This window comes from Klebsiella sp. 10-1 (assembly GCF_009758445.1).
In the GTDB taxonomy this organism is placed as follows: Bacteria; Pseudomonadota; Gammaproteobacteria; order Enterobacterales; family Enterobacteriaceae; genus Klebsiella; species Klebsiella scottii.
In genome coordinates this window covers 1-45,613 of sequence record NZ_WQRE01000016.1, presented here as the reverse complement: position 1 = coordinate 45,613, position 45,613 = coordinate 1, and the positions used below count along the sequence as shown (strand labels likewise).

Annotated in this window: 40 protein-coding genes and 1 pseudogene; 16 read left to right on the top strand and 25 right to left on the bottom strand. The window is 57.1% G+C overall.

Annotation, left to right across the window (positions count from 1 at the left end; genetic code table 11):
- Window positions 1-206: 206 nt before the first annotated feature.
- Window positions 207-599, bottom strand: a complete 393-nt coding sequence (locus GO007_RS28015; protein ID WP_095105599.1) for a nuclear transport factor 2 family protein — start codon at window positions 597-599, stop codon at window positions 207-209.
- 111 nt (window positions 600-710) lie between these two features.
- On the opposite strand from GO007_RS28015, the gene GO007_RS28010 reads away from it, so the two are divergent.
- Window positions 711-1,448 carry an AraC family transcriptional regulator gene (locus GO007_RS28010; RefSeq protein WP_223261849.1) on the top strand — a complete coding sequence of 246 codons (738 nt, stop codon included), beginning with the start codon at window positions 711-713 and terminating at the stop codon, window positions 1,446-1,448.
- Window positions 1,449-1,640: 192 nt separating this feature from the next.
- Entirely contained in the window at window positions 1,641-2,708 is a 1,068-nt protein-coding gene (locus tag GO007_RS28005) for a LacI family DNA-binding transcriptional regulator (protein WP_223261848.1), read from the top strand.
- Window positions 2,709-2,763: 55 nt separating this feature from the next.
- On the opposite strand, the gene GO007_RS28000 is transcribed toward GO007_RS28005, so the two are convergent.
- From GO007_RS28000 to GO007_RS27980, 5 genes are all read right to left on the bottom strand, one after another.
- The gene (locus GO007_RS28000) at window positions 2,764-3,183 is read right to left on the bottom strand and encodes an RbsD/FucU family protein (RefSeq protein WP_095105595.1); all 420 of its coding nucleotides are present in this window, start codon (window positions 3,181-3,183) and stop codon (window positions 2,764-2,766) included.
- 47 nt (window positions 3,184-3,230) lie between these two features.
- Entirely contained in the window at window positions 3,231-3,995 is a 765-nt protein-coding gene (locus tag GO007_RS27995; protein ID WP_095105593.1) for an SDR family NAD(P)-dependent oxidoreductase, read from the bottom strand.
- 173 nt (window positions 3,996-4,168) lie between these two features.
- Entirely contained in the window at window positions 4,169-6,043 is a 1,875-nt protein-coding gene (locus GO007_RS27990) for a TRAP transporter large permease (protein ID WP_095105591.1), read from the bottom strand.
- A gap of 76 nt (window positions 6,044-6,119) precedes the next feature.
- Window positions 6,120-7,160, bottom strand: a complete 1,041-nt coding sequence (locus GO007_RS27985; protein WP_095105589.1) for a TRAP transporter substrate-binding protein — start codon at window positions 7,158-7,160, stop codon at window positions 6,120-6,122.
- 321 nt (window positions 7,161-7,481) lie between these two features.
- Window positions 7,482-7,814 carry a nuclear transport factor 2 family protein gene (locus GO007_RS27980; protein ID WP_095105587.1) on the bottom strand — a complete coding sequence of 111 codons (333 nt, stop codon included), beginning with the start codon at window positions 7,812-7,814 and terminating at the stop codon, window positions 7,482-7,484.
- 275 nt (window positions 7,815-8,089) lie between these two features.
- On the opposite strand from GO007_RS27980, the gene glaH reads away from it, so the two are divergent.
- The 4 genes from glaH (at window position 8,090) to csiR (ending at window position 12,616) form a co-directional block, all read left to right on the top strand.
- A complete protein-coding gene (glaH, locus tag GO007_RS27975; protein WP_095105585.1) occupies window positions 8,090-9,067 on the top strand; it encodes a glutarate dioxygenase GlaH in 978 nt (325 codons plus the stop codon).
- Between the two features lie 27 nt (window positions 9,068-9,094).
- Window positions 9,095-10,363 (top strand): L-2-hydroxyglutarate oxidase, encoded by a 1,269-nt coding sequence (lhgO, locus tag GO007_RS27970; RefSeq protein WP_095105583.1) that lies wholly within the window; start codon window positions 9,095-9,097, stop codon window positions 10,361-10,363.
- 23 nt (window positions 10,364-10,386) lie between these two features.
- Complete coding sequence (gabD, locus tag GO007_RS27965) at window positions 10,387-11,835, top strand: NADP-dependent succinate-semialdehyde dehydrogenase (protein ID WP_095105582.1); 1,449 nt, start codon at window positions 10,387-10,389, stop codon at window positions 11,833-11,835.
- An 88-nt stretch (window positions 11,836-11,923) separates the two neighbouring features.
- The gene (gene csiR / locus GO007_RS27960) at window positions 11,924-12,616 is read left to right on the top strand and encodes a DNA-binding transcriptional regulator CsiR (protein WP_095105581.1); all 693 of its coding nucleotides are present in this window, start codon (window positions 11,924-11,926) and stop codon (window positions 12,614-12,616) included.
- A 112-nt stretch (window positions 12,617-12,728) separates the two neighbouring features.
- Here the strand turns inward: csiR and GO007_RS27955 are convergent, their stop codons facing one another.
- The 4 genes from GO007_RS27955 to gpt all read right to left on the bottom strand — a co-directional run bounded on the left by GO007_RS27955 (window position 12,729) and on the right by gpt (window position 17,891).
- Window positions 12,729-15,014 carry an FdhF/YdeP family oxidoreductase gene (locus GO007_RS27955; RefSeq protein WP_095105579.1) on the bottom strand — a complete coding sequence of 762 codons (2,286 nt, stop codon included), beginning with the start codon at window positions 15,012-15,014 and terminating at the stop codon, window positions 12,729-12,731.
- A gap of 611 nt (window positions 15,015-15,625) precedes the next feature.
- Complete coding sequence (crl, locus tag GO007_RS27950) at window positions 15,626-16,024, bottom strand: sigma factor-binding protein Crl (RefSeq protein WP_095105578.1); 399 nt, start codon at window positions 16,022-16,024, stop codon at window positions 15,626-15,628.
- A gap of 57 nt (window positions 16,025-16,081) precedes the next feature.
- On the bottom strand, window positions 16,082-17,326 hold the full coding sequence (frsA, locus tag GO007_RS27945) for an esterase FrsA (protein WP_095105577.1): 1,245 nt from the start codon (window positions 17,324-17,326) through the stop codon (window positions 16,082-16,084).
- A 106-nt stretch (window positions 17,327-17,432) separates the two neighbouring features.
- On the bottom strand, window positions 17,433-17,891 hold the full coding sequence (gpt, locus tag GO007_RS27940; RefSeq protein WP_041144180.1) for a xanthine phosphoribosyltransferase: 459 nt from the start codon (window positions 17,889-17,891) through the stop codon (window positions 17,433-17,435).
- Between the two features lie 257 nt (window positions 17,892-18,148).
- Between gpt and pepD the strand changes: the two genes are divergently transcribed.
- Window positions 18,149-19,606, top strand: coding sequence for a cytosol nonspecific dipeptidase (pepD, locus tag GO007_RS27935; RefSeq protein ID WP_095105576.1), 1,458 nt, complete (start codon window positions 18,149-18,151; stop codon window positions 19,604-19,606).
- A 40-nt stretch (window positions 19,607-19,646) separates the two neighbouring features.
- Here pepD and GO007_RS27930 read toward each other — a convergent pair whose 3' ends face one another.
- The 9 genes from GO007_RS27930 to GO007_RS27890 all read right to left on the bottom strand — a co-directional run bounded on the left by GO007_RS27930 (window position 19,647) and on the right by GO007_RS27890 (window position 27,360).
- Window positions 19,647-20,099 carry a GNAT family N-acetyltransferase gene (locus tag GO007_RS27930; RefSeq protein WP_223261850.1) on the bottom strand — a complete coding sequence of 151 codons (453 nt, stop codon included), beginning with the start codon at window positions 20,097-20,099 and terminating at the stop codon, window positions 19,647-19,649.
- A gap of 5 nt (window positions 20,100-20,104) precedes the next feature.
- A complete protein-coding gene (gene dinB / locus GO007_RS27925; RefSeq protein ID WP_095105573.1) occupies window positions 20,105-21,160 on the bottom strand; it encodes a DNA polymerase IV in 1,056 nt (351 codons plus the stop codon).
- Window positions 21,161-21,299: 139 nt separating this feature from the next.
- Window positions 21,300-21,515 carry a (Na+)-NQR maturation NqrM gene (gene nqrM, locus GO007_RS27920; RefSeq protein WP_095105570.1) on the bottom strand — a complete coding sequence of 72 codons (216 nt, stop codon included), beginning with the start codon at window positions 21,513-21,515 and terminating at the stop codon, window positions 21,300-21,302.
- Window positions 21,516-21,518: 3 nt separating this feature from the next.
- Complete coding sequence (nqrF, locus tag GO007_RS27915) at window positions 21,519-22,742, bottom strand: NADH:ubiquinone reductase (Na(+)-transporting) subunit F (protein WP_095105565.1); 1,224 nt, start codon at window positions 22,740-22,742, stop codon at window positions 21,519-21,521.
- Between the two features lie 11 nt (window positions 22,743-22,753).
- The gene (gene nqrE / locus GO007_RS27910) at window positions 22,754-23,353 is read right to left on the bottom strand and encodes an NADH:ubiquinone reductase (Na(+)-transporting) subunit E (RefSeq protein ID WP_095105563.1); all 600 of its coding nucleotides are present in this window, start codon (window positions 23,351-23,353) and stop codon (window positions 22,754-22,756) included.
- A 3-nt stretch (window positions 23,354-23,356) separates the two neighbouring features.
- Window positions 23,357-23,995: an NADH:ubiquinone reductase (Na(+)-transporting) subunit D gene (locus GO007_RS27905; RefSeq protein WP_095105562.1), complete on the bottom strand. Its 639-nt coding sequence runs from the start codon at window positions 23,993-23,995 to the stop codon at window positions 23,357-23,359.
- Window positions 23,988-24,782, bottom strand: coding sequence for a Na(+)-translocating NADH-quinone reductase subunit C (locus GO007_RS27900; protein ID WP_095105561.1), 795 nt, complete (start codon window positions 24,780-24,782; stop codon window positions 23,988-23,990). Before GO007_RS27900 ends, GO007_RS27905 begins: the two co-directional genes overlap by 8 nt.
- Window positions 24,775-26,013, bottom strand: coding sequence for an NADH:ubiquinone reductase (Na(+)-transporting) subunit B (locus GO007_RS27895; RefSeq protein WP_095105559.1), 1,239 nt, complete (start codon window positions 26,011-26,013; stop codon window positions 24,775-24,777). The genes GO007_RS27900 and GO007_RS27895 overlap by 8 nt, the downstream gene beginning before the upstream one ends.
- A 3-nt stretch (window positions 26,014-26,016) precedes the next feature.
- Window positions 26,017-27,360 (bottom strand): Na(+)-translocating NADH-quinone reductase subunit A, encoded by a 1,344-nt coding sequence (locus GO007_RS27890; protein WP_095105558.1) that lies wholly within the window; start codon window positions 27,358-27,360, stop codon window positions 26,017-26,019.
- 412 nt (window positions 27,361-27,772) lie between these two features.
- On the opposite strand from GO007_RS27890, the gene dpaA reads away from it, so the two are divergent.
- Window positions 27,773-28,513 (top strand): peptidoglycan meso-diaminopimelic acid protein amidase, encoded by a 741-nt coding sequence (gene dpaA / locus GO007_RS27885; protein ID WP_095105556.1) that lies wholly within the window; start codon window positions 27,773-27,775, stop codon window positions 28,511-28,513.
- On the opposite strand, the gene GO007_RS27880 is transcribed toward dpaA, so the two are convergent.
- Window positions 28,484-29,251 carry a class II glutamine amidotransferase gene (locus GO007_RS27880; protein WP_095105555.1) on the bottom strand — a complete coding sequence of 256 codons (768 nt, stop codon included), beginning with the start codon at window positions 29,249-29,251 and terminating at the stop codon, window positions 28,484-28,486. The genes dpaA and GO007_RS27880 overlap by 30 nt on opposite strands.
- Before the next feature lie 151 nt (window positions 29,252-29,402).
- Window positions 29,403-29,984, bottom strand: a complete 582-nt coding sequence (gene lpcA, locus GO007_RS27875) for a D-sedoheptulose 7-phosphate isomerase (protein WP_004099149.1) — start codon at window positions 29,982-29,984, stop codon at window positions 29,403-29,405.
- A gap of 238 nt (window positions 29,985-30,222) precedes the next feature.
- Here lpcA and fadE point away from each other — a divergent pair, with 238 nt between their 5' ends.
- The 6 genes from fadE to GO007_RS27845 all read left to right on the top strand — a co-directional run bounded on the left by fadE (window position 30,223) and on the right by GO007_RS27845 (window position 39,056).
- Window positions 30,223-32,667, top strand: coding sequence for an acyl-CoA dehydrogenase FadE (gene fadE / locus GO007_RS27870; RefSeq protein WP_095105554.1), 2,445 nt, complete (start codon window positions 30,223-30,225; stop codon window positions 32,665-32,667).
- A 276-nt stretch (window positions 32,668-32,943) separates the two neighbouring features.
- Complete coding sequence (locus GO007_RS27865) at window positions 32,944-33,732, top strand: IclR family transcriptional regulator (protein ID WP_095105553.1); 789 nt, start codon at window positions 32,944-32,946, stop codon at window positions 33,730-33,732.
- 4 nt (window positions 33,733-33,736) lie between these two features.
- Entirely contained in the window at window positions 33,737-34,642 is a 906-nt protein-coding gene (locus GO007_RS27860) for a dihydrodipicolinate synthase family protein (protein ID WP_095105551.1), read from the top strand.
- 11 nt (window positions 34,643-34,653) lie between these two features.
- On the top strand, window positions 34,654-36,621 hold the full coding sequence (locus GO007_RS27855; RefSeq protein ID WP_095105549.1) for a YjhG/YagF family D-xylonate dehydratase: 1,968 nt from the start codon (window positions 34,654-34,656) through the stop codon (window positions 36,619-36,621).
- Between the two features lie 44 nt (window positions 36,622-36,665).
- Complete coding sequence (locus GO007_RS27850; protein WP_095105548.1) at window positions 36,666-38,015, top strand: GntP family permease; 1,350 nt, start codon at window positions 36,666-36,668, stop codon at window positions 38,013-38,015.
- Window positions 38,016-38,285: 270 nt separating this feature from the next.
- On the top strand, window positions 38,286-39,056 hold the full coding sequence (locus tag GO007_RS27845) for an amidohydrolase (RefSeq protein ID WP_095105603.1): 771 nt from the start codon (window positions 38,286-38,288) through the stop codon (window positions 39,054-39,056).
- Between the two features lie 54 nt (window positions 39,057-39,110).
- On the opposite strand, the gene GO007_RS27840 is transcribed toward GO007_RS27845, so the two are convergent.
- The 4 genes from GO007_RS27840 to GO007_RS27825 form a co-directional block, all read right to left on the bottom strand.
- Window positions 39,111-39,719 carry an alpha/beta hydrolase gene (locus GO007_RS27840; protein WP_095105547.1) on the bottom strand — a complete coding sequence of 203 codons (609 nt, stop codon included), beginning with the start codon at window positions 39,717-39,719 and terminating at the stop codon, window positions 39,111-39,113.
- An 11-nt stretch (window positions 39,720-39,730) separates the two neighbouring features.
- Window positions 39,731-40,687 (bottom strand): glutathione S-transferase family protein, encoded by a 957-nt coding sequence (locus GO007_RS27835; protein WP_095105546.1) that lies wholly within the window; start codon window positions 40,685-40,687, stop codon window positions 39,731-39,733.
- Between the two features lie 10 nt (window positions 40,688-40,697).
- Window positions 40,698-41,105 carry a DoxX family protein gene (locus GO007_RS27830; RefSeq protein WP_095105601.1) on the bottom strand — a complete coding sequence of 136 codons (408 nt, stop codon included), beginning with the start codon at window positions 41,103-41,105 and terminating at the stop codon, window positions 40,698-40,700.
- Window positions 41,106-41,252: 147 nt separating this feature from the next.
- A complete protein-coding gene (locus GO007_RS27825) occupies window positions 41,253-42,161 on the bottom strand; it encodes a LysR family transcriptional regulator (RefSeq protein ID WP_095105545.1) in 909 nt (302 codons plus the stop codon).
- A gap of 169 nt (window positions 42,162-42,330) precedes the next feature.
- Here GO007_RS27825 and fdnG point away from each other — a divergent pair, with 169 nt between their 5' ends.
- Window positions 42,331-45,381, top strand: a complete 3,051-nt coding sequence (gene fdnG, locus GO007_RS27820; RefSeq protein WP_095105544.1) for a formate dehydrogenase-N subunit alpha — start codon at window positions 42,331-42,333, stop codon at window positions 45,379-45,381.
- A gap of 12 nt (window positions 45,382-45,393) precedes the next feature.
- Window positions 45,394-45,613 (top strand): annotated as a pseudogene (locus GO007_RS27815) (formate dehydrogenase subunit beta); the annotation flags it as partial.

The window sequence follows — 45,613 nt, the reverse complement described above, 5'->3', positions numbered from 1 at the left end:
GGACCAGTTGAGCGGATTCGCGTTTAAACTCTGCACTGAAATTTCTTTTTTTCATTGAGGCACCTGTAATGTTCTGAGGTGAGCATATCACCTCTGTTCAGGTGGCCAAATTCAGTAAACCACTACAATTCTGCCTGCCGTGGGGCCAGGAATGGATAAGAGCGATCTTTACTTGCGGTACAGGCTTCCTGAGCGCTGATGACGATCTACCCGCGGCTGCCTAAATCGCGATCCTCAGGCTCCCCAACGAGAAGGCGAGTAAGCTCATCGCAGCGCACGATGCGCCCGGACGCCAGGGTAAAGCGCGCCATCACGGCAATTTCGCTCTGCTGGCCGCTCTTTTTATCCACTTTGACATGGTGATGAGTGAACACCGTATTCTCATCGCCGGCTATGGCCAAAACCGAAAGGGTCATGCCTGTAGTCAGCGCCTTAAGTAAGGCCATATGCCCGACGAATCCTCGATAGTCGAGGCTCTTTCCATCCACCTGCTGCTGATAGTCAGGAGAGAAATAGAGGGCAATTTTGTCCTCCTCGTGCTGCGGGTTCGTAACGATTTCCCGCAGGGCGTCCATAACGATCTGACTTTGTTTGTTCATCTTATTCCTTAATTAATCTATGCGAAGCGCGGCGACAGGTTGAATTAAGGTTAGAGGATCGCGGTCGTGGTACGATAGCCGTATCTGGACATTATATACGGCCAATCAGCCATGATGATGCACATCGAAACCTTTGATTATCAGCGCGGCCATGTCACAGAGTGGCATGAACATAACAGCGGTCAGATCTACTGGCTTAAAGCCGGCATCATGGTGGTTGAGACCGGCCAGGCGCAGTGGACGGTCACGCCGGGCTCGGTGGGATGGTTTCCCGCCGGCCTGCGCCACAGGGCCCAGGTGCCGGGCAAGCTCAGCGGGACAAGCCTCTATCTTCATTTATCGACCTGCGCGAGACTTCCGCAAACGCCCGGGATCTATGGTAGCGATAGCTTTGTTCAGGCCCTGCTGGAGCGCCTGTGCGCCGGCCCCCGGCCGGGCTTTCCCGCTGATTACTCGTCCAGCCTGCTGTCGCTGCTGGCGGCTGAAATCGCCCACGCGGCCGAACTTCCGCTCCAGCTGCTTTTGCCGACCGATCGCCGCGCGCGTAACGTTGCCGACCAGCTACTGGCCCATCCGGATAACCTGCAGACTCAGGCGCAGCTGGCCCAGCGCTGGGGGATCAGCGTTCGCTCTCTCAGCCGCCTGTTCCGCGAACAAACCGGCCTGAGCTTTTGCCAGTGGCGACAGCAGGCTAAGGTGGTCACTTCGCTCCAGTGGGTGCTGGCAGGGGAGCCGATCGCCGAGGTCGCCGCGCGCAGCGGTTACGCCAACGTCAGCGCCTTTATCGAGGTATTTCGCGAGCGGTTTGGCCACACGCCCGGTCAGCTACAGCTCGGTATCGCTAAATAACCCTTTGTCGACGGAGAGCGCCCGCCCGTCCCGGCGGGATTCGCGCAGCAAAAAAGCCGGCTAAAGCGCCGGTTTGCCAGCCGCATCAGGCCATTGACAGCGCTAACTGTAACGTTACACTAAACCGTTGTAGTTTATGAATCCCATCAAAAAAGCGATGCTGAATGCGACGAAGACTCTGCCATTCACAAATTGCTGCAAAGGAGATGTATGGCAAATATTCGTGATGTCGCAAAGCACGCCGGCGTTTCGGTGAGTACCGTATCCAACGTGCTTAACGGGCGCACCGATCAGATGCGCGTTGAAACCCTGGCGCGTATCCAGCACAGCATGCAGGCGCTGAATTACCTGCCGAATCGGGTCGCCCAGCAGCTAAAAACGGGACAGGCAAAAATGATTGGGCTGCTGGTGCCCTCGATCGTTAACCCCAGCTTTGCCTCGCTGGTACGCGAGGTCGATCTGGCCGCGAAAAAGCGCTTTTACCGGGTGCTGATCGGCAACACCTATCGGCAGATCGAAGAAGAAGAAGCCTTTATTGCCGATATGTTTGCCCACGGCGTGCGCGGGATTATCGTTGCCGCCTGCGACATTGAAAAACCGCATTTTGCCCAGGCCGCCGCGCAGGGCATGATGATGGTGAACTACGACAGCCGCATGCCTACCGGCGTTGAATCCGGCGGCCTGGCCCTCGACAGCGTCTCGATGGATAACATCGAAGCAGGCCGTATGGCCGCGGAGCATCTTATTGCCCGCGGATGTCGGCGCCTGATCTTCACCACCGTCGCCGGCATGACCTCCAGCCGGGCGCACAAAATTGAAGGTTTTCTTAGCGCGGTGCGCCGCCACGGTCTTTTTTACGACGGAATGATTGTCGAAGAGAAAACGATGGCGGCCTACGGCGACACGGAAATGACCGAGCTGGGTCGCTCGCTGGCGAAAAAGATCTGCCAGCAGTCGCAGCGTCCTGACGGAGTTGTCGCCATTAACGATGCCCTGGGCATTGGGCTGATGGCCGGCCTGCACGAGGCCGGGATCAGCGTCCCGGGGGAGATCTCGATTATTGGCATTGATAATATCCCGCTCTCCGGGCTGGTTTATCCCGGGCTGACCTCCATCATGCCGCCGCTGGCAGAGATGGCCGAAGTGATGGTCGAGCGGTTAATTGAGCGGATAGAAAACCCGTCGCTTTCGCCGGCAGAGTTTCTGTTCCCTCCCGCGCTGGTCTGCCGGCAATCGGTACGCGAGGCGCCCGCTTCCTGAAGCTGGCGCGTTCCGTTGCGATAAAAAGAGAAGCCCCCAAGGCGCTTCTCTTTTTTCATACCAGCGTCGGCCCGACGGTAAGCAGAATATTGGCAAAACGTCGGGTTTCGCCAGAAGCGATGGCTAACAGCGTATCCGACGATTTTGCCTGGGCGTAAAAGGCGTTTCGCTCAATATATTCAAGCTCAGTCGCTTCTGTCAGAATGCGACGATATTCGCGCGCAATAGTATTATCAAACTCAGGCGGGCTGGTCATCAGCGTTGCTTTTTCAACATTAAGATAGCCAAGAATTTTTTGCAGGATCGTCACGCTGCCAATTAAGCCGGGAGAAAAATTCAGGTACACAATCCGCGCCTGCGCTGCGGTGTTGGTCAAAATAGAATAATTAGCATCGGCAATAAGAATATTGGCCTTATGCCCGCACAGCGCCAGCGCCTGGAGTAAATCAGGATGGATAATATCGGACTTAATCATCAATACGCTCTCTTAAATACGGGCGGCGTTAACCGCCCGGCTCTCCGTTACGCCCGGTAAATACCGCCGTTAATATCAATTGTCGCCCCTGAAATAAAGCCATCGTACTCAGAGGCAAGGAAACAAATGGCTCTGGAGACATCTTCCGGAGTACCCGCTCGTCCCAGAGGAATTTCCTGGATCGTGCGATCGGCAGAAGCTTGGGTGGTGTGCTGATTATGGAAACGCGTTCCCAGAATCAGGCCTGGGGCGACCGCATTGACCCGAATGCCAAACTCCCCGAGCTCCGCGGCAAGCGATCGCGTCCACGTCAGCACGGCGCCTTTTGTAGTGGAGTAAACCAGCGACCCCGAGTGGCCGCCGGAGCGCCCGGCCAGCGAGGCCAGATTCACGATGCTGGCGCCGTCCGGGGCGGATTTCAGCCACGGCAGCGCCTGCTGGGTCACGTTGAGCATGGTGGTCATATTGACATCAATCACGGTACGCCAGAAGCGGGCGTCGATCTCGCCGAGCCACTTACGGCCGATGATGCCGCCGACGTTATTGATCAAAATATCGATACCGCCTAAAAACTCTGCCGCCGCCGCCACGCAGCGGGCCGCTTCCGCTTCATCCGTTAAATCGGCATGGCCGCAGGCCGCTTTGCGTCCTTTTTGTTCGGCAATAGCCATCAGCTCTTTGGGCCCGTCTTCGCCGCTGAAATAGTGAATATAAATATCGCATCCCGCCTCAATCAATTTTCTTGCGGTCTCTTTTCCAATACCTTGTTCAGCACCGGTAATAAATACTTTTTTTCCCGTTAACGATCCCATTTCAGACTCCTGTTATTCAGACTCAACGCCACCAGAGAATAATATTTATCGCCAGGGCCAATTTCGGAACGTGGACGTCCCTACCCCCTGGCACAGTAAATTTCAGCTTCTGGGCAGTGATTTCGGCGGCATAGCCATCATGCCACCGTCTTGTACTACGATTAACGCAACGCTTAGTAACCCGCCAGGCCCGGCAGCCAGGTGGTTAACGGTGGCACCATCGCCACGATAATAATGCCGACCAGGACCACCGCCAGATATTTCGCCATTGGCCGGATAACGTGCTTCATCTCCACGCCGCAAATGGCGCAGGTGGTATATAAGCCCAGCCCAATGGGAGGTGAAAATAACCCAAAGCCCATTGCCAGAATCATGATGATGCCGAAATGTAATGGATTAAATCCAAGCTGAACGGCAATCGGAACCAGAATCGGGGCAAAGATAATAAGGGCCGGCGCGCCTTCCAGCACTGCGCCGAATATAATCAAAATCACGATGGTGAGCAGCAGGAATAGCCAGGCCCCCTGCTCAACGCCAATACCGACCAGCAGCCCGGCGATTTGCTGCGGGATCATCTGAATGGTCAGCGCATAGGAGAGGCTGGTGGCGCAGGCGACGATAAACAGCAGCACTCCGGACATCGCAGCGATATCAATAAACATCTTCACCGTGGCTTTAAACGTCAGCTCGCGAAAAGCCAGCCGCCCGACCACGATGGCGTAGATCACCGCAAAGGCGGAGATCTCGGTCGACGTGGCGATCCCCATCATCACCCCACGGCCGATCATAAAGATCATCACCAGACCGACGGCGGCGCCCAGATAAAGCTGGGTGCGCGGGCGCAGAACGGGGTAGGCCTCGCTGACGTTAATTTTGCCGCCAAAGCGGTTGGCGGCAATCATCAGCAGCACCAGCAGACAGGCCGCAGGCACCAGGCCGGCAATAAACAGCGCCCCGATCGAGATATTGGCCACGAAGCCCATCACGATCAGGTTTACGCACGGTGGGATAGTTTCGGCCATTACCGCCGAGGCGGCGAAAACGCCAGCCGCTTCCTCTCCATCCTGCTTCGCCCGCCGTACCGCCGGCATCAGCACGCCGCCAACCGCGGCGACGTCCGCCAGCTTGGAGCCTGAGATGCCCGAGAAGAAAGCCATCGACAGGACGGTGGTCATGTTTAACCCCCCGCGAAAGCGCCCCATTCCCCGCACGATGAGCTCAACGAGGCGCGTGGACATGCCGTTGATCTCCATTGCCGCTCCGGCGAGCAAAAAGAAGGGGATCGCCAGCAGGACGAAGTGATCGACCCCGGCCGCAACCTGCTGAGAGAAGAAGACAAACGGCAGCGACGGATCGCAGATAAAGAACACCATCGCCGACATGCCGAGGGTGAAGGCAATCGGCACGCCGGCGAGAATACCGAGGACGAAGCAGATAAGCATCAGCCCCGCCGCCGCGCTGGCCGGATCGGCCATCAGCGAAAGCTTCACGTAGCCAAGCGCGGCAAGAACGAGGATCCCGACGCCGCTGAGCAGCACGACCCTGGCGCGTTCGCGTAAGGCAAGCTCCAGGGCGGCGACCATCATCACCACCGACCCAATCAGCACCGGAATAACGTAGATAATCTGCGGTAAACCGGTTTCGGTAGTCTGCACCCGCGCGGCCTGGACCAGGTCATAGCTGGAAATCACCAGCCCGACGGAAACCAGAAACAGGACCCAGCGGCTGGCGTGCACCACGTACGGCCGGACGTGCGGCGGAAGAAAGCGCAGGAACAAATCGACGCCAATATGTCCCCCTCTTGCCGTCGATGTCGCAACGCCAAAAAAGACCAGCGCAATCATCAGCGCGCGCGCCACCTCTTCCGCCCAGTGAATGGGGGAATGCAGCGCATAGCGCCAGATAACGGATGCGAAAACCACCAGCACGTTGATAAACAGCACCAATGCCCCGGCCCAGGAGGTCAGGGTCGTCAAAAATCGACTCAACCTGCCGAGTAGCGCCAGCGCGACGCACCCATCCTTTGCTTTAATCGAGATATCAGCCATCTTGAACTCTCTGTGTAAGGTCATGGATATCACCGCCGTTCACCCGCGAGGGCGGGCAAGCCGGCGGTTCCCACAGCTACTGGTTGTCCGACGCCGCGGCGGCGATCTCGTCAACGATAGGTTTCATATCCGGATACTGGTCAAGGAACGCCTGCCAAACTGGCTGCACCTGCTGATAGAAATAGTGGCGATCGGTTTCGCGGAACGTCACGCCTTTCGCCTGCAGGTTCTTAATGGCCTCCTGCTCTTTTTTAGCGGCCTGCTGGCGTTCGTAATCGGTCGCCTCCTTTGCCGCAGCCAGCACTTCGCCGCGCAGCTCCGCCGGGATTTGCTCGAAGCTTTTCTTATTCATGGCGATCATCAGCGGGTTGTAGCTATGGCGGGTCAGGGTGCCATTTTTGACGATTTCATAATATTTACTCGAGTAGATCGTCGGGGCGTCATGCTCTACGCCGTCAATCACCCCCATCTGCAGGCTCGAATAGACCTCCCCGCCCGGCATAGGAATGGCCACCGCCCCCATATGGTTGAGGGTGGCGATGAAGTTAGGCACCGGTAAAACGCGAATTTTCAGATTCTTTAAATCTTCAGGTTTTTCAATAACCTTCTTGGTATAAATATTACGCGCGCCGAGGTTATAGCCGTAGCCCAGCACCATCACGTTAGCCTTATCCAGCATTAAAGCCGCCAGCTTTTCACCCGCTTTTCCGTCGAGGGTTTTACCGACCTGAGCGTAATCTTTAAATAAATAGCCGAGATCCAGAACGCCAATTTCAGGCACCAGCGTTGCCCAGATAGATGTCCCGGAGATCATCATATTAATTGCGCCAATACGTACCTGCTGGGTGGCGTCGGCCTCTTTACCCAGCATGCCGTTGGCGAAATAGTTGAGCTTGATCTGTCCCTTCAGCTTCGGGTTGTTGTTGAGGTTTTCCTGAAAACGGCTGTACCAAATGTAGTGGGCGGAGGAGTCGTCCCCCGGCAGCGAAGAGTAGACTCGAAAGTTAAGCGCCGCGTGGGCCAAAGAGGTCACGGTGCTGCCGGCTAACAGGGCCGCGCCCAAACATGCAAAAGCAAAAATACGACTTACTGAACAAAACGGTTTCATTTTCATCATCGTTATCCTTTCACGTCCCGTTGAGATAGATGTCACCCTCTCAGGCCTTGCTGAATCGGCGGGGGAGTTAAACAAAAAAGTAGCTTCACGCTTCTACTGTAACGTTTTAGTGTAACGTTACAGAAACTATCCGGCGCCTTATCTAAAAGCAAGGTACTTAACGGGCTCATGGCGGATGAGATGTGAATTTTGTGGCGGACATCGCTAATTTGCGGGCGGGCGTTACACAATAAAAACCGGGGCGTCGCTGTTTAGTCACTGTTTAGCGCAGAGAGGGAGGAAGCGGCAGAGCGTTAGCCCCCGCCGCGCTGGCGATGGGCCTCAGGCGGCAAAGAAAAACCATGCGGTCTTAATAAGCTGATTCTCAACCTCAAAAACCGCCATGCTCTCAATCGGCTCTGCGGAGAGCCCGTAAATCAGCTCATGGTCGAAAACCTTATTCCCGAGAACGGTACGGAAAATAAGCTCCGCGCGCAGTTCTGCGATATTAAAACGCTGGTTGACGTAAAACTCTCTTAACGCCGGAATGCCGATCAGGGAGGGGGTTTCCGCAGGCATGCGATACGCTTTGAAATCTTCGGAAAAGCAGGCAATAAATTCATCAATATCGTGGGCGTTGTAGGCCTTAAACTGCTTCTCAACCGGGCATTCCATGACGCTTTCCTTTCCACCAAAAATAATTATAAATTCACAATAACTGAATTTATATTCAAAGACCAACCCCTATTTTTGTCAGTCATTCCCCGACAATCCTCCCCTTTACGCCCGATAGCCATATACAACAAGCGGCTCTGTTTTATCGCCTCAGATCACAAAAAAATAAACAATCAGCGCAATTAATGCGCACTTTATAAAAATGTCGATATTTTTAATTTATGGCGACGAAATCAACATCGCTGTGCCTGAGCCCACCGCGAGGATCGATTCTGATGAATACTTTCACTGCCGTAAAACCCAATGCCGATGAGAGCGCCCGCGGCGACAGCGGGTTCACCATCGCCCCCTCCTCCCGGTCGCCGCGGCTGCAGGATCTCACCTTTTCCGCGCAGATCGCCCAACGGTTTATGCAGCAGACCGCGCAGTGGCCGGTACAGGCGCTGGAGTATAAATCCTTCCTGCGCTTTAAAATCGCGAAGACCCTCGACGATCTCTGCGCCGGTAAGCTGCAGCCGCTGCTGCTCGAAACGCTGCTGGAGCGCCGTCAGGGCGCGCTGCTGATCGGCGCGGAAGGGATCGATAACGTAGCCCAGGCAGATGAAATGGTGAAGCTGGCAACGGCAGTCGCCCATCTGATTGGCCGCTCCAGCTACGACGCCATGAGCGGCCAATATTACGCCCGATTTGTCGTAACTAACGTTGATAATTCAGACAGCTACCTGCGACAGCCGCACCGCGTAATGGAGCTGCATAACGACGGAACCTACGTCGAAGAGATCACCGACTACGTGCTGATGATGAAAATCGACGAGCAGCATATGCAGGGCGGAAACTCCCTGCTGCTGCATCTTGACGACTGGGAGCATCTGGAGCGTTATTTCAACCATCCGCTCGCCCGTCGCTCGATGCGCTGGGCCGCGCCGCCGAGCAAAAACGTCAGCCGTGACGTCTTCCACCCGGTGTTCGACGTCGACCGGCAGGGCCGCCCGGTGATGCGCTATATCGATCAGTTTGTGCAGCCAAAAGATTTTGCCGAAGGCATCTGGCTAAGCGATCTTTCGGATGCCCTGGAGAGCAGCCAAAACATCCTCTCCGTTCCGGTGCCGGTCGGCAAACTGCTGTTAATTAACAATCTGTTCTGGCTGCACGGCCGCGACCGCTTTATCGCGCATCCGGATCTGCGCCGGGAGCTGATGCGTCAACGCGGCTATATCAGCGATGCCGCCCGCCACGAGCGGCCCCATCAATAAGCGCTATCAGGGGAAGGAACCGAGCGGATGTATGATTTTGTGATTATTGGCGGCGGCATTATCGGCATGTCGACCGCCATGCAGCTGCTGGAGGTCTACCCGGACGCCAGAATTGCGCTGCTGGAAAAAGAGTCCGGCCCGGCCTGTCATCAGAGCGGCCACAATAGCGGCGTGATTCATGCCGGGGTCTACTACACTCCCGGGAGCCTCAAAGCGCAGTTCTGCCTTGCCGGAAATCGGGCGACCAAAGCTTTTTGCGATCGGCACAGTATCCGCTATGACCGCTGCGGAAAAATGCTGGTCGCCACCTCGCCGCTGGAGATGTCGCGGATGCGGGCGCTGTGGGATCGCACCGCGGCCAACGGGCTGGATCGCGAATGGCTCAGCGCGGAGGCGCTGGGGGAGCGGGAGCCGAATATTACCGGCATCGGCGGCATCTTTGTCCCCTCCAGCGGAATTGTCAGCTATCGCGAGGTCACCGAGGCGATGGCGAAAACCTTCGTCGCCGGCGGCGGCGAAATCGTCTACGCCGCCGAGGTTAGCGCCCTGAAAGAGCACGCCGCCGGCGTGGTCGTCTACACTAAACAGGGACAGGTGTTTGAAGCCGCCACATTAGTGAGCTGCAGCGGGCTGATGGCCGACAGGGTGGTCAAAATGCTCGGCGTCGATCCCGGTTTTATTATCTGCCCGTTTCGTGGGGAGTATTTCCGCCTGGCGCCTCGGCATAACCAGATAGTGAAACATCTGATCTATCCGATCCCCGACCCGGCCATGCCGTTCCTCGGGGTCCACCTCACGCGCATGATCGACGGCAGCGTGACCGTGGGCCCGAATGCGGTACTCGCCTTGAAGCGTGAAGGCTATCGCAAACGCGATTTTTCACTCTCCGATACGCTGGAAATCCTCGGCTCGCCCGGTATTCGTCGCGTGCTGCAGGGCAACCTGCGCTCGGGATTACGCGAAATGAAAAACTCCCTGTGCAAAGACGGCTACCTGCGGCTGGTGCAAAAGTACTGCCCGAGCCTCGTTCTGCAGGATCTCCAGCCGTGGCCTGCGGGCGTTCGTGCACAGGCGGTTTCTCCGCACGGCAGGCTGATCGACGATTTTCTGTTCGTCACCACGGCGCGCTCCATTCATACCTGCAATGCGCCCTCCCCGGCGGCCACATCGGCTATCCCCATCGGGGCGCATATCGTCGGCAAAGTACAGACGCTGCTGGCCAGCCAGCATAATCCCGGCCGCAGCCTGCGCGCCGCCCGTAGCGCGGACTCTCTGCTTGCCGCATACACTCGTTAAACGTTTTGAAACAGGAAACCATCATGCAACTCAACGACCCAACTTTGTTCCGCCAGCAGGCATTTATCGACGGCCAGTGGCGCGATGCCCTCAGCGGCGAGGTGATTACGGTCACCAACCCGGCTAACGACCAGCGGCTGGGCAGCGTGCCGAAAATGGGCGCCGATGAGACCCACGAGGCCATTGATGCCGCCAACCGGGCGCTCCCTGCCTGGCGGGCCTTAACGGCTAAAGAGCGGGCCACGATCCTGCGCCGCTGGTTCGATCTGATCATGGCGAACCAGGACGACCTCGCCCGCCTGATGACGCTGGAGCAGGGGAAACCGCTGGCGGAAGCCAGGGGCGAAATCAGCTACGCCGCCTCGTTTATCGAATGGTTTGCTGAAGAGGGTAAGCGAGTCTACGGCGATACCATTCCCGGCCATCAGGCGGATAAGCGCCTGATCGTTATCAAGCAGCCGATTGGCGTCACCGCGGCCATCACGCCGTGGAACTTCCCTGCCGCCATGATCACCCGTAAGGCCGGCCCGGCGCTGGCCGCAGGCTGTACCATGGTGCTCAAACCCGCCAGCCAGACCCCCTTCTCCGCCCTGGCGCTGGCCGAGCTGGCCCAGCGGGCCGGCATTCCTGACGGCGTATTCAGCGTGGTGACCGGCTCCGCCGGAGCGGTAGGCAATGCGCTGACCAGCAACCCGCTGGTACGCAAGCTGTCGTTTACCGGCTCGACGGAAATCGGCCGCCAGCTGATGGCGCAGTGCGCGCAAGATATTAAGAAAGTCTCCCTCGAGCTGGGCGGCAACGCGCCGTTTATCGTATTTGACGATGCCGATCTCGATAAAGCGGTTGAGGGCGCCCTGGCCTCCAAGTTCCGTAACGCCGGGCAGACCTGCGTTTGCGCCAATCGCCTGTACGTGCAGGAGGGCGTTTACGAACGCTTTGCCGCGAAGCTACAGCAGGCGGTGGAAAAGCTGCAGCTCGGCGATGGCCTGCAAAGCGGCGTCACCACCGGGCCGCTGATTGATGACAAGGCGGTCGCCAAAGTGCAGGAGCATATTGCCGATGCCGTCGCTAAAGGCGCGCGGATCGTGACCGGCGGCAAGGTGCACGAGCTTGGCGGTAACTTCTTCCAGCCGACGATCCTGCTGGACGTTCCCGACAGCGCGAAGGTTGCCAAAGAGGAGACCTTTGGCCCGCTGGCCCCGCTGTTCCGCTTTAAAGATGAGGAGGACGTTATCCGTCAGGCCAACGATACCGAATTCGGCCTGGCGGCCTATTTCTATGCCCGCGACATGAGCCGCGTCTTCCGCGTCGGCGAGGCGCTGGAGTACGGTATCGTCGGGATCAACACCGGCCTTATCTCCAATGAAGTGGCGCCTTTTGGCGGCGTCAAAGCCTCCGGGCTCGGCCGCGAAGGGTCGAAGTATGGAATAGATGATTACTTAGAAATCAAATATATGTGCATTGGTCTGTAGGGCCGCGCCGGCGGCGATGCCGTAAATACCCCCTTAATATGCGTATCCCTGGGCGGGAAGGCCGGGATAGCCGTTCAGGAGTAAGCCCATGACCGCCACCTCCCAGCCGACGGCCATAGACGGATACCGCTGGCTTAAAAACGACATCATTCGCGGCCGCTATCAGCCGGATGAAAAGCTGCGTATGAGCCTGTTGACCTCGCGCTATGCGCTTGGCGTCGGGCCGCTGCGCGAAGCGCTCTCCCGGCTGGTTGCCGAGCGCCTGGTTACCGTGATTAATCAAAAAGGCTATCGGGTTGCCTCGATGTCAGAGCAGGAGCTGCTCGATATCTTCGACGCCCGGGCCAATATGGAGGCGATGCTGGTGCGTCTCGCCATTGAGCGCGGCGGCGACGAGTGGGAGGCCGAGCTGCTCGCCCGGGCGCATCTGCTCAATAAGCTGGAGTCCAGCGACGCCAGCGAGAAGCTGCTGGATGAGTGGGACAGGCGCCATCAGGCGTTCCATTCCGCCATTGTTGCCGGCTGCGGTTCACAATATCTGCTGCAAATGCGCGAACGTCTTTTCGACCTCGCCGCGCGCTACCGGTTTATCTGGCTGCGCACGACGGTGCTGTCGGTTGCCATGCTGGAAGATAAACGGCGCCAGCATCGGAGGCTAACCGAGGCTATTCTGGCGCGTGACGCCCCGCTTGCCGGTGAACTGATGCGCCAGCATCTGCTGACGCCAATTCCGGTGATTCAGCGGGCGATGGCGGGAAAACTGCAGCAGAAAGCCTCCTGAAAAGATCGGCTCGTCGCCGTTTTGAAAGCGGGCGATCCGACACGGTGCCCTGCTTTTACTCTGCTAAGTCGCGAAGACGGCAGCGCGCTATCCCCCGCGCCCTCCGGCGCGGTCAGGACCTGTAGATCCGCACCGGGGCGCTCTTATAGGCCGGCGTCAGGCTCTGTTTATCAACCGAGTCCAGCGACAGTAAAATGTTGGCCTCCGGCAGATAGGCGGCAATAGACGATGCGGCCATCGGCACAATATAAACCGTCTGGTTGCGCATCACCTTCTCTTCGCAGGCATTGCCCTCATCATCCAACGCCACAATATTGACCACATCGCCCTGCGCCAGCTGGCGCTTTTGCGCTTCCTGACGGCTCAGGAAAATGACGTCGCGGCGTCCGGTAACGCCGCGGTAGCGGTCGTCCATACCGTAAATCGTCGTATTGTACTGGTCGTGGCTGCGAATCGTGGTGAGCACCAGGCAATCTGACGGCATAGCCGCGCTATCAAGCGCCTCGGTATCGCAGACGTGGAAGGTCGCCTTGCCCGACGCCGTACGGTATTCGCCGCGCGAGGCCGGGTTATCGAGACGGAACCCGCCCGGGGCAGCGATGCGTTCGTTGAATTGATGGAACTCCGGTATCACGGCTTCAATCGCCTCACGAATCAGTCGATAGTCCGCCACCAGCTTCTCCCAGGCGACCGGGCTGCGCGGTAACGTGGCGCGCGCCAGCCCCGCCACAATGGCGGGTTCGGACAGCAGCCACGGCGAGGCCGGCTTCAGCGCGCCGGTTGAAGCGTGCACCATGCTCATCGAGTCCTCTACGGTAACGGACTGCACGCCCGCGCGTTGCACATCGCGCTCGCTGCGCCCTAAGGTCGGGAACAGATAGGTGTTTTTACCCGCCAGCAGGTGGGAACGGTTGAGTTTGGTCGCAACGTGGACCTGGAGATCCAGCCGACGCATCGCCGGGAATGTCCGCAGCGGGTCGGGCATCGCCACGGCGAGGTTGCCGCCCATGCAGATAAGCCCGCGGGAAACCCGGTTTTCGATAGCCTTAATGCTGTCGATGGAGGATCGTCCGTGCGCCCGCGGGACCGTAATGCCGAAATAGTTTTCCAGCCGCAGGTTAAACGCTTCGTCCGGCGCTTCGTTTATCCCCACCGTCCTGTCGCCCTGGACGTTAGAATGGCCGCGTAGCGGACAAATACCGGCGCCTTCACGCCCCATGTTCCCGCGCATCAGCAGCAGATTAATCAGCTGCTGGACGTTCTGCGTGCCGTTACGATGCTGGGTAATTCCCAGGCCATAGCTCACGATAACCCGCCGGTGGCGGCTATAAATATCGGCGAAATATTCGATAGCGCTGCGCTCTACCCCCGCCCCACGCTCAATGTCCGCCCAGTCGAGGCCGTTCAGGTCGTCAACCAACGCCTGATATCCCGACGTTTGCGAGGCGATAAATTCGCTATCAATGACCGGCTCCTGCTGCTGGACCCGACGCTGCGCATCCATCTCCAGCAGCGCTTTCATGGCGCCGCGGAAAAACCACGCATCGCCCCCAACGCGGATCTGGAAGTAATCGCTGGAGAGATCCGTGTGCCCGCCCATAAGCATATCCGTCGGCGATTGGGGGAAGCTAAACCGCTCCAGGCCGCGCTCGCGTAGTGGATTCACCGAGATGATCTTCGCTCCACGCCTGGCAACTTCGCGCAGGGTCGTCAGCATCCGCGGGTGGTTGGTGCCCGGGTTATGCCCGACGCAAATCACCAGGTCCGCGGCGGCAAAATCGCTTAGCTCAACGGTGCCCTTGCCGATGCCGATAGAAGATCCCAGCCCGGTGCCGGTCGGGCTGTGGCACATATTCGAACAGTCGGGGAAGTTGTTGCTGCCGTATTCGCGCGCATACAGCTGATAGAGAAACGCAGCTTCATTTGAGGTGCGCCCGGAGGTGTAAAACTCCATCTCATCGGGGGAGAACCCGCGCATGATGTCGCCGATTTCGGCAAACGCCTGCTCCCACGCGATGGGCTGATAGGTATCGCTGATAATATCGTATTTCATCGGATGAGTGAGCCGGCCGTGGTTCTCCAGCTCAAAGTCACTTTGCCGCCAAAGCTGGCTCAGCGTGTGGCGAGCGAAGAATTCCGGCGAGGTTTTTTTCGCGGTGGTTTCCCATGAAACGGCCTTGACGCCGTTTTCACATAGCTCCATCGCAGAGCGATGGTCCGGATCGGGCCACGCGCAGCCGGGGCAATCAAACCCTTTAGCCTGGTTCATTTTAAACAGCGCGATAGTGTCGCGTACCGGCGTTTTTTGTCCCAGTACGTGCGCAGTACAGGCTTTAACGGCTCCCCACCCTCCGGCGGCGCCCTGGTACTCTTTTAATCCACGGGTAGTATCAGTCATCAGATCGTATCAGTTATATTTTCAATGGTGCTTTATTAACACAGGCGCCCCGTCGCGCTGATTCCTATCAAGGGGTACGGCGCTAACAGAAAATAATAAGAAAGAAGTATTTCGCTTACGTGGGAATAAAGTTCAGCGGGTATTTATGGCGAGATGAGCATCAGCGCTGGCGAGACAATCACGCTTCTGCGGGCAAGCTTAAAAGAATTTTACTCTTTCATAACAGCAGGATATCTATTTATTTTTTTGGTAAAGCTACCCTTAACGGGTCACATCGCATCGGGAATAATGAGTAAAGAAGCCGCCTGCGCATTCACCTGGCAGGAGCTGGTTGCCCGCCCAGGATGCCGCTACAGGTTAAAAAAACGGCCGATACGCATCCTAAAATAAACCCGCAGCCGGACCAGAATATTGACCGCCGTTTAATAAACGAATTCGTAGGCGGCTATATTCCAGCCGCAAAAAATATCTACCCACTTTAATCCGGGTTATTAAAACAGGGTGATGAAACGGGCCAGCAGAATTTACAATTAGTAAAAGATTTTCTACGCAAAAAAATCCATGCCGTAGGGCATGGACATTTTCGCTCGGTGCGGACTACGGACGAGGCGTCAGGCTCTCAGCCTGACGGGCTCGCTAAAGTCATCAGCCGGTTCAAGCTTCAGGCTGAACGTCGCCAGCAGCGCGTTGGCCCTGTTGTGGAAATCACGTAGCGTTTTTTCAAGCCGTTCGCTAACTTCAGGATCGTCGATGACCACCGACTGCCATACCCCTTCTTTATCGAACAAACCAAAATGATAGCTGTAAGTAAAGCGCGATGCCTGTGCTTCCATCTCCATCCACCATCCCCAAAACTCTCGTTTTTCCGGCGCCGGTTTAACGTTGACGCAAACTGCCAGGCAATCGAAAAAGAAGCGGTTGTCTTCACACTGCTCTTCGCGGATATAGGGGCCAAGAGCCGTGAATTTCTTAATCAGCTTACTCTTCAGGTGTCCACTCGGTAACGTCATTGCGATCTCCTTTAGTGATGCAACTGTTTTACCAAATCAATAAAATTTAGCAATAAATTAACTAAATCTCTGGTTGATCCACCGGCTAATCTGTCGCAATGCGTGATCAAAATTGCGATAAATCGGCTTCGTTGGGATCTCAAGCAGCTTGCCATCGGCAGATGACGAGGTAATTAAACGCGACTCCTCTTCCGGACTGAAAGGATCGTTTTTCCAGTAGCCTGAGAACATCGGCGTCGGACAGCGGCGGCCCAGAAGCCCCTGCGTTTTTAACGAGTAGCGGTTCAGCTCAATGCGCAATGCTTCGTCAGAGGCATCGTGCATTCCCAGACGCGACGCCAGGACATCAAGATACATTTCAGGCACTCGCCCCTGGTGCAAAGGGTCAACCAGCAGGTTGTGCACCACCGGCCCCAGACAGGCAACGGCCTTCAGGCGCTGCGACTCCAGATAGCCGAGCCGGACGGCAATATTGGCACCAAAGCGGAAGCCGAACGCCGCGACCCGGGTATGATCGACCCACGGGACGTTCTGCAGATGCCGCAGCGCGTGCTGGTGCAGCAGGCTGGAGTCCTGGGTTAGCTTCCATTTCGATGAAAAGCCGATGGAAGGCAGATCGAGGGTCAGCATCGCAATCCCCTGCGGGGCAAAATAGTCTTCATACAGGCTGTAGTAATCGGTCTGCAGCGAGTCCAGGCCGCCGCACATCATGACCACCGGGAACGGGCCTTCCCCTTTTGGCAGATGTAAAAAACCACTGACCGGCGCGCCGCCGGGAACCGGGAACTCGATCTCACGTAGCCCGCCGGGCAGACGCTGCGCGGCCTCTTCATAGGCCCGGTTGGCCAGCGCCTGTGCCTGATCGGCAAGCTCATCGCCTTTAATATGCGGATAGGCGGCAATGCTGTAGAGGTTGGACGCGTGCAGCCAGTGGCGGCCGCTGAGTTCGAGGTCCGTTTCCTGACCCGCCATTTGCTGCCAAATCATGGCCTGTTTAGACCATTCGAAAATCCAGTTGCCGCCGCGATACCCCACGACGGTGTCGTACAGCTCCGGATTGGTGCGTTCCGCATCGCTCATGACGATGCGCGCCTGCACGTCAAGGATCTCCTGCGGCGTCACGCCGCGCCGGATCCACATCAGGCGATTGATCAGGCGATACCAGCGATCGACGTTGCTCCCATCGAGCGCAGAGTGGATCGGCTGCTGCGAGCCGGACGCGAACCGACGCACCAGCGTAGACGTTTCTGGATGTTTGAATCGAGGTTTAAACAGCGTTTCGCTAAGGTTAGCCTGTGACATGTGCAGTCTCCATCGTGTCGCCACTATGGCTATTGTAACCTGCTAACAGGCAAAAAAAACCACGCCCGGCAAAACCGGGCGTGGTAAATAGCACTCGCCTTGAAAATTAACGGCCTGAGATAGGCGGTACGAAGACCACGCCCATATCCCACGGCTGTTCAATCCAGGTTTCCTGCGGAATATCAACCACGTAGTCATCAACCAGCGGACGACCGGCTGGTTTAGCGAAAATAGTGACGAAGTGTGCTTTTGGATACATTTCGCGGATGGCGACCGCGGTGCCGCCGGTATCAACCAGGTCATCAATCACGATGAACCCTTCACCATCACCTTCAGCACGCTTAAGGACGGTCAGCTCACGCTGGTTATCGTGGTCATAGCTGGAAATGCAAACGGTATCAACATGACGAATACCCAGCTCACGCGCCAGCAGCGCGCCCGGTACCAGACCACCGCGGCTAACGGCAATAATGCCTTTCCATTGTTCAGAAGGCATCAGGCGACTTGCCAGTTTGCGGGCGTGAATCTGCAACATGTCCCAGGTGACGACGTATTTTTCGCTCATGTGAAGTGTCCCAGCCTGTGTTATACGGCTTAAATGATGTTCGAGGGGGAAAATGGTTGCGCGAGATTATAGAGATCTGAAGCGCTAAAAACCAGTATTAAGCGGCCCTGGCGACGCTTTTTGCGTTGTTTCCACTACCCGTTAGCGTGGAAAGTGGTATTCTCAACCCCACCGCGCAAGCCCTCGCTTGACGTGTATTCTATTGCTAACCCTCGACCTGCAAAAGAATTTTGCAGGCGATCGTAAGGAGACTCATCGTGTCTGAACTGTCTCAATTATCCCCGCAGCCGCTGTGGGATATTTTTGCCAAAATCTGCTCCATTCCCCACCCTTCCTATCACGAAGAACAACTCGCTGAACACATCATGGGCTGGGCAAAAGAAAAAGGCTTACACGCAGAACGCGACCAGGTTGGCAACATTCTGATTCGTAAAGCCGCTACCGCCGGGATGGAAAACCGTAAACCGGTCGTGCTGCAGGCGCACCTCGATATGGTGCCGCAGAAAAACAACGATACCGTTCACGACTTTACTAAAGATCCGATTCAGCCGTACATCGACGGCGAGTGGGTCAAGGCCCGCGGTACCACCCTGGGCGCGGATAACGGTATCGGTATGGCTTCCGCTCTGGCGGTGCTGGCTGATGACTCCGTCGAACACGGTCCGCTGGAAGTGCTGCTGACCATGACCGAAGAAGCCGGCATGGACGGCGCGTTTGGCCTGCAGGCCAACTGGCTGCAGGCAGATATCCTGATTAACACCGACTCGGAAGAAGAAGGCGAAATCTACATGGGTTGCGCCGGGGGGATCGACTTCACCTCCAACCTGCCGCTGGCGCGCGAAGCGATCCCGGCCGGTTTCCACAGCTTTAAGCTGACGCTAAAAGGGCTGAAAGGCGGCCACTCCGGCGGTGAAATCCACGTCGGTCTGGGGAATGCCAACAAGCTGCTGGCCCGCTTCCTCGCCGGTCACGTCGCTGAGCTGGATCTGCACCTGGTTGATTTCAACGGCGGCACCCTGCGCAACGCCATTCCGCGTGAAGCCTTCGCCACCGTTGCGGTAGCCGCCGATAAGAGCGATACCCTGGCGGCGCTGGTGAATACCTATCAGGAAATTCTCCAAAACGAGCTGGCGGCCAAAGAGAAGAATCTGGTCCTGCTGCTGGAGTCCGCTGCGACGGATAAACCCGCGCTGACGGCGCAGTCTCGCGACGGCTTTGTTCGTCTGCTGAACGCCATGCCAAACGGCGTGATCCGTAACTCCGACGTGGCGAAGGGCGTGGTCGAAACCTCCCTCAACGTCGGCGTGGTAACCATGACCGATGATAACGTCGAAATCCACTGCCTGATCCGTTCCCTGATCGACAGCGGCAAAGACTACGTCGTCAGCATGCTGGATTCGTTAGGCAAACTGGCGGGAGCGAAAACCGAAGCCAAGGGCGCTTACCCGGGCTGGCAGCCGGATGCAAACTCACCGGTGATGCATCTGGTCCGCGAAACCTACCAGCGTCTGTTTAATAAAACGCCGAATATCCAGATTATTCACGCCGGTCTGGAATGCGGCCTGTTCAAAAAGCCGTACCCGGATATGGATATGGTTTCCATTGGGCCGACCATTACCGGGCCGCACTCCCCGGATGAGCAGGTTCATATCGAAAGCGTTGGCCAATACTGGACGCTGCTGACTGAACTGCTGAAAGCGATTCCGGCGAAGTAAGTTCCGCCGCGAAAAGAGCTCGGGTACGGCGCGTTGCGCCCTATTCGGGCTCCCTCACCTTCTCCATGCGATAATTGATAAACCTCTCGCCGCGGACTTCCACCTGCTGTTCTTCCACCACCCTGAAGCCATGACGCGCAAAGCACGGTTTCGCCGTGATGCTGGCCGCAACCGTCAGCGTCCCTTGCGGAATTTGCCTGAACAGCTCAGCGAGCAACGCGCCGGCAATCCCCTGACGGGAGCGTTCGGGAGCGACAAACAGGAGATCGATATAGCTGCCGATGGCGCTAATAAAGCCGACCGGCTGCCGCTCGATCGCCGCCACCAGCACCCGGGAGTCGCGCATTTTTTGCCGCCAGCGGGCCTCATCGACCTGCGCCCAGGCGGCAATTTGCGGCGCCGAATAGTCGCCGCTGGCGCTCTCCTGAATCGCGCGCATGAAGATGGCGCACAGCGCGGAAAAATCGTCATCCTGGTAATGTCTTATCTGCAGCATAGCTATAATCCCAGAACCAGCTGCCGCTCCAGCTGAGGGTCGAGTAACGTAACGTGCAGCCCCACCAGCCGCACCCCGCGGCCGCCGCGCCGCTCATGCCAGGCTTTGTAGGCCGTGGCGAGCAAATCATCTTTATTCAGGCGCGGCCAGACGTGCTCCTGCGTGGTCAGCTGAAAATCATTAAACTTGAGCTTTACTCCCTGGCGGGCAATCAGCAGATCCGGTTTAACCTTGATCAGCCGCCGCTCCAGCTCCTGGTAGAGGCTTTCAATAATCGCCTCACAGTCGCCCCACTGGTGAATATCCTCCACCAGCGTACGCTCGACGCCAACCGATTTACGCTGCCGCGTATTGTTGATTTCCCGCTCGTCGATGCCCTGGCTTCTCTCCCACAGGATCCGGCCAAATTTGCCAAAGCGCTTGAGCAGCATCGCCAGATCGCTTTTCTGCACATCTTCGCAGGTGCGCAGCCCCATATTTTCCAGCTTTGCCGCGGAGACTTTCCCCACGCCGGGTATTTTCGCCAGCGGCAGGGTTCTGACGAATTCTGCGACCTGATGCGGCGCAATCACAAACTGGCCGTTGGGTTTATTCAGATCGGAGGCGATTTTGGCGAGAAATTTCACCGGAGCGATGCCGGCGGAGGCGGTCAGCTGCAGCTCACGCTGAATGGTCTGGCGGATCTCCTCCGCCATCAGCGTCGCCGAGCCCTGGCAGTGGACGCTGTCGCTGACGTCAAGAAACGCCTCATCGAGCGAGAGAGGTTCGATCAGCGAGGTGTAGCGCGAGAAAATTTCCCGGATATGGGCCGACGCCTCTTTATAGGCGTCAAAGCGCCCCGGAAGCAGCGTCAGATGCGGGCAAAGCTTAAGCGCCATCGCCGTTGGCATTGCGCTGCGCACGCCAAACTTACGCGCCGGATAGTTGGCGGTACTGATGACGCCCCGCTGTACCCGGCTGCCGCCGATCGCGATGGGAATATCCCGCAACGCCGGGTTATCGCGCATTTCGACCGCGGCAAAGAAGCAGTCCATATCAACATGGATGATTTTGCGCATAGCTAGCCCTCACTGACCACTGGACAAGTATACAGCATAATTCTGTTCAATGAGAAGAGAGGGAAGCCAAAATGCGCCGTCGCTGAACCCCGGCGTCGCTGAGTGCGGCCGGGGCGTTTATCAGGCTAGTCAGAAGTGATTACAGGATCCGGTCCTGCTGCCGCTGCGCTGCGCGCGCCAGGCGTTTTTTCCGCGCATCGCACGGTTCCGGACAGTCGCAGACCTTTTCCAGACCCAGCGAGGCGATCCCGCCGCAGCTCCCCTGCAGGCTTTTGCGCTTCACCAGATAGCCCACCGACATCCCCAGAATAACCAGGGCGAAAATCACAAAGGTCGCGAGAAACAGGGTCCACATCGATCAACCTCCAAAGTCATCCAGCATGATGTTTTCATCCTCAACGCCGAGATCTTTCAGCATCTTAATGACTGCCGCATTCATCACCGGCGGCCCGCACATATAAAACTCGCACTCCTCCGGTGCCGGATGATCGCGCAGGTAGTTCTCATATAGCACGTTGTGGATAAAGCCGGTGTGACCATTCCAGCTATCTTCCGGCAGCGGATCGGACAGCGCCACGTGGAAGGTAAAGTTAGGATTTTCCCGCGCCAGCTGTTCAAATTCATCGTCGTAGAACATTTCGCGCAGCGAGCGCGCGCCGTACCAGAAGCTGATTTTACGCCCGCTGTGCAGCCGCTTGAGCTGGTCGAAAATATGCGAACGCATCGGCGCCATGCCGGCCCCGCCGCCGATAAAGACCATTTCTGCATCGGTATCTTTGGCAAAAAATTCGCCGAACGGCCCGGAAATCGTCACCTCATCACCGGCTTTCAGCGACCAGATATAGGAAGACATAATGCCCGGCGGAGCGTCCGGCACCTTCGGCGGCGGCGTGGCAATACGCACGTTGAGCATGATAATGCCCTTCTCGTCCGGGTAGTTAGCCATCGAGTATGCGCGCAGGGTCGGCTCTTTTACCTCGGAGACGTAGCGGAACAGGTTAAACTTATCCCAGTCGGCGCGGTACTCGTCCGGCACGTCGAAGTCAGCATACGCCACCTTGTGCGACGGACACTCGATCTGGATATATCCCCCGGCGCGGAACGGCACAACTTCGCCGTCCGGCACGCGCAGCTTCAGCTCTTTGATAAACGTCGCTTTGTTATCATTGGAGATTACTTCGCATTGCCATTTTTTGACCCCGAAGATCTCTTCCGGCAGCTCGATCTTCATGTTTTGCTTCACCGCGACCTGACAGGCCAGCCGGCAGCCCTCTTTCGCCTCACGTTTGGTGATATGGGAAAGCTCGGTCGGCAGGATATCGCCGCCGCCCTCTTTCACCGTCACCCGACACTGGCCGCAGGAACCGCCGCCGCCGCAGGCGGAGGAGACAAAGATTCCGTTGCTGGACAGCGTATTCAGCAGCTTATCGCCCGCCGATGTGCGGATCTGTTTATCCGCTTCGTTATTGATTTCAATAACCACATCACCGGCGTTGACCAGCTTCGAACGCGCCGCCAGAATCAATCCTGACAGCACCAGCACGATCAGCGTAAACATAACGACGCCAAGAATAATTTCCATACTTTCCGCCCTTATAGCTGCACACCGGAGAATGACATAAAGCCCAGCGCCATCAGACCCGTGGTAATAAAGGTGATCCCTAACCCGCGCAGGCCGGCGGGCACGTTGGCATATTTCATTCTTTCCCGGATGCCCGCCAGGGCGACAATCGCCAGCGTCCAGCCGATACCGGAACCGAAGCCATAAACAATGGATTCCGGGAAGTTGTAGTCACGCTGCACCATGAAGGAGACGCCGCCAAAAATCGCACAGTGCACGGCAATCAGCGGCAGGAAGATCCCCAGCGCGTGGTATAACGCCGGGAAATATTTATCGAGGATCATCTCAAGGATCTGCACCAGCGCGGCGATCACGCCGATAAAGGTAATAAAGTTGAGAAAACTTAAATCGACGCCCTCCGCCAGCGCCCCGTCGCGCAGCACCAGGTTATAGATCAGGTTATTGATCGGTACCGCCAGCCCAAGCACGATGGTGACCGTCAGGCCGAGACCAAAGGCGGTGGAAACCTTTTTCGACACCGCCAGGAAGGTACACATCCCGAGGAAGAAGGCCAGCGCCATGTTCTCTACGAATACGGCGCGGACAAACAGGCTGATATAGTGAGCCGTCATCGTTTACTCCTTTTCCTGCTGTTCCGGCTTCCAGCTGCGCAGCGCCCAAATCAGCAAACCGATAATAAAGAAGGCGCTCGGCGCCAGCAGAAACAGGCCGTTCGGCTGATACCAGCCGCCGTTCTGCACCGTCTCCAGCACGGTGACGCCGAACAGCTTGCCGCTGCCGATAAGCTCGCGCAGGAAGCCGACCACGATCAGAATGGCGCCATAGCCCAGTCCGTTGCCGATACCGTCCATAAAGCTGGCCAGCGGCGGCGACTTCATGGCGTACGCTTCCGCCCGCCCCATCACGATGCAGTTGGTGATGATCAGCCCGACAAATACCGACAGCTGCCGGGAGGTCTCATAGGCAAAGGCGCGCAGCAGCTGGTCCACCACAATCACCAGCGAGGCGACGATCGTCATCTGCACGATAATGCGCACGCTGTTGGGAATATGGTGGCGGATCATCGAGATAAACATGCTGGAGAAGGCCGTCACCAGCGTTACCGCGATGGTCATCACCAGCGCGGTTTCCAGTTTGGTGGTCACCGCCAGCGCCGAACAGACCCCCAGCACCTGCAGCGTAATGGGGTTATTGGCCAGCAGCGGCCCCACCAGCACGCGCTTCATCTCTTTCGTATCGCCTGCTTCAGCCATTATTCAGCTCTCCGTCACGCACTCTTTTCAGAAACGGGCCGAAGCCCAGCTCGCCCATCCAGAAATCAAAGCTATGCTGCACGCCATTCGCGGTCAGCGTCGCCCCGGACAGGCCGTCAACGGCGTGGATATCCCCCGGGTGCGCCCCGCCTTTCACCACCTTCAGCGCCGGATGGCCGCTATCGTCAAGCACCTGCTTGCCGATAAACTGCTGACGCCAGTTGGGGTTTTCCACCTCGCCGCCCAGCCCCGGAGTTTCGCCATGATCGTAATACGTCAGGCCCTTTATCGTACGACCATCGGTACCCAGCGCCACGAAGGCGTACATCATCGACCACAGACCGTTGCCGTAAATCGGCAGGATCACTTCCTGAATCTGCTGCTGCTCATCGCGCACCAGGTAAATTTCGACAATATTGCTCCGATGCTTGATGCCCGCCGGGTCCTGGCTGACGTCCAGCGAGATGCTTTGCGCAGGATCTTTCAGCGCCTGCGCCTGATTGAATTTGCCCGGGTCTTTATCCAGCAGCTCGCCGCTGGCTAAATCCACCAGCCGCGGGGAGATACGGGCGGCAAAAACGCTCTCCACCTCCTCGGCGCTCATCTTCGGCGTCACCAGCCCGGACACGGCGAGGATATTGCGCTGTTTATCCAGCTCGCGCTGCTCCTGCTGCCGTGACTTCAGACCCACGGCGGACCCGGCGACGATAATGGAGCAGACCAGGCAAAGCACCTGCACCACCAGCAGCGTTTTGCCGATGCTATCGTTACCTTTATTCTCAGCCACGCGACTTCCTCCGCTTAATATTGGCCTGCACCACCAGGTAATCGAACAGCGGCGCAAAGAGGTTGGCGAAAAGGATCGCCAGCATCATCCCTTCCGGATAGGCCGGGTTGACCACCCGAATCAGCACGCACATCACGCCGATCAGCAGGCCGTAGCCCCATTTCCCTTTATCGGTAAACGACGCGGACACCGGGTCCGTCGCCATAAACATCATGCCGAAGGCAAAACCGCCGAGCACCAGATGCCAGTACCACGGCATGGCGAACATCGGGTTGGTGTCCGAGCCGATGAAATTAAACAGCGTCGCGGTCGCCACCATGCCGATCATCACTCCGGTAACGATGCGCCACGAGGCAATGCGCCCGAAGATAATGATCGCGCCGCCGATCAGGATCATCAGCGTTGAAACTTCGCCGATGGAGCCGGGAATGTTGCCGAGGAAGGCGTCCATCCAGCTAACCGGCTGGCCGCTGGTAACGTTCACCAGCGCTTCACCGCCGCCGCTCGTCCACTGGGACAGCGGCGTCGCGCCGGAAAACCCGTCCGCGGCGGTCCATACCAGGTCGCCGGAAATCTGCGCCGGATAGGCAAAGAACAGGAACGCGCGCCCCGCCAGCGCCGGGTTAAGGAAGTTACGCCCGGTGCCGCCAAAAATCTCTTTGGCGATAACCACGCCGAAGGAGATGCCCAGCGCGGCCTGCCACAGCGGTAGCGTGGGAGGAACGATCAGCGCAAAGAGGATCGAGGTGACGAAAAATCCCTCGTTGATTTCATGCTTGCGCACGATGGCGAAGAGAACCTCCCAGAAACCACCGACGATAAACACGGTGATATAGACTGGCAGGAAGAACACCGCGCCGAGGGTCATCATGCTCAGCCAGCCCGCATCCGCGGCGAAGCTCACCCCCAGCCACTGCGCAAGGCTGTAGTGCCAGTCGTTGGCAATAATCTGCTGCAGCTGCTCCGCGCCGTACAGCTTGTGCAGCGCGGGGAGCGTTTGCAGGCCAACGTTATACATGCCCCAGAACATGGCCGGGAATACGGCGAGCCAGACCAGGATCATCATTCGCTTCAGATCGATGGCATCACGTACGTGAGCGGCTCCGCGCGTCACCTGACCGGGGGTGTAGAATAGCGTCGCCGTCGCTTCGAACAGCGGGTAGTATTTTTCCAGCCTGCCGCCGTGCGTAAAGTGCGGCTCAATTTTGTCAAACAGCTGCTTTAAGCCCATCACCTATCCTTCCTGCTCAATCTGGGTTAACACGCTGCGCAGCGCCGGGCCATATTCATACTTGCCGGGGCACACGTAGGTACAAAGCGCGAGATCTTCCTCATCCAGCTCCAGGCAGCCCAGCGCCTGCGCGCTTTCGCTATCGCCCGCCAGCAGATCGCGCAGCAGCAAGGTGGGGAGAATATCCAGCGGCATTACCCTTTCGTAGTTGCCAATCGGCACCATCGCCCGCTCGCCGCCGTGGGTATCGGTCGAAAAGTTGAAGACTTTACGCTTCAGGAAGTGCCCCAGGGTGGTACGCGTGATGGAGAATTTATCTTTCCCCGGCATCACCCAGCCAAACAGCTCTTTGTCGCGCCCCTCTTTAACCACGCTCACCTGCAGGTGGAAACGCCCGAGAAAAGCTCGCGGGCCAAAGGCGCGGGTACCGCTAAGCACCGTGCCGGAAATCACCCGATTTTCGCCGGCCATCAGCCCATCCGCCAGCAGCTCATCAAGGCTGGCGCCGCAGCAGGTTTGCACCAGCCGTGGCTCCTTGACCTGCGGGCCGCCAAGCGCAATAACGCGCTCGCTGTAGAGCTCCCCGTCGAGGAACAGCCGCCCGATGGCGATAACCTCCTGATAGTTCAGGTGCCAGACCTGTTTTGTCAGGCTCACCGGTTCGAGGAAGTGGATGTGGGTTCCCGCCAGCCCCGCCGGATGCGGACCGGAAAACTGGTTGAAGGTAACCTGCCCTGAACGATGGCCCCCCAGCTTACCGCCGCTGGCCTGGCACACGTGGATCTTGCCGTCGGTGAGGATGGTCAGCACCGTAAGACCGGCGTCAAAGGCCTCGCGCCGGGCGAGGATAATGGGCTGAGGATCGGCGGCCAGCGGGTTGGTATCCATTGCGGTGACGAAAATCGCGGCCGGCACGCTGCCCGGCGCCGGCGTTTTGCTGAACGGTCGGGTGCGCAGCGCCGTCCACTGGCCGGACGCCAGCAGCTGACGCTGTACGGTTTCACGCGACAGTCCGGCAAGGTCGTCCGGCGCGTAGCGGGGAAACTGCACGGCGTCATTGCCGTCTACGTCAATCACCACCGACTGCAGCACCCGGCGTTCGCCGCGGTGAATCGCGCTGATAACGCCGCTCGCAGGCGCGGTAAAGTGGACGCCGGGGTTCTTTTTATCTTCGAACAGAGGCTGGCCTTTCTGCACCCGGTCGCCTTCTTTAACCGCCATTGAGGGGCGCATACCGATGTACTCCTCGCCCAACAGCGCAACGCGTTTGACTGCAATCTGAGAAGTCGTCTGCTGTATTGGCATGCCAGCTATGGGCAGGTCCAGCCCTTTTTTGATTTTAATCATATTGTTAGCAGGTATCCGTAACCTAAACCCCGGCATCAGGCCGAGGCCAGCAACATTGATGGAAAGTCAGAGAAAGAAAGGAAAAACGAAGGTCCTGCTCATTCACAAGACGGGAGAGAAGCATCCTTTCTTACCCTGGTCACTAAGCGGTGTAAGTGTAACATTTTGTGAGCGGCGGCTGTAGGTAAACCCCATCAGGCGGCTCTAAAATGGGAGCTATTGCGCAAAGTTCTCACTGCGCTTTGCCGCCAGATTCGCTATAAAGGACAACTAAATTGTAAACGCGATACGCCGCGCTTGCGAAAAAATGCCGTGATGCTAATGTGAGCGCTCTAAATCCAGAAAACTCTGATTTTGGGTCTCTCTTGCCGTCCTGGCAATGTGGTTTTGGTTTTATCAAGGAACAAGCAGTATGCGCAAAATCGCATTATTTATTGCGATGCTTCTGTTGCCGTGCGTTTCGTTTGCTGGGCTTCTCAGCAATAACAGCTCGACGACGCCGGTTAGCAAACAATATAAACAGCAATTAATGGGTTCTCCGGTCTACATTGAGATCTTTAAAGAGGAGCGAACGCTCGATCTTTACGTCAAAATGGGCGAAACCTGGCAGCTCCTCGACAGCTACCGGATCTGTAACTACTCCGGCGGGCTGGGGCCGAAACAGCGCCAGGGCGACTTCAAGAGTCCGGAAGGGTTTTATAACGTTGCGCGCAACCAGCTAAAACCTGATAGCCGCTTCTATAAAGCCATTAATATCGGCTTCCCGAACGCCTACGACCGCGCGCACGGCTATGAAGGTAAATACCTGATGATCCACGGCGCCTGCGTATCTATCGGCTGCTATGCCATGACCGATACCGGTATTGATGAGATTTTCCAGTTCGTTACCGGCGCGCTGGTGTTTGGCCAGTCAAACGTGCAGGTCAGCATTTATCCTTTCCGGATGACCAACGCCAATATGGAGCGCCACAAGTACTCCTACTACGCGGACTTCTGGAAACAGCTGAAACCAGGCTACGACTATTTCCAGCAAACCCACAAGCCCCCGGTTATCTCGGTAACGGACGGCCGCTATGTGGTCAGCAAGCCGCTTAGCCATGAACTTATTCAGCCGCAGCTGGCGTCAAACTACACGGTCCCCCAGGCAAAATAGCGCCCACTCGCCCGGCATGATTTTATTCCAGGTCTCATTGCCGGTTAAAGGCTGAGTGGCGATAACGGAGACCACATCGTTCGGTGTGGTCTCGCGTTGAAAGTCGATCTCCACATCCTGATCCAGCAGCGTCGCTACGCCAAACGGCGCCCTTCGCGTAATCCAGTACAAATTCGTCGAGCAGTACGCCATCACGTAACGCCCGTCAGACAGCAGCATGTTGAAGACGCCCTTCTCCCGCAGCTCGCCCGCCAGCTCAGCGATATAACCGAAGATTTCAGGTATCGAGTCAGGGGTGCCGGGATAGCGCTCGGTCAGGCGATGCAGCAGCCAGCAGAAGGCCTTTTCGCTGTCGGTTTCGCCGACCGGATGAAGATTTCCCGTATCAAGAGACTCATATCCTTCCAGCTGGCCGTTATGCGCGTAGGTCCAGTTGCGTCCCCACAGCTCACGGGTAAAGGGGTGGGTATTTTCCAGCGCCACTATGCCGCGATTAGCCTGGCGAATATGGGCGACGACCGAGCAGGATTTGATGGGATAGTCCTGTACCAGCTTAGCGATTGGCGACTGAAAGCTGGGTTGCGGATCTTTAAATGTGCGACAGCCTTTACCTTCATAAAAGGTGATACCCCAGCCGTCTTTATGCGGCCCGGTGCCGCCACCGCGCTGAACCAGCCCGGTAAAGCTAAAGCAAATATCTGTTGGCACATTAGCGCTCATCCCGAGCAGTTCGCACATATCTCACCTCATACCACACGGCTTAAATACCAAAGGCGTCATTGCGGCGGCCAGCCTGAACACGGCCAGCGCACAAAAACCGGATCGTACCTGACGTACGCGAGGAGATTGAGCGCTGCCCGGGGTTCAACACCGCCAGCAAAACGGCCTGTTAAGCTTTAACCATCTCTTTTTCGATCAGCATAATCAGAATATGAATCACTTTAATGTGAATTTCCTGAATACGGTCGGCATAGCCAAAATGCGGCACGCGGATTTCAACATCGGCGGAACCGGCCATTTTACCGCCGTCTTTACCGGTCAGGGTGATCACTTTCATCCCCTGCGCGCGGGCGGCTTCGATCGCTTTGATAACGTTACCTGAGTTGCCGGAGGTGGAAATCCCCAGCAGCACATCACCGGCACGGCCGACTGACTCAACGTAGCGGGAGAAAACGTACTCGTAGCCGAAATCATTGCTGACGCAGGAAAGGTGGCTGACGTCTGAAATCGCAATTGCCGGGTAGCCCGGACGGTTTTCACGATAGCGTCCGGTCAGTTCTTCGGCAAAATGCATCGCATCGCAGTGGGAACCGCCGTTACCGCAGGAAAGGACTTTACCGCCCGCCTTAAAGCTATCTGCCAGCAGCACCGCGGCACGCTGAATAGCGTGAATATTGGCTTCGTCCTGCAGAAAGTTAGCCAGCGTTTCCGCTGCTTCGTTCAGTTCGTTACGAATAAGATCCTGGTACATGAGGATAATCCTTCAGTATTGGTGGAATAACCCTGGCAGTGTACCGGATAGCCGCTAAAGCGAGAAGCAGCAGGCGCTGTTATCCCCTTAGGTTTTGCTTTTACGTGCCGCATTTACGTACAACAATGTGAGCAAGGTTGTAATTATTTTGTAAACACATTGCTAAAACAAATTACATCCACTACAACCATATCATCACAAGTGGTCAGACCTCCTACAAGACAGGGAGCATTTCGTTATGATGATTTTGAGTATTGTTGCAACCGTTGTTCTACTCGGTGCGCTCTTCTATCACCGAATCAATCTCCTGCTCAGCAGCGTGATTTTGCTCGCCTGGACCGCCGCCCTTAGCGTGGCCGGACTGTGGAATATCTGGCTGCTGCTGCCGTTAGCGATCGTTCTGCTGCCGTTTAACTTTGCGCCGATGCGTAAATCTATTTTTTCAGCGCCCGCGTTCCGCGCGTTTCGCAAGGTGATGCCGCCGATGTCGCGGACGGAAAAAGAAGCTATCGACGCGGGAACCACCTGGTGGGAAGGCGATCTGTTTCGCGGCAACCCGGACTGGCAAAAGCTGCATAACTATCCGCAGCCGCGCCTGACCGCCGAAGAGCAGGCGTTTATCGACGGCCCGGTGGAAGAAGCCTGCCGCATGGCGAACGATTTCGAAATTACCCACGAAATGGCCGACCTGCCTCCGCAGCTGTGGGCCTATCTGAAAGAACATCGTTTCTTTGCGATGATCATTAAGAAAGAGTACGGCGGCCTGGAGTTCTCCGCCTATGCTCAGTCCCGCGTGCTGCAAAAAATGTCCGGCGTTTCCGGGATCCTGGCGATCACCGTGGGCGTGCCCAACTCTTTAGGCCCGGGCGAACTGCTGCAGCATTACGGTACCGATGAACAGAAAAATCACTATCTGCCGCGCCTCGCGCGTGGTCAGGAGATCCCCTGCTTTGCGCTGACCAGCCCGGAAGCGGGCTCCGACGCCGGCGCCATTCCGGATACCGGCGTGGTGTGCATGGGCGAATGGCAGGGCGAGCAGGTTCTGGGCATGCGCCTGACCTGGAACAAGCGCTACATTACGCTGGCGCCTATCGCGACCGTCCTGGGGCTGGCGTTTAAACTCTCCGACCCTGACCGCCTGCTGGGGGGAGAAGAGGAGCTGGGTATTACCTGTGCGCTGATCCCAACCTCGACTCCTGGCGTTGAAATTGGCCGCCGCCACTTCCCGCTTAACGTACCGTTCCAGAACGGACCGACCCAGGGTAAAGATATCTTTGTCCCTATCGACTACATCATCGGCGGCCCAACGATGGCTGGTCAGGGCTGGCGGATGCTGGTGGAGTGCCTGTCCGTCGGTCGCGGGATCACCCTGCCGTCAAACGCCACCGGCGGCCTGAAGTCCGTGGCGATGGCCACCGGCGCCTACGCCCATATCCGCCGCCAGTTCAAGATCTCCATCGGTAAAATGGAAGGCATCGAAGAGCCGCTGGCGCGTATCGCCGGTAACGCCTACGTGATGGACGCCGCCGCGTCGCTGATTACTTACGGCATCATGCTCGGTGAGAAGCCGGCGGTTCTGTCGGCTATCGTGAAGTATCACTGCACCCACCGCGGCCAGCGTTCAATCATCGACGCAATGGATATCACCGGCGGGAAAGGCATCATGCTTGGTGAAGGCAACTTCCTCGCCCGCGCCTATCAAGGGGCGCCGATCGCTATCACCGTCGAAGGCGCCAACATTCTGACCCGCAGCATGATGATCTTCGGTCAGGGCGCAATTCGCTGCCATCCGTACGTGCTGGATGAAATGGCCGCCGCGCAGAATAACGACGTTAACGCTTTCGACAAGCTGCTGTTCAAACACATCGGTCACGTCGGCAGCAATAAGGTCCGCAGCTTCTGGCTAGGCCTGACCCGTGGGCTGACCAGCGGCACGCCAACCCGCGACGCGACCCGCCGTTACTACCAGCATATGAACCGCCTGAGCGCGAACCTGGCGCTGCTGTCCGACGTCTCAATGGCCGTTCTTGGCGGCAGCCTGAAGCGCCGCGAGCGTATTTCCGCGCGACTGGGCGATGTTTTAAGCCAGCTTTACCTCGCCTCTGCGGTGCTGAAACGCTATGACGATGAGGGGCGTAACGAAGCCGATCTGCCGCTGGTTCACTGGGGCGTTCAGGATGCGCTGTATCAGGCTGAGCAGGCCATCGACGACCTGCTGAAAAACTTCCCGAACCGCTTTGTCGCAGGCGTCCTGCGCGTTGCCATCTTCCCGACCGGCCGCCACTACGACGCGCCGTCCGATAAGCTGGACCATAAGGTCGCAAAAATCCTGCAGATCCCGAGCGCAACGCGTTCGCGTATTGGCCGTGGCCAGTACCTGACCCCGAGCGAGCACAACCCGGTCGGCCTGCTGGAAGAGGCGCTACTGGACGTGATGGCCGCCGACCCGATTCACCAGCGTATCTGCAAAGAGCTGGGCAAAAACCTGCCGTTCACGCGCCTTGATGAACTGGCCGGCAATGCGCTGGCTAAAGGGTTAATCAATCAGGATGAAGCCGCTATTCTTACCCGAGCCGAAACCAGCCGCCTGCGCAGCATCAACGTTGACGACTTCGCCCCGGATGAGCTGGCCACCCGGCCGGTAAAGCTGCCGGAGAAAGTCCGCAAGATTGAAGCGGCCTGAAGAGTAAATTAATCACATCACGATCGGGGCGGGGGCTTTCCTCCGCCTCTTTTTTTTACCCCGCTTTGCCCTCCGGCTTCGCACAAATCATTTCCCGCATTAGCGCCATAGGCTGCCAATCGGCCAGCGCCACGCGCAGCAAATTCCCGCTCAATAATTAAAATACCTACGTGGATCACGTTTCCCCCCTGTAACTCGGTTCAGCCTGCTGAACAAGGCGTATTTTCCGCTTTCCAGAGTGGATAGGCTTTATATCAACGAGAAACGGGAGCCGTTATGGGCGGTAAAGGATGTAATTCATTAATCCGGGCAGAAAAAATTCTGACCTACATTGCATATGTCGGAGCGGCCAGTTTTATGGAGCTGCTAAAAGAATTTCAGTACCCGAAAAGTAGCCTGCTGAATTTATTAAATGCCATGGTCGATTGCGGCTTTTTAATAAAAAGCGAGCGTAATCAATACTCGCTTGGCATAAAAAATTACGAGCTTGGATGCCAGTCGCTGCACCGGAAAAACATATTCGAGGTGACGAAGCGCCCGATGCAGGAGCTTTCGTTGAAAAGCGGACTGGTCTGCCATTTAGGGGCAATGGAGAGTTATTCCGCCATTTACCTGGATAAAGTCGAGAGCCCGGATTCCGTGCCGACTAAAAAAAGCTGGATCGGTAAAAAATTGGAATTGCATATCACCGCACTCGGTAAGGCGCTGCTGGCCTGGAAGCCGCGAGAAGAGATGGATTATTTTCTCGATGCCTTAATTCTGAAAAAGCACACGCAAAATACCTTCACCGATAAAAAATTATTTCGTGAAGAGCTACAGAAAACGCGCCTCAGGGGATGGGCGATAGATAATGAAGAGTCAACCTACGGGGCGGTATGCCTGAGCATGCCTATTTTCGATATGTATCATCGCGTGAATTATGCAATTTCATTATCGGGAGACCCGATAGTTTATTCGGGAAAGAGGATCGATGGTTATCTCGAACTACTCAGGCAATGCGCCGATCAGATCTCGCATGGTCTGGGTTATAGAAACGAAAATGAATATTTAAGAAAAGGAAATTGATCTAATGAAAAAATTCAGGGGAATTATTCCACCGGTCTCCACGACGCTCGATAGCGACGGCAACATTGATAAAACGGCCTTAACGCAAGTCGCCGATTTTCTTATTAAGAAAGGCGTCGACGGCTTGTTTTATCTGGGAACCGGCGGTGAATTTAGTCAGATGAACGCCGGGCAAAGGATGGACTTCGCCGAGGCGGCAATCGCGGCGGTTGGCGGACGCGTTCCGGTATTAATTGGCGTTGGCTCCCCCTCCACTGACGAAGCGGTCAAACTGGCAAAACACGCCGAAGCCTGCGGCGCGGACGGCATCGTTATTATTAACCCCTATTACTGGAAAGTTGCCGCCAGCAATCTGGACGACTATTACCATCGCATCGCCAGCAGCGTTCGCCTGCCGGCGATCGTTTATAACTTCCCGGACCTCACCGGCCAGGATCTCACCCCTGATATCGTCAAACGGCTGGTGCTGCAAAATGAAAACATCGTCGGTATTAAAGACACTATCGACAGCGTCGGCCACCTGCGGGCGATGATCAACACCGTCAAAGCCGTGCGCCCCGAGTTCTCCGTGTTCTGCGGTTTCGACGACCATTTACTCAATAACCTGCTGCTGGGCGGGGATGGCGCTATTACCGCCAGCGCAAACTTCGCGCCGGAACTGTCCGTAGGCATTTTTAGCGCCTGGCAAGATGGCGATCTCGCGACAGCGGCGACGCTCAATAAAAAATTGCTGCAGCTACCGGCTATTTACGCCCTGGAAACACCGTTTGTCTCCCTCATCAAATATGCCATGCAGCGTGTGGGGCTGCCGGTAAATACCTATTGCCTGCCGCCGATTCTGGATGCGTCGGAAGAGGCAAAGGCGCGGGTGCGCGAGCTGCTGGCCTCGCAGGGCATTTTAAAATCATGAGGAGGCATTCGATGTCCATTGACGATATTTTTGCTAGCGATAATCCGGATATCTACCGCGTCAGAACCCATGCGCCAGGTCCGCAGGGCGAGCTGCCGCTGACCCCGGATATGTTAATCAACCGCCCTAGCGGCGATATTTTTGGCATGACCATGAATGCCGGGATGGGCTGGTCGCCGGACGAGCTGAATCAGGACGGTATCCTGCTGCTTAGCACGCTGGGCGGGCTGCGCGGGCCGGACGGCAAACCCGTCGCGCTGGCGCTTCATCAGGGACATTACGAGCTGGATATCCAGATGAAAGCAGCGGCGGAGGTCATCAAAAACCATCACGCGCTGCCTTACGCGGTGTATGTCTCCGATCCCTGCGACGGACGCACGCAGGGCACCACCGGCATGTTCGATTCATTACCTTATCGCAATGATGCCTCTATGGTGATGCGCCGCCTGATCCGTTCCCTGCCGGGAGTTAAAGCGGTGATCGGCGTGGCAACCTGCGATAAAGGGCTGCCCGCCACCATGATGGCGCTGGCATCGCAGCATGATAAAGCGACGGTATTGATCCCCGGCGGGGCCACGCTGCCTGCTTTACATGGCGAAGATAACGGCAAGGTGCAGACTATCGGCGCGCGCTTTGCCAACGGCGAATTATCGCTGCAGGACGCTCGTCGGGCGGGCTGTCAGGCCTGCGCTTCGTCGGGTGGCGGCTGCCAGTTCCTCGGAACCGCAGGCACCTCGCAGGTCGTCGCTGAAGGCCTCGGCCTCGCTATTCCGCATTCTGCGCTGGCGCCTTCGGGCGAACCGGTCTGGACGGAGATCGCCAGGGCATCAGCGCGGGCCGCGCTGCTGCTGAGCCAGAAGGGCATCACGACGAAGGATATCCTCACCGATCGCGCTATTGAAAACGCCATGATGGTCCATGCGGCATTTGGCGGCTCCACCAATCTCCTGCTGCACATCCCGGCGATTGCCCATCAGGCGGGCTGCCATATTCCGACGGTGGAGGACTGGATACGCATTAATAAACAGGTGCCGCGCCTGGTCAGCGTACTGCCCAATGGCCCGGTTTATCACCCAACCGTACGGGCCTTTATGGCTGGCGGCGTACCTGAAGTGATGCTGCATCTGCGCCAGCTGGGTCTTCTGCATGAGGATGTCATTACCGTCACGGGCAAGACGCTAGGGGAAAATCTCGACTGGTGGGAGCGCTCCGAGCGTCGGCAGATATTTAAAAATCTGCTGCTCAGTCAGGAGCAGGTTGATCCCCAGGAGGTCATCATGTCTCCGCAGCAGGCGCAAAAACGCGGGTTAACCTCCACGATTACCTTCCCGGTCGGAAATATCGCTCCGGAGGGCTCGGTCATAAAATCCACGGCCATCGACCCCTCGGTCATTAATGAAGAGGGTATTTATTATCATCAGGGCGTGGCGAAAGTGTACCTCTCGGAGAAAACCGCCATTTATGATATCAAACACGACAAAATTAAAGCGGGCGATATTCTGGTTATTATCGGCGTAGGGCCATCCGGCACCGGGATGGAGGAAACGTATCAGGTTACCAGCGCGCTGAAGCATTTATCCTATGGGAAGCATGTTTCGCTTATTACCGACGCCCGGTTCTCCGGCGTTTCCACCGGCGCCTGTATTGGCCACGTTGGGCCGGAGGCGCTGGCAGGCGGCGCCATCGGGAAATTACGCACCGGGGATCTCATTGAAATTAAAATTGACTGCAAACAACTCCAGGGAGAAGTCAATTTCCTGGGTCTCGCTAACGCTCAGGAACTCCCCTCACGTGAGGAGGCTAGCGTTATATTAAACGGCAGAAGCAGCCACCCTGATTTAATGCCCGATCCTGATTTACCAGATGATACCCAACTCTGGGCGATGCTCCAGGCGGTAAGCGGCGGAACCTGGCGCGGCTGCATCTACGACGTTAATAAAATAAGCGCTGCATTGCACCAGCAGATGACTAAATCCTGAAGAAATAATTAAAACCATTATTACATTATTAATGAGAGGACGTTATGCCACTATTAATTGTTGTGGCAGGTATCGCTGTACTCCTGCTTTTAACCATAAAAATAAAACTCAATACTTTTGTTTCATTAATTATTGTCTCGCTGGCCGTAGCTATTGCCAGCGGCATGGAGCTGAATAAGGTCGTCGCTTCTGTCGAATCCGGGCTGGGCGGCACCCTGGGTCATATCGGCTTGATATTCGGTTTTGGCGTAATGCTGGGACGGTTATTATCCGATGCCGGCGGCGCGCAGCGTATTGCATTGACCATGCTGAACTATTTTGGTGTCAAAAGGCTGGACTGGGCGGTAGTAACTTCGGCATTTATTGTCGGTATCGCGCTATTTTTCGAAGTCGGTTTAATTCTGCTGGTACCGATTTTATTCGCCATCGCCAGGGAAGCTAAAATATCACCGATGTATATGTGCGTACCGATGCTGTCGGGTTTGTTAGTGGCGCACGGTTTTCTGCCGCCGCATCCCGGCCCTACCGTCATCGCCAGAGAATATGGCGCAGATGTTGGCGTCGTGCTGATTTATGGCATCATCGTGGGCATTCCAACCTTTATTCTCTGTGGCCCGCTGCTGAATAAAGTATGCCAACGGCTGATCCCGGAGGCATTTACCAAAGAAGGCAACATTGCTTCCCTTGGGGCGACAAAGAGCTTTACCGAAAGCGAAATGCCGGGGTTTGGGATAAGTTTTCTGACCGCCATGCTGCCGGTGATCCTGATGGCTCTGGTCACCATTATGCAAATGGTCCGGCCAAAAGACGCAGGCGACCCCGGTATGCTCTATTCCGTGTTCCTGTTTTTGGGAAACTCGACGATCGCGATGCTGATTTCGCTGCTGTTCGCCATTTGGGCGATGGGTCTCGGGAGAGGAAAAACGATCCCGGAACTGATGGACTCCTGCGGGAAAGCAATTGCAGGCATTGCCGGTCTGTTATTGATTATCGGCGGCGGCGGCGCATTCAAACAGGTGCTGATTGATTCTGGCGTCGGCCAGTATATTTCGACGCTGGTGGCAGGTACGGATATCAACCCCATTCTGATGGCCTGGGGAGTGGCGGCCTTTCTGAGGATTTGTCTGGGCTCCGCAACGGTTGCCGCCATCTCCACCGCCGGCCTGGTGATCCCTTTGCTGTCTGCACACCCAAACACAAACCTGGCCTTGATTACTCTTGCGACGGGCGCAGGCTCCTGCATTTGCTCCCATGTCAATGACGCAAGCTTCTGGATGATAAAGGATTTCTTCGGCCTGACCATCAAGGAAACCCTACTGTCCTGGACGCTAATGTCAACAATGCTATCCCTTTGCGGCCTGATCTTTATTCTGCTGGCCAGCATGGCGATTTAAGCCACGCGGACATGCTTCACGCAGTGCCCCTTAAACTCCCCCTCACGGGCCAGGGTTTACGGGGCACGCCCCTGGCCGCGTGCATAAATCCGCGCCTGCCCGTCTTTGCGGCTTTCAGCCCCCCACGCCCTTGTAACTCTGGCGGCCTCTTTCCCGCACAAATCGTTTCCAGCATTAGCATTTTTTTAACAAAATATTCCGCTGACTATCCAGAGACTGATATGGTGTTAAAGTGACTATAACAGCCTAATGATAATGGAGTTCACCACCGTGCCTGGCCTGAAAATTACGCTATTGCAACAACCGCTGGTGTGGATGGACGGTCCCGCCAACCTGCGCCATTTCGATCGCCAGCTGGAAGGTGTCAGCGGGCGTGACCTGATTGTTTTGCCGGAAATGTTTACAACCGGTTTTGCCATGGAAGCCGCTAAACAGTCGCTGCCGCAGGAAGAGGTCATTGACTGGATGCTGGCGAAAGCGGTGCAGACCAATGCCCTTATTGCGGGTAGCGCTGCGCTACAAACCGAACGCGGCCCGGTTAACCGCTTCCTGCTGGTGGAGCCCGGCGGTAAAAGCCATTTTTATGATAAGCGGCACCTGTTCCGGATGGCCGAAGAGCATCATTATTATACGGCGGGCAACGAGCGGGTCGTTTTCGAGTGGCGCGGATGGCGGATCCTGCCGCTGGTCTGCTACGACCTGCGCTTCCCGGTATGGTCACGCAACCATAACGACTACGATTTAGCGCTGTACGTGGCCAACTGGCCGGCGCCGCGCTCGCTGCACTGGCAGTCGCTGCTGGTAGCCCGGGCAATTGAAAACCAGGCCTACGTCGCCGGCTGCAATCGGGTCGGTACCGACGGTAATGGCCACCACTATCGGGGCGACAGCCGCATTATCAGCCCCCAGGGAGAGATTCTGGCAACGGCGGAACCTCACCAGGCCACGCGCCTCGACGCGGAGCTGTCGCTCACCGCGCTCAACGAGTATCGTGAAAAATTCCCCGCCTGGCAGGATGCCGATCCGTTTAGCCTGGATTAATTTCCCCTCCCCCATCCGTTTTATTTCGCCGACGCAATCATTACGCAACGGCGTCTAGTGGTCGGAGTCCAGCAGCGGCGCTAAAAATTGCGCCGCTTTTCTGGCGCCATTCGCGGTAATGGTATGACCGACGTCGGGTTCGAAATAAGTATCGACATCGACACCGATAGCGGCGAGTTTTTGTGCGGCGGTTTCGCTTTCGCGGATAGCGATCGTCGGATCGTTGACGCCATGGACCAGCAAAGTCGGCGTCCCATTATTGGCTTGCCACGGCGCCGGGGAGGCCAGACGGCCGGAAAACGAGATCGCTGCGGTGAGCGGAAACGCTCCGCTGACCAGCGCATCGAGGGTCATAATGGCCCCTTGAGAGAAGCCGGCAAGCACCAGCCGATCTTCGCCAGGCGAGAGCTGATGTTGGCTGATAATCGCCTCAATGCTGGCACGAAAGGCGCGGCGCGCGCCGGCAATCCGCTCCGGCCGCGTGGCGTCGCTGATGCCGTTGAGGCTGAACCACTGGTAGCCCGGCCCCATATCAAAGCTGGCCGTGCCGTTAGGGGTCGCGATCGTCACGCCGGGAAGCTGCTGACGCCAGAAGTGGCCGAGGCCCTCTAAATCGTCGCCGCTGCTGCCGACGCCGTGTAGCAAAATAATCAGTTTTTTCATCTCTGGCTCGCTTAAAGTCCGTAACCGCTCAGATCCGGCCCTGCAGGCACAATCCCTTTTGGGTTCAGCGCCTTGATGGAGTAGTAGCCCTGCTTAATATGGTCGATATTCACCGTTTCGCGAATGCCCGGAATGGCCAGCAGAGCGCCAAGATAACGATCGAGGTTGCGGTATTCCGCCAGCCGGCGAAGATTGCATTTGAACAGGCCGTGGTACGCCGCATCGAAACGAATCAGGGTGACGAAAAGACGAATATCCGCCTCGGTCAGCGTCTCGCCGCTCAAAAAATCGCGCGTCGATAGGTGCTGTTCGAGCCAGTCCAGCATCGAGAAAACATCATTGACCGCTTCCTGATAGCTCTCCTGGGTGGTGGCGAATCCGGCGCGATACACGCCGTTATTGAGCTTCGGATAAATATCGCTATTGAGCCGGTCGATCTCTTCGCGCAGCGCCTGCGGATATAGATCGATGCGGCTGTCCGCCAGTTCGCCGAAGCCGTTGTTAAACATCCGTACGATATCGGCGGACTCGTTGTTCACGATGGTGGCGGTCTTTTTGTCCCACAGCACCGGGACCGTGGCGCGCCCGGTAAAGGTCGGGTCCGCCCGGGTATAGAGCTGATGCAGCCACTCGACGTTATTCAGCGTATCGCGGTTAGCGCCGGGATAGTCGCCAAAATGCCAGCCTTCGTTGAGCAGCCAGGGCTCAACCACAGATACGCTGACCACCGCCTCCAGCCCTTTCAGCCGGCGGGCGATTAGCGTACGCGATGCCCACGGGCAGATCAGCGCAACGTACAGGTGGTAGCGATCCGGCTCGGCCTGAAACCCGCCGCTGCCGGTGATCCCCGGCTCGCCGTTCGGCGTGACCCAGTGGCGAAAGCTCGAGGTCTGGCGCAGGAAACCGCCTTTTTTATCGGTCGCCTGCACCGGGTGCCAGTCGGCGGTCCATTTTCCATCAATCAGCATAAAACCCCCGTTACGATTTCAGCGGCGTCGGTTTTAACGCGTATTTACCGTCTCCGGTGAGCGCCAGCACGATCAGGCCAACGATCCAGAAAGCGGGGAATTCCCAGCCGCCGTTCGGGTTGGTAAAGAAAAACCCGGCCGAACCGTGCACCGTGAAGATCGCGCCGAGTAAAATGGGGATCAGCACCACGGCCACGATACGCGTATAGATGCCGAGGATCAGGGCGATGGCGCCAAAGAATTCAACGGCCATCGTGATATAGGCCAGCCAGCCCGGAAGGCCAAGCGAGGCGAAGAATTTTGCGGTGCCCGCGGGGGTGAAGGCGAAGAATTTCAGACCGAAGTGCGCCAGAAACAGGATGCCGAGCGCCAGGCGCATGACCAGAGCGGCATAGGGAGTGGTACGTTGATCAATCATGGTGAAATCCTCTTGGGTGATTAGCATCTCTTCCTGCGCAACGATGGCGGCGGGGAAACGACCTTAAGTAAGAGGACTGTACAATATTTTGTGGGCCTGATTATCCCGTCAAAATGGGCATACTTATTTCCATAATGGAAATAATCATCAGCACCGCGCCCGTTCTTCATCGGCAGAAAAAGCCTCGACGAGGAAATCGATCATCACCCGCGATTTGTGCGCCAGATAGCGGGCAGGCGGAAATACCGCAAACAGCGCCAGCGGCGGGGCTTCATATGGCGCCAGCAGCGAAACGACCCGCCGCTCATCCAGCGCTTTTCGGGCAATAAAGAACGGTAAACGGGCAATCCCCAATCCGGCGCAGGCGGCGGCAAGACAAACCTCGGCATTGGAGAATTTCAGCTTGCCGTACACCGGCTGCGTGTGGAGCTGCTGCTGTTCATCGAGGAAGGGCCAGTTCCAGGGATCGCGAAAGTTGGTATCGACAATCAGCGCGTGCTGGCTCAGGGCGTCCCAACGTTGGGGCTCGCCGTTAGCGGCCAGGTAATCCGGAGACGCCACAACCACGCTACGTATCGGGCACAGGCGACGGGCGAGCAGCGTGCTATCGGTCAAATTGCCGATACGCAAGGCGAGATCGAAACCTTCATCTACCACGTTCACCAGGCGGTCGGAAAAACTGACATCCAGCTCGATATCCGGATAGCGACGGGCGAAGGTGACCAGGTGGGGAGCCAGCTGAGTGGAGCCAAAGCTCACCGGCGCGGAGATGCGCAGCTGCCCGGATGGGGCGTTGGAGAGCGTGCGCACCGAGTCGTTGAGCTCATCGTAGTCAATTAACAGCTGGCGGATACGTTGATAGTAGGCCAGCCCGACGTCGGTGGGGGTGAGCGAACGAGTGCTGCGCCTTAACAGCTGTACGCCAAGGTCGCTTTCAAGGCGGGAAATCAGCTTGGAGGCCTGGCCGTGGCTGGTTCCGCAGCGCTGGGCGGCATTGGTAAAACTGCTGGTTTCCATTACCGCAACGAACATTCGATCGCAATCCAGCCGTTCCATAAAGCGTTTCCCACTCTTTTTTGAAAACGCCACCATAGCAAAATGCCCCGAATGAGCCTAGCTGTGCTCGCGGTCACAGCATTAATACGCCGGTTTTCTGGCGCAGCCCCGCAAAATAACCTTATAATTGCTGCACCTTTTCCTGTCTTAAGTTTAAGCTGGAGATACAATGGAGCTCAGTCGCAGGCAGTTCTTTCGCATCTGCGTGGGTGGGATGGCAGGGACAACCGTAGCATCGCTTGGTTTTCTCCCTGCGTTTTCCGCTAACGCCGAGACGCGTCAATATAAACTATTAAAATCCAAAGAAACCCGTAATAACTGCACCTACTGCTCGGTGGGCTGCGGCATCCTCATGTATAGCCTTGGGGATAACGCGAAGAACGTGCGTGAAAGTATTTACCACGTTGAAGGCGATCCCGATCATCCTGTGAGCCGCGGCTCTTTGTGCCCGAAAGGCGCCGGAGTGCTGGACTATATCCATAGCGAAAACCGTCTGCGTTATCCCGAATATCGGGCGCCGGGGGCGGATAAATGGACGCGCATCAGCTGGGACGAGGCGATTAATCGTATCGCGCGGTTAATGAAAGACGACCGCGACGCCCACTTTATCGAAAAGAACGCCCAGGGCGTCACCGTTAACCGCTGGACCTCAACCAGCATGCTGTGCTCTTCGGCGGCGAGTAATGAGACCGGGATCCTTGACGGCAAATTTACCCGCGCGCTGGGGATGGTGTCGATTGACTGCCAGGCGCGTCTTTGCCATGGCCCGACGGTCTCGGCGCTGGCGCCGACCTTTGGCCGCGGGGCGATGACCAATAACTGGGTGGATATTAAAAACGCCAACGTCGTGCTGATTATGGGCGGCAACGCGGCGGAAGCGCATCCGGTTGGCTTTAAATGGGTTATCGAAGCCAAAATTAAGAATAATGCGACGGTCATCGTCGTGGATCCGCGTTTTAACCGCAGCGCGGCGGTAGCCGACCTGTACGCGCCGATCCGCGCCGGTTCCGACAGCGCCTTCCTGCTTGGCGTCATTCGCTATCTGATCGCGCACGATCGGGTGCAGCACGAGTACGTGCGCCACTACACCAATGCCAGCATGATCGTGCGTGAAGACTATGCTTTCGATGCCGGGCTGTTCAGCGGTTTTGATCCTGAACAACGCCAGTACGATAAAACCAGCTGGAACTACGAGCTGGATGAGAACGGTTTCGCCAGGCGCGATGAAACCTATCGCCACCCGCGTTGCGTCTGGAACCTGATGCGGCAGCATGTCGAGCGCTACACCCCGGAAATGGTCAACCGCCTGTGCGGAACGTCGATCGACGATTTCCTGCGTATTTGCCAGCTTTTGGCCAGCACCAGCGCGGCGAATCGCACCGCCACGATCTTATATGCCCTCGGCTGGACCCACCATACGGCGGGAGCGCAAACCATCCGCGCCGCGGCGATGCTGCAGCTGCTGCTGGGCAATATCGGCATGGCCGGCGGCGGGATTAACGCGCTGCGCGGGCACTCCAATATTCAGGGCTATACCGACCTGGGGCTACTCTCCACCAATCTGCCGGGATATATGCCGCTACCATCGGAAAAACAGCCCGATTATCAAACCTATATTGCGCAAATCACCCCTGCGGCCTTAGGGGCGGATGAAGTTAACTACTGGCAAAATACGCCGAAATTTTTCGTCAGCATGATGAAAAGCTTCTGGGGCGATGCTGCAACGGCGGAAAACAACTGGGGCTATGACTGGCTGCCGAAATGGGACCGGCTATACGATGTGATGACCCAGGCCGAGCTGATGACGCAGGGAAAAATCAATGGCTATATTGTCCAGGGATTTAACCCGCTGGCGGCGTTTCCCGACAAGAACAAGTCGTCCAGAGCGCTGGCAAAACTGAAATATATGGTGGTCATCGACCCGCTGGTGACGGAGTCAGCCAACTTCTGGCAAAACCACGGGGAAATGAACGATGTCCGCCCCGCCGATATCCAGACCGAAGTGTTCCGCCTGCCGTCCTCCTGCTTTGCGGAAGAGGACGGTTCGATTGCTAACTCAGGCCGCTGGCTGCAGTGGCACTGGGCGGCAGCGGAGCCGCCGGGAGAGGCGCTGCATGACGGCAAAATTCTGGGGCGGCTGTTTACCCGTCTGCGCGAACTGTATCAGCAGGAAGGCGGCGCCAACCCGGCGCCAGTCCTCAATATGTCGTGGGACTACCACGATCCCCGCGATCCGCTGCCGGAAGAGGTGGCCCGTGAGGCCAATGGTAAAGCGCTGCGCGATATTGTTGATGACCAGGGTCAGGTGATCGTCAAAAAAGGCCAGCAGCTCAGCAGCTTTGCACAATTGAAGGATGATGGTTCCACCAGCAGCTACTGCTGGGTCTATTGCGGCTGCTGGACCGAACAGGGCAACCAGATGGCGAATCGTGATAATAGCGATCCTTACGGGCTAGGCTGTACGCCCGGCTGGGCCTGGTCATGGCCGGCTAACCGCCGCATTCTCTATAACCGCGCGTCGGCCGACCCGGCAGGCAAGCCTTGGGATCCGCAGCGCGCGCTGCTGCACTGGGACGGTAAACGCTGGGCGGGAATGGATGTCGCCGACTATAACCAGGCGGCACCGGACAGCAACGTCGGGCCGTTTATCATGAACCCGGAAGGGGTCGGCCGTTTGTTCGCCTTGAACAAAATGAACGATGGCCCCTTCCCTGAGCACTATGAGCCGATAGAGTCCCCGATTGGCACTAACCCTCTCCACCCGAAGGTGGTCTCCAGCCCGGTGGCGCGGATCTTTAACGACGATCTGGCGAATATGGGCCATGCGGATGAGTTCCCGTACGTGGCGACCACCTATTCGATCACCGAACTGTTCCGCCACTGGACCAAACATGCGCGTCTGAACGCTATCGCGCAGCCGGAGCAGTTTATTGAAATCGGCGAGAAGCTGGCTGAAGAGAAAGGCATTTTGAGCGGTGACGTAGTCAAAATCGTCTCGAAACGCGGTTTTATCAAGGCCAAAGCGGTGGTGACGAAACGTCTGCAAACGCTGACCATCGACGGGCGTACGGTCAATACGATCGGCATCCCCTGTCACTGGGGTTTTGAGGGGGTGACCCGGAAAGGGTTCCTGGCGAACACGCTGACGCCTTCGGTGGGCGATGCGAATTCTCAGACTCCCGAATACAAAGCCTTCCTCGTGAACGTGGAAAAGGTGTAAGGGAGACGACTTATGGCTTATCAATCGCAAGACATTATTCGTCGTTCCGCGACTAACGGTTTCACCCCCGCGCCTCAGGCGCGGGACCACCAGCAGGAGGTCGCAAAGCTTATCGACGTCACCACCTGTATCGGCTGTAAAGCCTGTCAGGTGGCCTGTTCAGAGTGGAACGATATCCGTGATGAGGTCGGTCACAACGTCGGCGTGTACGACAACCCGGCCGATCTGACCG

Excerpts from the sequence above, each read along its gene's own strand:
- GO007_RS27890 (WP_095105558.1), bottom strand. The coding sequence starts at position 27,360 with ATGATTAAAATCAAAAAAGGGCTGGACCTGCCCATAGCTGGCATGCCA.
- nqrM (WP_095105570.1), bottom strand. The coding sequence starts at position 21,515 with ATGTGGACCCTGTTTCTCGCGACCTTTGTGATTTTCGCCCTGGTTATT.
- GO007_RS28000 (WP_095105595.1), bottom strand. The coding sequence starts at position 3,183 with ATGATTAAGTCCGATATTATCCATCCTGATTTACTCCAGGCGCTGGCG.
- GO007_RS27980 (WP_095105587.1), bottom strand. The coding sequence starts at position 7,814 with ATGGAATGCCCGGTTGAGAAGCAGTTTAAGGCCTACAACGCCCACGAT.
- lhgO (WP_095105583.1), top strand. The coding sequence starts at position 9,095 with ATGTATGATTTTGTGATTATTGGCGGCGGCATTATCGGCATGTCGACC.
- GO007_RS27830 (WP_095105601.1), bottom strand. The coding sequence starts at position 41,105 with ATGATTGATCAACGTACCACTCCCTATGCCGCTCTGGTCATGCGCCTG.
- nqrF (WP_095105565.1), bottom strand. The coding sequence starts at position 22,742 with ATGGAAATTATTCTTGGCGTCGTTATGTTTACGCTGATCGTGCTGGTG.
- fadE (WP_095105554.1), top strand. The coding sequence starts at position 30,223 with ATGATGATTTTGAGTATTGTTGCAACCGTTGTTCTACTCGGTGCGCTC.
- GO007_RS27880 (WP_095105555.1), bottom strand. The coding sequence starts at position 29,251 with ATGTGCGAACTGCTCGGGATGAGCGCTAATGTGCCAACAGATATTTGC.
- fdnG (WP_095105544.1), top strand. The coding sequence starts at position 42,331 with ATGGAGCTCAGTCGCAGGCAGTTCTTTCGCATCTGCGTGGGTGGGATG.
- gpt (WP_041144180.1), bottom strand. The coding sequence starts at position 17,891 with ATGAGCGAAAAATACGTCGTCACCTGGGACATGTTGCAGATTCACGCC.
- dpaA (WP_095105556.1), top strand. The coding sequence starts at position 27,773 with ATGCGCAAAATCGCATTATTTATTGCGATGCTTCTGTTGCCGTGCGTT.
- GO007_RS27840 (WP_095105547.1), bottom strand. The coding sequence starts at position 39,719 with ATGAAAAAACTGATTATTTTGCTACACGGCGTCGGCAGCAGCGGCGAC.
- GO007_RS27850 (WP_095105548.1), top strand. The coding sequence starts at position 36,666 with ATGCCACTATTAATTGTTGTGGCAGGTATCGCTGTACTCCTGCTTTTA.
- GO007_RS27865 (WP_095105553.1), top strand. The coding sequence starts at position 32,944 with ATGGGCGGTAAAGGATGTAATTCATTAATCCGGGCAGAAAAAATTCTG.
- gabD (WP_095105582.1), top strand. The coding sequence starts at position 10,387 with ATGCAACTCAACGACCCAACTTTGTTCCGCCAGCAGGCATTTATCGAC.
- crl (WP_095105578.1), bottom strand. The coding sequence starts at position 16,024 with ATGACGTTACCGAGTGGACACCTGAAGAGTAAGCTGATTAAGAAATTC.
- glaH (WP_095105585.1), top strand. The coding sequence starts at position 8,090 with ATGAATACTTTCACTGCCGTAAAACCCAATGCCGATGAGAGCGCCCGC.
- GO007_RS27895 (WP_095105559.1), bottom strand. The coding sequence starts at position 26,013 with ATGGGCTTAAAGCAGCTGTTTGACAAAATTGAGCCGCACTTTACGCAC.
- GO007_RS27855 (WP_095105549.1), top strand. The coding sequence starts at position 34,654 with ATGTCCATTGACGATATTTTTGCTAGCGATAATCCGGATATCTACCGC.
- GO007_RS27905 (WP_095105562.1), bottom strand. The coding sequence starts at position 23,995 with ATGGCTGAAGCAGGCGATACGAAAGAGATGAAGCGCGTGCTGGTGGGG.
- GO007_RS27955 (WP_095105579.1), bottom strand. The coding sequence starts at position 15,014 with ATGACTGATACTACCCGTGGATTAAAAGAGTACCAGGGCGCCGCCGGA.
- frsA (WP_095105577.1), bottom strand. The coding sequence starts at position 17,326 with ATGTCACAGGCTAACCTTAGCGAAACGCTGTTTAAACCTCGATTCAAA.
- csiR (WP_095105581.1), top strand. The coding sequence starts at position 11,924 with ATGACCGCCACCTCCCAGCCGACGGCCATAGACGGATACCGCTGGCTT.
- GO007_RS28015 (WP_095105599.1), bottom strand. The coding sequence starts at position 599 with ATGAACAAACAAAGTCAGATCGTTATGGACGCCCTGCGGGAAATCGTT.
- lpcA (WP_004099149.1), bottom strand. The coding sequence starts at position 29,984 with ATGTACCAGGATCTTATTCGTAACGAACTGAACGAAGCAGCGGAAACG.
- GO007_RS28010 (WP_223261849.1), top strand. The coding sequence starts at position 711 with ATGATGATGCACATCGAAACCTTTGATTATCAGCGCGGCCATGTCACA.
- nqrE (WP_095105563.1), bottom strand. The coding sequence starts at position 23,353 with ATGACGGCTCACTATATCAGCCTGTTTGTCCGCGCCGTATTCGTAGAG.
- GO007_RS27985 (WP_095105589.1), bottom strand. The coding sequence starts at position 7,160 with ATGATGAAAATGAAACCGTTTTGTTCAGTAAGTCGTATTTTTGCTTTT.
- GO007_RS27825 (WP_095105545.1), bottom strand. The coding sequence starts at position 42,161 with ATGGAACGGCTGGATTGCGATCGAATGTTCGTTGCGGTAATGGAAACC.
- GO007_RS27835 (WP_095105546.1), bottom strand. The coding sequence starts at position 40,687 with ATGCTGATTGATGGAAAATGGACCGCCGACTGGCACCCGGTGCAGGCG.
- GO007_RS27860 (WP_095105551.1), top strand. The coding sequence starts at position 33,737 with ATGAAAAAATTCAGGGGAATTATTCCACCGGTCTCCACGACGCTCGAT.
- dinB (WP_095105573.1), bottom strand. The coding sequence starts at position 21,160 with ATGCGCAAAATCATCCATGTTGATATGGACTGCTTCTTTGCCGCGGTC.
- GO007_RS27990 (WP_095105591.1), bottom strand. The coding sequence starts at position 6,043 with ATGGCTGATATCTCGATTAAAGCAAAGGATGGGTGCGTCGCGCTGGCG.
- GO007_RS27995 (WP_095105593.1), bottom strand. The coding sequence starts at position 3,995 with ATGGGATCGTTAACGGGAAAAAAAGTATTTATTACCGGTGCTGAACAA.